This is a genomic window from Rubellimicrobium arenae (assembly GCF_017916275.1).
GTDB lineage: Bacteria > Pseudomonadota > Alphaproteobacteria > Rhodobacterales > Rhodobacteraceae > Rubellimicrobium > Rubellimicrobium arenae.
In genome coordinates this window covers 278,446-333,586 of the sequence record NZ_JAFMST010000006.1, presented here as the reverse complement: position 1 = coordinate 333,586, position 55,141 = coordinate 278,446, and the positions used below count along the sequence as shown (strand labels likewise).

The 55,141-nt window shown below is 70.9% G+C and carries 54 protein-coding genes, 1 tRNA gene and 1 pseudogene (1 of these 56 cut by a window edge); 21 read left to right on the top strand and 35 right to left on the bottom strand.

Annotation, left to right across the window (positions count from 1 at the left end; all coding sequences use genetic code 11):
- Positions 1-21 precede the first annotated feature (21 nt).
- The 3 genes from J3P31_RS11975 (at position 22) to J3P31_RS11965 (ending at position 1,792) form a co-directional block, all read left to right on the top strand.
- Positions 22-96, top strand: a tRNA-Val gene (locus J3P31_RS11975).
- 76 nt (positions 97-172) lie between these two features.
- Complete coding sequence (gene ykgO, locus J3P31_RS11970; RefSeq protein WP_037280171.1) at positions 173-298, top strand: type B 50S ribosomal protein L36; 126 nt, start codon at positions 173-175, stop codon at positions 296-298.
- 195 nt (positions 299-493) lie between these two features.
- Positions 494-1,792, top strand: coding sequence for a PPC domain-containing protein (locus J3P31_RS11965; RefSeq protein ID WP_210528668.1), 1,299 nt, complete (start codon positions 494-496; stop codon positions 1,790-1,792).
- Between the two features lie 73 nt (positions 1,793-1,865).
- Here J3P31_RS11965 and J3P31_RS11960 read toward each other — a convergent pair whose 3' ends face one another.
- The 11 genes from J3P31_RS11960 to J3P31_RS11910 all read right to left on the bottom strand — a co-directional run bounded on the left by J3P31_RS11960 (position 1,866) and on the right by J3P31_RS11910 (position 14,877).
- Positions 1,866-3,524 (bottom strand): peptidoglycan-binding domain-containing protein, encoded by a 1,659-nt coding sequence (locus J3P31_RS11960; RefSeq protein WP_210528667.1) that lies wholly within the window; start codon positions 3,522-3,524, stop codon positions 1,866-1,868.
- A 102-nt stretch (positions 3,525-3,626) separates the two neighbouring features.
- Positions 3,627-3,959: a DUF3775 domain-containing protein gene (locus J3P31_RS11955; protein WP_210528666.1), complete on the bottom strand. Its 333-nt coding sequence runs from the start codon at positions 3,957-3,959 to the stop codon at positions 3,627-3,629.
- A gap of 67 nt (positions 3,960-4,026) precedes the next feature.
- A complete protein-coding gene (locus J3P31_RS11950; protein ID WP_210528665.1) occupies positions 4,027-4,512 on the bottom strand; it encodes a hypothetical protein in 486 nt (161 codons plus the stop codon).
- Positions 4,513-4,570: 58 nt separating this feature from the next.
- The gene (gene mutL, locus J3P31_RS11945; RefSeq protein WP_210528664.1) at positions 4,571-6,415 is read right to left on the bottom strand and encodes a DNA mismatch repair endonuclease MutL; all 1,845 of its coding nucleotides are present in this window, start codon (positions 6,413-6,415) and stop codon (positions 4,571-4,573) included.
- 76 nt (positions 6,416-6,491) lie between these two features.
- Positions 6,492-7,904: a M16 family metallopeptidase gene (locus J3P31_RS11940; RefSeq protein WP_210528663.1), complete on the bottom strand. Its 1,413-nt coding sequence runs from the start codon at positions 7,902-7,904 to the stop codon at positions 6,492-6,494.
- On the bottom strand, positions 7,901-9,283 hold the full coding sequence (locus J3P31_RS11935; protein ID WP_210528702.1) for a M16 family metallopeptidase: 1,383 nt from the start codon (positions 9,281-9,283) through the stop codon (positions 7,901-7,903). Before J3P31_RS11935 ends, J3P31_RS11940 begins: the two co-directional genes overlap by 4 nt.
- 121 nt (positions 9,284-9,404) lie before the next feature.
- A complete protein-coding gene (locus tag J3P31_RS11930) occupies positions 9,405-9,614 on the bottom strand; it encodes a hypothetical protein (protein ID WP_210528662.1) in 210 nt (69 codons plus the stop codon).
- A gap of 31 nt (positions 9,615-9,645) precedes the next feature.
- Positions 9,646-10,167, bottom strand: coding sequence for a signal peptidase II (lspA, locus tag J3P31_RS11925; protein WP_210528661.1), 522 nt, complete (start codon positions 10,165-10,167; stop codon positions 9,646-9,648).
- A gap of 1 nt (position 10,168) precedes the next feature.
- Positions 10,169-11,731 (bottom strand): bifunctional phosphoribosylaminoimidazolecarboxamide formyltransferase/IMP cyclohydrolase, encoded by a 1,563-nt coding sequence (gene purH / locus J3P31_RS11920; RefSeq protein ID WP_210528660.1) that lies wholly within the window; start codon positions 11,729-11,731, stop codon positions 10,169-10,171.
- A complete protein-coding gene (locus J3P31_RS11915; protein WP_246849435.1) occupies positions 11,728-13,473 on the bottom strand; it encodes a heparinase II/III family protein in 1,746 nt (581 codons plus the stop codon). Before J3P31_RS11915 ends, purH begins: the two co-directional genes overlap by 4 nt.
- A gap of 96 nt (positions 13,474-13,569) precedes the next feature.
- The gene (locus J3P31_RS11910) at positions 13,570-14,877 is read right to left on the bottom strand and encodes an RsmB/NOP family class I SAM-dependent RNA methyltransferase (RefSeq protein WP_210528658.1); all 1,308 of its coding nucleotides are present in this window, start codon (positions 14,875-14,877) and stop codon (positions 13,570-13,572) included.
- A gap of 85 nt (positions 14,878-14,962) precedes the next feature.
- Between J3P31_RS11910 and J3P31_RS11905 the strand changes: the two genes are divergently transcribed.
- Positions 14,963-15,136 (top strand): DUF1674 domain-containing protein, encoded by a 174-nt coding sequence (locus J3P31_RS11905; RefSeq protein ID WP_210528657.1) that lies wholly within the window; start codon positions 14,963-14,965, stop codon positions 15,134-15,136.
- An 18-nt stretch (positions 15,137-15,154) separates the two neighbouring features.
- On the opposite strand, the gene dapB is transcribed toward J3P31_RS11905, so the two are convergent.
- Positions 15,155-15,970 carry a 4-hydroxy-tetrahydrodipicolinate reductase gene (dapB, locus tag J3P31_RS11900; protein WP_210528656.1) on the bottom strand — a complete coding sequence of 272 codons (816 nt, stop codon included), beginning with the start codon at positions 15,968-15,970 and terminating at the stop codon, positions 15,155-15,157.
- A 95-nt stretch (positions 15,971-16,065) separates the two neighbouring features.
- Here dapB and rbfA point away from each other — a divergent pair, with 95 nt between their 5' ends.
- The 6 genes from rbfA (at position 16,066) to J3P31_RS11870 (ending at position 19,710) form a co-directional block, all read left to right on the top strand.
- On the top strand, positions 16,066-16,479 hold the full coding sequence (gene rbfA, locus J3P31_RS11895; protein ID WP_210528701.1) for a 30S ribosome-binding factor RbfA: 414 nt from the start codon (positions 16,066-16,068) through the stop codon (positions 16,477-16,479).
- The gene (locus J3P31_RS11890) at positions 16,476-17,204 is read left to right on the top strand and encodes a phosphodiester glycosidase family protein (RefSeq protein ID WP_210528655.1); all 729 of its coding nucleotides are present in this window, start codon (positions 16,476-16,478) and stop codon (positions 17,202-17,204) included. Before rbfA ends, J3P31_RS11890 begins: the two co-directional genes overlap by 4 nt.
- 58 nt (positions 17,205-17,262) lie before the next feature.
- Complete coding sequence (gene truB / locus J3P31_RS11885) at positions 17,263-18,171, top strand: tRNA pseudouridine(55) synthase TruB (RefSeq protein WP_210528654.1); 909 nt, start codon at positions 17,263-17,265, stop codon at positions 18,169-18,171.
- A gap of 162 nt (positions 18,172-18,333) precedes the next feature.
- Complete coding sequence (locus J3P31_RS11880; protein WP_210528653.1) at positions 18,334-18,591, top strand: PepSY domain-containing protein; 258 nt, start codon at positions 18,334-18,336, stop codon at positions 18,589-18,591.
- Between the two features lie 55 nt (positions 18,592-18,646).
- On the top strand, positions 18,647-19,183 hold the full coding sequence (locus J3P31_RS11875; protein ID WP_210528652.1) for a cytochrome b/b6 domain-containing protein: 537 nt from the start codon (positions 18,647-18,649) through the stop codon (positions 19,181-19,183).
- Positions 19,180-19,710, top strand: a complete 531-nt coding sequence (locus J3P31_RS11870; RefSeq protein ID WP_210528651.1) for a helix-turn-helix transcriptional regulator — start codon at positions 19,180-19,182, stop codon at positions 19,708-19,710. The genes J3P31_RS11875 and J3P31_RS11870 overlap by 4 nt, the downstream gene beginning before the upstream one ends.
- A 5-nt stretch (positions 19,711-19,715) precedes the next feature.
- Here the strand turns inward: J3P31_RS11870 and recQ are convergent, their stop codons facing one another.
- Entirely contained in the window at positions 19,716-21,770 is a 2,055-nt protein-coding gene (recQ, locus tag J3P31_RS11865; RefSeq protein WP_210528650.1) for a DNA helicase RecQ, read from the bottom strand.
- 4 nt (positions 21,771-21,774) lie between these two features.
- Positions 21,775-22,062, bottom strand: coding sequence for a YggT family protein (locus J3P31_RS11860; protein ID WP_210528649.1), 288 nt, complete (start codon positions 22,060-22,062; stop codon positions 21,775-21,777).
- Positions 22,063-22,224: 162 nt separating this feature from the next.
- Between J3P31_RS11860 and J3P31_RS11855 the strand changes: the two genes are divergently transcribed.
- The 5 genes from J3P31_RS11855 (at position 22,225) to J3P31_RS11835 (ending at position 26,732) form a co-directional block, all read left to right on the top strand.
- Positions 22,225-22,764 carry an acyl-CoA thioesterase gene (locus J3P31_RS11855; RefSeq protein ID WP_210528648.1) on the top strand — a complete coding sequence of 180 codons (540 nt, stop codon included), beginning with the start codon at positions 22,225-22,227 and terminating at the stop codon, positions 22,762-22,764.
- Positions 22,765-22,864: 100 nt separating this feature from the next.
- The gene (locus J3P31_RS11850; RefSeq protein ID WP_210528647.1) at positions 22,865-24,229 is read left to right on the top strand and encodes an MFS transporter; all 1,365 of its coding nucleotides are present in this window, start codon (positions 22,865-22,867) and stop codon (positions 24,227-24,229) included.
- The gene (mepA, locus tag J3P31_RS11845; RefSeq protein WP_210528700.1) at positions 24,229-25,131 is read left to right on the top strand and encodes a penicillin-insensitive murein endopeptidase; all 903 of its coding nucleotides are present in this window, start codon (positions 24,229-24,231) and stop codon (positions 25,129-25,131) included. The genes J3P31_RS11850 and mepA overlap by 1 nt, the downstream gene beginning before the upstream one ends.
- 4 nt (positions 25,132-25,135) lie before the next feature.
- Positions 25,136-26,023, top strand: coding sequence for an esterase-like activity of phytase family protein (locus J3P31_RS11840; RefSeq protein ID WP_368373069.1), 888 nt, complete (start codon positions 25,136-25,138; stop codon positions 26,021-26,023).
- Between the two features lie 76 nt (positions 26,024-26,099).
- Positions 26,100-26,732: a queuosine precursor transporter gene (locus tag J3P31_RS11835; RefSeq protein ID WP_210528646.1), complete on the top strand. Its 633-nt coding sequence runs from the start codon at positions 26,100-26,102 to the stop codon at positions 26,730-26,732.
- 245 nt (positions 26,733-26,977) lie between these two features.
- On the opposite strand, the gene J3P31_RS11830 is transcribed toward J3P31_RS11835, so the two are convergent.
- Positions 26,978-28,876, bottom strand: coding sequence for a hypothetical protein (locus J3P31_RS11830; protein WP_210528645.1), 1,899 nt, complete (start codon positions 28,874-28,876; stop codon positions 26,978-26,980).
- 52 nt (positions 28,877-28,928) lie between these two features.
- Here J3P31_RS11830 and arfB point away from each other — a divergent pair, with 52 nt between their 5' ends.
- The gene (gene arfB / locus J3P31_RS11825) at positions 28,929-29,363 is read left to right on the top strand and encodes an alternative ribosome rescue aminoacyl-tRNA hydrolase ArfB (RefSeq protein WP_210528644.1); all 435 of its coding nucleotides are present in this window, start codon (positions 28,929-28,931) and stop codon (positions 29,361-29,363) included.
- A gap of 6 nt (positions 29,364-29,369) precedes the next feature.
- Here arfB and pncB read toward each other — a convergent pair whose 3' ends face one another.
- From pncB to mutM, 9 genes are all read right to left on the bottom strand, one after another.
- Positions 29,370-30,662 carry a nicotinate phosphoribosyltransferase gene (pncB, locus tag J3P31_RS11820; protein WP_210528643.1) on the bottom strand — a complete coding sequence of 431 codons (1,293 nt, stop codon included), beginning with the start codon at positions 30,660-30,662 and terminating at the stop codon, positions 29,370-29,372.
- Positions 30,659-31,264 (bottom strand): bifunctional nicotinamidase/pyrazinamidase, encoded by a 606-nt coding sequence (gene pncA / locus J3P31_RS11815; protein ID WP_210528642.1) that lies wholly within the window; start codon positions 31,262-31,264, stop codon positions 30,659-30,661. The genes pncB and pncA overlap by 4 nt, the downstream gene beginning before the upstream one ends.
- A 78-nt stretch (positions 31,265-31,342) precedes the next feature.
- Positions 31,343-33,781 carry a DNA topoisomerase (ATP-hydrolyzing) subunit B gene (gene gyrB, locus J3P31_RS11810; protein WP_210528641.1) on the bottom strand — a complete coding sequence of 813 codons (2,439 nt, stop codon included), beginning with the start codon at positions 33,779-33,781 and terminating at the stop codon, positions 31,343-31,345.
- Positions 33,782-34,122: 341 nt separating this feature from the next.
- Positions 34,123-34,551 carry a VOC family protein gene (locus J3P31_RS11805; RefSeq protein WP_210528698.1) on the bottom strand — a complete coding sequence of 143 codons (429 nt, stop codon included), beginning with the start codon at positions 34,549-34,551 and terminating at the stop codon, positions 34,123-34,125.
- A gap of 14 nt (positions 34,552-34,565) precedes the next feature.
- Positions 34,566-35,675, bottom strand: coding sequence for a DNA replication/repair protein RecF (gene recF, locus J3P31_RS11800; protein ID WP_210528640.1), 1,110 nt, complete (start codon positions 35,673-35,675; stop codon positions 34,566-34,568).
- The gene (dnaN, locus tag J3P31_RS11795; RefSeq protein WP_210528638.1) at positions 35,672-36,793 is read right to left on the bottom strand and encodes a DNA polymerase III subunit beta; all 1,122 of its coding nucleotides are present in this window, start codon (positions 36,791-36,793) and stop codon (positions 35,672-35,674) included. The genes recF and dnaN overlap by 4 nt, the downstream gene beginning before the upstream one ends.
- A 74-nt stretch (positions 36,794-36,867) precedes the next feature.
- On the bottom strand, positions 36,868-38,274 hold the full coding sequence (gene dnaA, locus J3P31_RS11790) for a chromosomal replication initiator protein DnaA (RefSeq protein ID WP_210528636.1): 1,407 nt from the start codon (positions 38,272-38,274) through the stop codon (positions 36,868-36,870).
- 555 nt (positions 38,275-38,829) lie between these two features.
- Positions 38,830-39,114 (bottom strand): 30S ribosomal protein S20, encoded by a 285-nt coding sequence (gene rpsT, locus J3P31_RS11785; RefSeq protein ID WP_210528635.1) that lies wholly within the window; start codon positions 39,112-39,114, stop codon positions 38,830-38,832.
- A gap of 77 nt (positions 39,115-39,191) precedes the next feature.
- A complete protein-coding gene (mutM, locus tag J3P31_RS11780; protein WP_210528632.1) occupies positions 39,192-40,046 on the bottom strand; it encodes a bifunctional DNA-formamidopyrimidine glycosylase/DNA-(apurinic or apyrimidinic site) lyase in 855 nt (284 codons plus the stop codon).
- Between the two features lie 121 nt (positions 40,047-40,167).
- On the opposite strand from mutM, the gene ubiE reads away from it, so the two are divergent.
- Together ubiE and ubiB are read left to right on the top strand one after the other, a co-directional pair.
- Positions 40,168-40,926 (top strand): bifunctional demethylmenaquinone methyltransferase/2-methoxy-6-polyprenyl-1,4-benzoquinol methylase UbiE, encoded by a 759-nt coding sequence (gene ubiE / locus J3P31_RS11775; protein ID WP_210528630.1) that lies wholly within the window; start codon positions 40,168-40,170, stop codon positions 40,924-40,926.
- The gene (ubiB, locus tag J3P31_RS11770) at positions 40,926-42,449 is read left to right on the top strand and encodes a 2-polyprenylphenol 6-hydroxylase (RefSeq protein ID WP_210528629.1); all 1,524 of its coding nucleotides are present in this window, start codon (positions 40,926-40,928) and stop codon (positions 42,447-42,449) included. The genes ubiE and ubiB overlap by 1 nt, the downstream gene beginning before the upstream one ends.
- A gap of 76 nt (positions 42,450-42,525) precedes the next feature.
- Here ubiB and J3P31_RS11765 read toward each other — a convergent pair whose 3' ends face one another.
- Both J3P31_RS11765 and J3P31_RS21865 read right to left on the bottom strand, forming a co-directional pair.
- Positions 42,526-43,209 carry a flagellar hook capping FlgD N-terminal domain-containing protein gene (locus tag J3P31_RS11765; protein ID WP_246849436.1) on the bottom strand — a complete coding sequence of 228 codons (684 nt, stop codon included), beginning with the start codon at positions 43,207-43,209 and terminating at the stop codon, positions 42,526-42,528.
- Positions 43,210-43,218: 9 nt separating this feature from the next.
- Entirely contained in the window at positions 43,219-43,635 is a 417-nt protein-coding gene (locus J3P31_RS21865; protein ID WP_210528628.1) for a flagellar hook-length control protein FliK, read from the bottom strand.
- Between the two features lie 1,536 nt (positions 43,636-45,171).
- On the opposite strand from J3P31_RS21865, the gene J3P31_RS11755 reads away from it, so the two are divergent.
- Both J3P31_RS11755 and J3P31_RS11750 read left to right on the top strand, forming a co-directional pair.
- A complete protein-coding gene (locus J3P31_RS11755) occupies positions 45,172-45,450 on the top strand; it encodes a rod-binding protein (RefSeq protein ID WP_210528627.1) in 279 nt (92 codons plus the stop codon).
- A 43-nt stretch (positions 45,451-45,493) separates the two neighbouring features.
- A complete protein-coding gene (locus J3P31_RS11750) occupies positions 45,494-45,862 on the top strand; it encodes a flagellar protein FlgN (RefSeq protein ID WP_210528626.1) in 369 nt (122 codons plus the stop codon).
- Positions 45,863-46,069: 207 nt separating this feature from the next.
- On the opposite strand, the pseudogene J3P31_RS11745 reads toward J3P31_RS11750, so the two are convergent.
- The 9 genes and pseudogenes from J3P31_RS11745 to J3P31_RS11705 all read right to left on the bottom strand — a co-directional run.
- Positions 46,070-46,159: pseudogene (locus J3P31_RS11745) on the bottom strand (chemotaxis protein MotB); the annotation flags it as partial.
- 71 nt (positions 46,160-46,230) lie between these two features.
- Positions 46,231-47,004, bottom strand: coding sequence for an FkbM family methyltransferase (locus J3P31_RS11740; RefSeq protein ID WP_210528625.1), 774 nt, complete (start codon positions 47,002-47,004; stop codon positions 46,231-46,233).
- Positions 46,994-47,407, bottom strand: coding sequence for a DUF6165 family protein (locus J3P31_RS11735; protein WP_210528624.1), 414 nt, complete (start codon positions 47,405-47,407; stop codon positions 46,994-46,996). Before J3P31_RS11735 ends, J3P31_RS11740 begins: the two co-directional genes overlap by 11 nt.
- Positions 47,404-48,789, bottom strand: coding sequence for a tetratricopeptide repeat protein (locus tag J3P31_RS11730; protein WP_210528623.1), 1,386 nt, complete (start codon positions 48,787-48,789; stop codon positions 47,404-47,406). Before J3P31_RS11730 ends, J3P31_RS11735 begins: the two co-directional genes overlap by 4 nt.
- Positions 48,789-49,592: a hypothetical protein gene (locus J3P31_RS11725; RefSeq protein WP_210528622.1), complete on the bottom strand. Its 804-nt coding sequence runs from the start codon at positions 49,590-49,592 to the stop codon at positions 48,789-48,791. The genes J3P31_RS11730 and J3P31_RS11725 overlap by 1 nt, the downstream gene beginning before the upstream one ends.
- An 87-nt stretch (positions 49,593-49,679) precedes the next feature.
- Entirely contained in the window at positions 49,680-51,371 is a 1,692-nt protein-coding gene (locus J3P31_RS11720) for a glycosyltransferase family 4 protein (protein ID WP_210528621.1), read from the bottom strand.
- A gap of 12 nt (positions 51,372-51,383) precedes the next feature.
- Positions 51,384-52,541 carry a Gfo/Idh/MocA family protein gene (locus J3P31_RS11715; protein WP_368373068.1) on the bottom strand — a complete coding sequence of 386 codons (1,158 nt, stop codon included), beginning with the start codon at positions 52,539-52,541 and terminating at the stop codon, positions 51,384-51,386.
- Positions 52,538-53,323: a ThuA domain-containing protein gene (locus J3P31_RS11710; protein ID WP_210528620.1), complete on the bottom strand. Its 786-nt coding sequence runs from the start codon at positions 53,321-53,323 to the stop codon at positions 52,538-52,540. The genes J3P31_RS11715 and J3P31_RS11710 overlap by 4 nt, the downstream gene beginning before the upstream one ends.
- Positions 53,324-53,385: 62 nt before the next feature.
- Entirely contained in the window at positions 53,386-54,153 is a 768-nt protein-coding gene (locus J3P31_RS11705) for a sulfite exporter TauE/SafE family protein (protein ID WP_246849437.1), read from the bottom strand.
- A 129-nt stretch (positions 54,154-54,282) separates the two neighbouring features.
- Between J3P31_RS11705 and tal the strand changes: the two genes are divergently transcribed.
- Positions 54,283-55,141 carry the 5' portion of a transaldolase gene (gene tal, locus J3P31_RS11700; protein WP_210528619.1) on the top strand. It continues 83 nt past the right edge of the window, so only the first 859 of its 942 coding nucleotides appear in the window; its start codon is at positions 54,283-54,285; the stop codon falls past the right edge of the window.

Below are 55,141 nucleotides of genomic sequence, written 5' to 3'. Positions count from 1 at the left end.
TTGCGGCCAGCGGCGCGGACCGGGCGGTTAGCTCAGCGGTAGAGCACTACGTTGACATCGTAGGGGTCACTGGTTCGATCCCAGTACCGCCCACCATATTCCGGCGAGGCTCCTCGGACCCCGCATGAACGCAACCAAGGCGCAATGCGCGCCGCGAACAGGAGAGACGACGATGAAGGTCGCCAACTCGCTTCGCTCGCTCAAGCAGCGCCATCGCGATTGCCGCGTCGTGCGCCGTAAGGGCCGGGTGTACGTGATCAACAAGACCCAGCGCCGCTACAAGGCCCGTCAGGGCTGAGGCGCAGCCAGCGTTACGCAAGGGCCGCTTCCGGGAAACTGGGGCGGCCCTTTTCGTTTGCCCCGGGATCGCTGGCACCCCGGGACCGAAGGTCCGGTTTTCCACACCGGGCATCGAGCACTTGGCGCTGGCTTGCGCCCCCCCGGTCGCCGTAGATTCCGCCCGACAGGAACCTGCAGCGAGAGGGCTCATCCGATGATCACCAGGACCGCATGGAGGCTTGGCTCGGCGGCCGCCCTCGCGATCGGCGCCGCACTTCCGGCCGCCTCGCAGGAATTCTGCGGCGGGGTCAGCGCCAATGGCCAATGGATCGGTGGCACCGAGGCCGCCTCGGACGTGACCACCGCCGCCAGCCACATGGAGCAGATGGCCCTGGTGCTCCAGAACAACGAGTACGTCGCCCTGTTCTCGGTCTCGGCGCCGACGGACGTGCGGCTCGAGGCGCAGGGGCGCGGCGCCGGCGATCCCGCGATGGACCTGCGGAACGAAGCTGGCGACATCGTCCTGTCCGACGATGATTCGGGCGGCAATGGGGCCGCGCGGGCCGAGACGAACCTCCAGCCGGGCCGCTACTGCCTGTCCATGAGATCGTACGATGGCTCTCCGATGACCGGCTTCGTCCGCGTGGCCCGGACGGACCAGGAAGCGTTGACCGCCGGAGCCGATACGCCGGTCGAACCGATGCCGCCGGTCGAGCCGACGCAGCCCGACGCTCCGGTCACGCCCGTGGGCGGAGGCGCCTGCGACATGGCGACCCTTTCGACCTTCCTGGGCGACGGCCAGCCGATCGACAGCCTCCTCGGCACGGGCGGGATCACCGCGACGGCCTCGGTCAACGAGGTCCCGTTCTGGGGCTTCCGCCTGTCCGCCCCGACGGCGATCTCGATCACCGCCGAGAACACGGACGCGGACCCCAGCATCACGCTCTACGACGAGTTCGGATCCTATCTGGCCGACAACGACGACTGGGACGGCCTCAATTCGCGGATCGACATGGCCGCGCCGCTCCAGCCCGGGACCTACTGCCTGTCCATGAATGCGCTCAGCGACACGTCGCAGCCGGTCACGGTCACGGTCTCGGCCTATGACGCCCAGGCGGCTCAGATCGGCATGTACGACCGCGGCGAGGCTTCGCCTCCGCTCGACGGGTCCTATCCGGTCACGGCGCTCGGCCCGATCACCACGCGGCTGCGGCAGGACGTCCAGACCACCGACAAGACGACCTGGTTCTCCTTCGAGGCGACCCAGGGCGGGCTGATCCTCGTGGAGGCGGTGACGAACAACATGGGCGATCCGTCGCTGGTGCTGTTCGACGACTTCGGCCGGCAGATCGCCTTCAACGACGACAACGGGACCTCGTACGATTCGATGATCGCGGCCCGGGTGATGCCCGGCACCTATGTCGTCGGCGTGCGGCAGATGGGCGAAGGCACGCAGGCGCTGACCCGGATGCTCTTCGAGAGCTACGTGCCCGCTCAGCCGGCCCCCCAGTAAAGGCCGCCCGGACCCCTTCCGCTTCGGGCGGAGCCACGAGGCAGGTCCCTGGGCCTGCCTCGGACGGGGCGCCTCATTCCGCCAGGGCCCGGCCCAGGGTGTCGGCCAACAGCCGCACCAGGGTCGGCTCGTTGAGGTAGCCGGACACCGGCAGGCCCCGATCACGCTGGTAGGCCCGCAGCGCCTGGCGGGTGTCCGCATCGAATCGGCCATCCACCTCGCCCGGGCGCAGGCCCAGCACATCGAGCCGCTGCTCGACCACGCGCGCGGTCAGGCTGTTCAGTCCCAGCGCCCGCTCCTCGGCATCGGCCTGCGCGTTGGCCTGCGCGTTCCGGTCCGCCTGAGCCAGCTCCGCAAGGCGCGCCTGCGCCTCTGCGGTAAAGCGGCCCTCTGGATAGCCCCGGAGGTAATCCTCGTAGGCCTCCGTCCTGTCGGCACCACGCGCGCGATCCCAGGCGGCACGGTCGGCGGCCTGCGCCTGCCGGCGATTCTCGTCCTGGATCCGGGCCAGCCGCTCGGTGGCGGTGTCCGCGAAGATCCCGTCCGGATACCGCTCCAGGTAGGCGCGAAGCCCCGGCTCGTCGCCACGGGCGCCGCTTTCCTCCCAGTAGGCCCGCTCGGCGACCTGGGCCGCCTCCCGCTGCCGCTCGGCCTCGGCCTCGATCTGCTGGGCGCGACGGGCCGCTTGGGCGGCCAGACGCTCGATCTGCTCGCGGTCGAGATACGAGGTCTGCGCAAAGCCGTTCTGCTGCTGCCAGTCGGTGACGGCCCGCCGCGTGCCCGGCCCGAAGATCCCGTCGATCCCGCGTGGATCGAGATCGAGGAGCGACAGGTTGCGCTGGATCTCGCGACGCTGGTCCCGCGTGAGGTCCAGGGCCTCCTCGGCCAGACGCTGCTCGCGGTTCGGCTCGGCCAGGATGGCCTCGATGCCCTGCCGGGCCTGCGTGGCATAGCGGCCCTGCGGATAAGCGGACAGGTAGTTGCGATAGGCGTCCAGCGTATCCAGGGCGGCCGCCCCCTGCCAGAGCGCCGTTTCCTCGGCCTCGGCGTCCTGCCGGTCCGAGGCGGCCGTCGGAGGACCGCCGGCGAAGACGAAGCCCTGCGGCAGGTAACCCGCGACGGCGATGTTGCCGTTCTCGGCGACGAGCCGGGACAGGTCGGCCCGGGGCGCCGACAGCTCATCGGCCAGGAAGTTGGCGGCGGCGCGCGGCGCCCCGGTCAGGACCGTCACCCCTTGCGGGATCGCAAGCGCGCCGACGCCTTCGCGGAGCCAGGGATCGAAGGCCACCTGCCCCCCCGGATCGACCCCGAGAAGAAGCACCGCCCGCGACGGTGCCCGGGCCAGCACCTGCAGCAGGCTTTCCAGCGGAACGGCGCGCTCATCCAACCCGAACAGGCTCGGAGCGGCGGCGTCGCGGGTGAGATACCAGGTGCGGGTCCCGTCGGTGACGAAGCGCCCGGACAGCACCACCAGGAGGCGCTCGGCCTCGGGCACCCGCGCCACGAAGTCGGCCAGGGTGCGGGACACCTGGGCGACCGCGCCGTCCTCGACCGTCAGGACATCGAAGCCAAGCCCCGCGAGCCCGTCGACGGCCTCGACCACCTCGGTCCCCCGGGGCAGGTCGGGCAAGGCGCCGTAATCGGCCGTGCCCATCACCAGCGCCACGTCCGCCGCCCGGGCCAGGACGGGCGCAAGGATCAGAAGGGCGGAGGTCGCGAGGAGTCGGCGCATGCTTCGGTCCTTTCCCGTGGCCCCACCCGACAGGCGGGGATCGGGGCCGAGATGGAGGCACGTCCGTCGCTATGCAATAACGCCCTGTCCCGCGCCGGACGCTCAGCTCTCGATGGCGCTGTCCTCGGCATCGGTCGGCGAGATGCCCATGGCCTCGAGCCCGGCTTCCAGATGTTCGGCCAGATGATCCACGCCCTTCAGGTAGTCGGCGGTGCTCAGCGTCGCTTCCTCGGCGGCGGTGCGGCGGGCCTCGTCCCATTCCTCGGGCTCGAAGTCCCCGCGGCCGATCCAGCACAGGGCGACGAGATCGAGCTGCTGATCCTCGTTCAAGCCGGCCATCAGGCCATCGAACTGGTCGTCGGCCCCCGTGTACTGCTCCACCATCTCGCGGGCGAGGAGGATGACCTCGCCGACCTGATCGATTCCGATCTCCATCCAACTTCCCCTTGCTGCGTCGGCCACGCCAACGGACGGCCGTCGGATCCGGTTCCGGGGCCGGGCCTCAGCCGTGGCGGTAAGGTGTCTCGAGGCTGGGCAGGCTGCCGTCGCCGGTTCCGGTGATCTGCGCCTCCCAGGTCAGCGGCACCAGTTGCCCGTTGCGTTCCAGGTAGCCGTCTCCGCCATGGCTGAGCCAGAAGGTGCGGCCATAGAGACCTTGGACCACCGACCAGTCCGGCGTCCGGACGAGGCGCACGGCCGGTCCGGTCAGGCTGCCGGCGCAGATGGCCGCCCCGCCCTGGCACGGCACCAGGTCATAGGTCTGGAGCTCGCCGTTTTCGGTCGCGACCACGGACATCGCCCCCTTGGCGAAGGGTGCCTCGGTGAACGACTGCTCGAAGGTGCGGTTGTAGCCTTGGGACAGATTCGCGATCTCGAGCTGCCGGGGCTGGAAACCGCCCGCAGGCGCCGCCCCCTGCGTTCCCGCCTGCTGCGCGCAGGCCCCGAGCAGGAGCAGAGCCGCCGCCGCCATCGCCTTGTGCCAGGACATGCCGTCCCTCCCTTTGCTGCGCGGGAGAAGGCTAGCCCGTTGCCATGGCCCTGTCCATTCAGCGACGTCCGAACAGCCGCTCAATGTCCTTGATCTGCAACGCCACGAAGGTCGGGCGCCCGTGGTTGCACTGCCCGGAATTCGGCGTCCGCTCCATCTCGCGCAGGAGGGCGTTCATCTCCTCCGGCCGGAGTCGTCGGCCAGAGCGCACCGATCCGTGGCAGGCCACGCGCGACAGCACGGCGTCGAGCCGGCGTCCAAGCCCGCCGTCGCCCCCGTCCTCGCCTCCATCCCCGCCCAGCGCCGCCGCCACGTCCCGCAGGAGCGCGGCCCCGTCCGCCCCGGCCAGGGCCGCCGGAAGTTCGCGCAGCGCCACGGCTGCGCGCCCGAAGGATTCGACCACGAGGCCGAGGCGCATCAGGTCGGGGCCAGCGTCCAGCAGGCGCTGCACCTCGTCCTGGGACAGCTCGACGACCAGCGGGATCAGCAGCGCCTGGGAGGGCACCGGCCCCTGGGCCGCCTCGCGCTTGAGCCGCTCATAGACCAGCCGCTCATGGGCGGCGTGCTGGTCCACGAGGACGAGGCCCCCGGCCGTCTCGGCGATGATCCAGTTGCCGTGCAGTTGCGCCCGCGCCGCGCCGAGCGGGTGGCGGACGTCGTCGACCTCGGCCGCAGGCACCCAGGGCGCGGCGGGCGGCATCGCCTCGGCGAAGGCGGGCGCCTGGGCGCGCAACGCGGCCTCCACGGCCCGGGACGACGGCGTCGGGGCGCGGTCATGGGCCGGCGGCGCGACGGCCGGCGCCCAGGTCGCAGGCTGTGCGGCCTCGATGAGCTCGTCCGCGAGCAGCGGCGCGCCGCGCAGGTCCGCCAGCGCCCGCCGCAGGGTGCCCACGACAAGGCCCCGGACGGTATCGGTGTCGCGGAACCGCACCTCGGCCTTCGCGGGGTGGACGTTCACGTCCACGAGACGCGGGTCGCAGTCCAGGAACAGCGCCGCCATGGGATGCCGGCCGGATGCAAGGACGTCCATGTAGCCCGCCCGCAAGGCCCCGAGCAGCAGCTTGTCCCGCACGGGCCGCCCATTGACGAAGACATGCTGCGCGGTGGCCGAGCCCCGCGCCTCGGTCGGCAGGCCCGCCCAACCGGTCAGGTGATGGCCGTCGCGCTCGGCCTCCAGGGGGATCGCGCCGTCCGAGAAGGTCCGCCCCATGAGAGCCCGCAGCCGACGCCGCAGCGCCTCCCGCGGGCCGTCCAGATCGGGCACCTCCGCATCAAGCCGGAGGACCAGCCGCTCCCCGCCGGTCAGGTCGCGCAGGGTGAAGGCCACGAAGGGCTCGGCCATGGCGAGGCGGCGCACCACGTCGGCGATGGCCTGGGCCTCGGCACGCTCGCCCCGGAGGAACTTGAGCCGCGCGGGGGTGGCAAAGAAAAGGTCGCGCACCTCGACCACAGTGCCCTGGGACAGGGCAGCCGGACGCACGGGCCCCAGCCGCCCCCCCTCGGCCGCGATCAGGGCGGCGTCGGCCCCCTCGACGCGGCTCGTGAGCGTGAGGCGCGCCACGGCGGCCAGGGACGCCAGCGCCTCTCCCCGGAAGCCGAAGAAGCGGATGTCGAGGAGATCCTCGCCATCGGTCTTGGAGGTCGCATGACGGGCCAGCGCGAGGGGCAGCTCCTCGGCCCGGATGCCGCAGCCATCGTCCTCCACGCGGATGAGCGCCCGCCCACCCTCGCGGATGGCCACGTCGATGCGGGAAGCGCCGGCATCGAGCGCATTCTCCACCAGCTCCTTGACGGCCGAGGCCGGACGCTCGACCACCTCCCCGGCCGCGATGCGGTTCACCGCATGCGCGTCGAGGGGCCGGATCGTCGGCGCAGCGGGGGGCGGAGCGAAGGCGCGCGTCATGGCCGAACCTTACGCGCGCCGATGGGACCCGGCCAAGAGGGGCGCGGCGGGGCGGCCCCCGATTGGGCCGGACCTGTTACGGCGTGGCTTCGCCGTCCGACGGTGCCATGTCGACCGGCTCCTCGGCCGGGCCCCCCGCCGTCGCACCTTCTCCCGCAGGGACAAGGGCCGCGTCGGGAGAGGTTCCGGCATCGAGGCCCTCGGGCTGGCCCACCACCACGAAGTGCAGGCTCTCGGGATCGAGGCGCTCGGCCGCGACCCGCTTGATGTCGTCCATGGTCACCGCCTCGATGTACGAGTTGCGGTTCACGACGTATTCGGGCGGCAGGCCGATCATCTGCATTCCGACAAGGATGCCTGCGATCTGCGCATTGCCGTCGAAGCGGAGCGGGTATTCGCCGGTGATGTAGGTCTTGGCCCCGGTCAGTTCCTCCTCGGTCACGCCATTCGCCGCGACGTCGGCCCAGATGGAGCGCACGAGGTCGATGGCCTGCCCGATGGTCTGGTTGGCCGAGGCCACGGAGCCGAGCCACAGGTCCGTGTAATCCTTGTCCACCAGGGAGGTCCCGATCCCGTAGGTGAGCCCCCGCTTCTCTCGCACCTCGTCCATGAGGCGCGACTCGAAGCCGCCGCCGCCCAGGATGTGGTTGAGCACATAGGCGGCGAAGTAGTCGGGGTCGTCCCGTTCGGGTCCCGTCTGACCAAAGATCGCGACGGCCTGGGGGGTCGGGTAGTCCACCACCGTGGTGCCGCCGTGCAGGTCCGCCTCGGCGACCTGGGGCAGCGGCGGACCGTCCTCGGGCAGGTCGCCCAGCAGGGTGTCGAGCAGCCGGCCCAACTCCTCGGGCGTGATGTCGCCCACCGCGCCCACATAGACCCGCGACCTTACCAGGGTGTCGCGATGCGCCTGGAGCAGATCCTCGCGCGTCAGGGTGGCGACCGACTCGCTCGTGCCGTTGATGCTGGAGCCGTAGGGATGATCGGGGAAGGCTTCGGCCATGAAGGTGTCGCTGGCGATCGACTGCGGGTCCTGCGCATCTGACGCGATGATCGACTGGACCTGCCCGCGCACCCGCTCGATGGCGTCGGGATCGAAGCGGGGCTCCACCAGCGCCTGCCGGAGGAGGTCGACCGCCTGGTCGCGGTTGTCGCTCAGCATGGTGGCCGAGATGCCGATCGCGTCGTCGAAGGCGTCGAAGCCATACGACGCGGCGAGCCCCTCGCGCGCTTCCTGGAACTCGCGGGCGTCCATGTCGCCCGACCCTTCCTCCAGAAGCGCCGTCATCAGGTTGACCGACCCGCGCTTGCCGTCGCGGTCGAGGTTGGCGCCGCCCCGGATGCGGATCTCGAGGGCGGTGAAAGGAATGGAGTGCTCCTCGACCAGCCAGGCCTTGATCCCGCCCGGCGAGGTCACCTGCTGGATCTGGATGTCCGCCTGCGCCACCACGGCCCAGAGCGAAAGAACGGAGGCAAGGATGACGCGGATCATTGTTGGGCTTCCTCGGCAGGAACGTCCTCGGGAGAGGCGGGGGCGGGCTCCGCGGCGGCCGGGGCGGGCTGCGACCCTCCGGAGGCGGGAGCGGTCACGTAAAGCGTGACCGAGGATCGCGGATCGAGCACATCGCGCGCCGCGGCCATGATGTCCTCGGCCGTGACCTGCTGAAGCACCTCGGGCCAGGAGGTGATGTCATCGACCGTGAGCCCCGAGGCGAGCCCCGCGCCGTAGCGGTTGGCCAGCCCTTCCACGTTGTCGCGGGCGTAGATCTCGGAGGCCTTGAGCTGCGTGCGGATCCGCTCGAGCTGCGCCGCGTCGACGCCGTCCTGCAGGAACTCGGCCAGGGCCCCGTCCATGGCGGCTTCGGCCTCTTCCAGCGTCACGCCCGGCTGCGGCGCGACGGTCAGGCTGAAAGTGCCGTCGTCCAGGGCGGTGCCGTCGTAGCCCGCGCCCGAAAAGAGCGCGACCTGCGATTCGAAGGTCAGCTTCTCGGCCAGGACCGAGGTGAAGGACGACCCGCCCAGGATCTCGGCCAAGTAGGTCAGGGCGGCGGCCTCCTTCTGGTCGCCGGCCTTGCGCGCGGGGGCGATGTAGGTGCGGGCCGCATAGGGCTGCGACACGCGCGGGTCCTCGTAGGTCATGTGGCGCTGGGCCAGTTGCGGCGGCTCCTGCGCACGGAACCGTTCGGGCAGGCCGGGCTCGGCCGGAAGCACGCCGTAGTGATCCTTGGCCATGGCGATGACGTCCTGCGGGTCCACGTCCCCCGCGACGACCAGGATCGCGTTGTTCGGCGAATAATAGAGGTCATAGAAGGCGCGCACGGGCCCCTGGTCCAGCGCCTCCATCTCCTGCCGCCAGCCGATGACCGGCGTGCCGTAACGCGAGTTCAGGAACAGCGCGGCCCGCATCTGCTCCTGCGCGATGGCGCCGGGGTTGCTGTCCACGCGGGTGCTGCGTTCCTCCAGGATCACCTGCCGTTCGGTGGCGATGTCCTCGTCGGTGAGCTGGAGGTCGTTCATGCGATCCGCCTCCATGGTCATCATGAGGGCGAGGCGGTCGGCCGCGACCCGCTGGTAGTAAGCGGTGTAGTCGAAGCTGGTGAAGGCGTTGTCAGTGCCCCCGTTCTCGGCCACCGTGCGGCTGAACTCCCCGGCGGCCATGTCATCCGTGGCCTTGAACATCAGGTGCTCGAGGAAGTGCGCGGCCCCCGAGACGCCGGGGGGCTCGTCGGCGGAGCCGGTCCTGTACCAGACCATGTGGACCGCGACCGGCGCGCGGTGGTCCTCGATCACCACCACCTCCATGCCGTTGTCTAGCGTGGCGGTGGTCACCTCCTGCGCCAGGGCGGGAGAGGCGGCAATCAGGCCCAGCATCAGGGCGGGCAGGCGGGTCACGGGCGAATTCCTCCGGACAGCGGACAGTTGGGGCACAGTCCACCGAACATAGGCGACCCGCAAGCCGGGGCTACGCTGACGTGATGAGGCGCGAGGCGGCCTAGCGGCCCGGGGTCGCCCGGTTGACGCCGCCCGGTGCGGGAAGGTCCAGCGTGGCGGGCGTCACCAGGGGCAGCGCCGGGGCCAGAATGACCGGATTGGGCGTGGCCTTGCCGAAGGTGGCACGCCAGTCGCCCTGCACGCCACCGCAGGCGCTGAGGAAGATCAGTGCGGCCCAGGCCGCCCGGCGAAGGCGAGTTGACGCGGTCATGCAGCCCTCATAGCGCAGCCATTTCCAGGCGTCACCCCGTCTTTGCGGGCTTCGGCCGCTGCGGCTTCTTCTTTCCCCGCCCGGCGAACAGCACAAGCCCCGCCGCTCCGGCGAAGACGGCGATGTCGGCCACGTTGAACGCGTAAGGGTTCTCGATGCCGCAGCAGCTCATGTTCAGGAAGTCCGCCACGGCGCCGTAGAGCACGCGGTCCACGACGTTCCCGAGCGCCCCCCCGATCAGCAGGCCGGCCGCAGCGTGGACGAGCCGTCCCCCGCCTTCGCGCAGGATCCAGACCACGACGAATCCCGAGATCGCGATCGCCAGGGCGACCAGCACCCAGCGCATGTCGATGTCCGCCAGGAGCCCGAAGTTCACGCCCCGGTTCCAGGCCATGCGGAAGTTGACGAGCGGCGGAAGGACGTCGATCTCCAGACGGGTCCGGAGGTCGAGCCAATGGACCACGAACCATTTCGTGGCCTGGTCGAGGATGAAGATCCAGAAGGCCGTCCAGGCCATCAGGCGCGTTGGAGGCGGCTGGCGCAGGCGGGGCATGTCAGTGCCGGAAATGGCGCATGTCGGTGAACACCATCGCGAGGCCCGCCTCGTCCGCCGCCGCGATCACCTCGGCGTCGCGCATCGACCCGCCGGGCTGGATCGCCGCCGTGGCTCCGGCCTCGGCCGCGGCCAGAAGCCCGTCGGCGAAGGGGAAGAACGCGTCCGAGGCCACGACCGGGCCCTGCGGCGGCGCCGCCATCTCGGCCATCTTGCGGGCGGCGATGCGGACCGAATCGACCCGGCTCATCTGCCCCGCGCCGATCCCGACCGTCGCCCCGCCCTTGGCAAGGACGATGGCGTTCGACTTCACGTGCTTGGCGACGCGCCAGGCAAAGAGCAGGTCGCGCATCTCCTCCTTGGTGGGCGCGCGCCGCGTCACGACGCGCAGCCGCCCCATGTCGAGCACGCCCGCGTCGCGGTCCTGCACCAGGAACCCGCCCGCGACCTGCTTCCACATGAGGCCCGGCGCAGTCGCCTCGGGCAGCCCGTCCGCCAGCAGCAGCCGCAGGTTCCCCTTGCGCCCCAGCGCCTCCCGCGCCGCATCGTCGGCCCCGGGCGCGATCACCACCTCGGTGAAGACCTTGGCGATGGCCTCGGCGGCCTCGGCGTCCAGCGGGCGGTTCAGGGCGACGATGCCGCCGAAGGCGCTTACCGGATCGCAGGCCAGAGCCTTGGCATAGGCCTCGGCCAGGGACCCGGCCGTGCCGACGCCGCAGGGGTTGGCGTGCTTGACGATGACGCAGGCCGCGCCCTCGTCGGCGGGGAACTCGGCCGCGATCTCGTAGGCCGCGTCGGTGTCGGCGATGTTGTTGTAGGACAGCTCCTTGCCCTGCACCTGGACCGCCGTCGCCACGCCGGGCCGCGCCTCGCCGCCGCGATAGAAGGCGGCCGTCTGGTGCGGGTTCTCTCCGTAGCGGAGCGTCTGAACCAGCCGCCCGGTGAACGCCCGGAACGCCGGCGCGGCCTCGCCCTTGGACATCCAGGCCGCGATCGCCGAGTCGTATTCCGCCGTGCGCGCGAAGGCCTTCTGCGCCAAGGCCCGCCGGAACGCCCCGGTGGTGCCCCCGTTCGCGGCCAGTTCCCCCAGCAGCGCCGGGTAGTCGGCCGGGTCGGTCAGCACCGCGACGTCGGCGTGGTTCTTGGCGGCGGCGCGGATCATCGCGGGCCCGCCCACGTCGATCTGCTCCACCGTCTCCTCGAAGGACGCGCCACGCGCGACCGTCGCCTCGAAGGGATAAAGGTTCACCACCACGAGGTCGATGGGCTCGATCCCGTGCTCCTCCATCTGGGCGGCGTGCTCGGGGTCGCCGCGCTTGCCCAGGATGCCGCCATGGATGCGGGGGTGCAGGGTCTTGACCCGCCCGCCCAGCATCTCGGGGCTGCCGGTGACCTCGGCGACCTCGGTCACGGCCAAGCCGGCCTCGCGCAGGAGCCCGGCCGAGTTGCCGGTCGAGACCAGCGCGACGCCCTGGGCAGCCAGCCCGCGCGCCAGATCGAGCAGCCCGGCCTTGTCCGAGACGGACAGCAGGGCGCGGCGGATGGGTCGCAGGTCTTGGGTCATTCTTCGTCCTCCTCGTCCCAGTCCGCCCGGGGGTTCAGGTCGCGCAGGCCCTCGGGTGTGCCGCTTCCCTTGGCCAGAGTCCAGCGCAGCCGTGTCGTGGGCTGCAGGGCGCGCCCCGAGAGCACGATCTGCTGGGCGGAGCGCGGCGTCAGCCGTCCTTCCTCCAGATAGATCGACGGCTCAAGGGCCACCATGCCCTCGTCCGCGCCGCTGAACACCCATTCCTCCCCGCTCGGGAGGGTGATCGTCACCGATCCGTCGGCGGCCGCATCGGCCTCGGCGTCCGGATGCAGGTGGAAGCGCACCGCAAAGGGCACGCCCAGCCGATCCGCCGCATCCAGCGCCGAGTCGAAGACCGCCCGGTCCGCCGCCGTCAGGGTGGTCAACATGTCCTCGCCCCAAAGGCATCGCCCGTCCCCGGACAGCTCCAGGATGCGCGCGTGGGTCAGACCATGGCTGGCCCGCCAGCCGTCATGGGCCAGTTCGATCCGCTGCCCCTCGCCCGGCGGACCGGCCTCGGCCAGGACGCGCGCGGGAACCTCGGCCAGGCGCGGCCCGTCCTCTCCCGGAACCGGATGGCCGAGCCGCGAGCTCGAGACGGTGTCGAGCGCCAGGGTGGAATGGCTGGGCGTCGCGCGCCCGGCCTGCCGCCAGCGCGCGCCGAAGATGCGCCCCGACCCGATGCTGACCACGAGCGGCCTGCGCCCCGAGGTCAGCTCGAACGCCAGCGTCGAGGCATGGGCGGTCATCGAGGCCGGGCCGGTGGGTGGCGCGGCTGCATCGACGATGACGGTGGTCCGGCCCGCCGCGAGCCGGGCGTACCCCATCCAAAGCGTCACCCGCCCCCGCAGGATCGCCGCAGAGGCCCGCCCCGCCGCCGCCAGCACCTGGTCGAGCCGCCCTTCGGCTCCTCGGCAGCCGCCGTGAAACCGGGCTAATCCCCCGTCGGCGTGCCGCAACGCCCGCAGCGTGGGGGCCGCCCGGGCCATGGCCGCTCCGATGGCCGGATCGGGCACGAGATCGGCGCCCGTCAAGGCGCGATTGGCCGTGACCAGCAGATCCGCGATGTCCAGGAGTTCCTCGGGATTGCGGCTGGCGATCGCGCCCTGAGGGTCGATGGCGCGGCCCGCCTCCTCCGCGAGCCTCCGCCCCGCCCGCAGCGCGAGCGATCGCCCCTCCGGCAGGGTCAGCCCGGCCAGGATGAGCGAGGTCAGGACGGCCACGCGGGGGCGACCGGCTGGCGCGGCCCGCAGGCGCCGCTCCAGGAAGGCCGCATGGACGGCCACGACCCGCGCGAGCCGGTCCTCCCCCACCCCGGGCGGATGCAGCAGGAACCGCGAATGGCCCAGGCAGCGGATCAGGCGGTCGGCGGCCAGCTCGGCCGTCCAGCCCGGCCCCGTCCCCTTGGCCTCACGGTCGATCCAGTCCCGCGTCCAGGCCTGCGCCAGCAGGCGGGCCGAGGCCGTTCCCTGCGCCGCCAGATCGTCGAGCCAGCCGAAGCCGTGCAGCCGCGCGGCCTCCGGCTCGGCCAGATCCCAGATCGAGCGATCCTGCACCGACACGACGGCCTGGCCGGCCCGAAGACGTCCGCGCAGCAACTGTCGCCCCCGCCCCGGGTCGCCGGCGACCCGCGGCTCGGGCCAGGCGAGGGGTCCCGGCGAGCGGACCCGGGCGGCGAGACGGGCCTGGATCCGGTCGCCCAGCCTGCGGGCCCGTGCCCCCCATCCCGTCGCTCGGCGCAAACCCTGATCCCTTTGAAGACGTGGGGAACAGTAGGACGGGCGCCGGGCCGTTGTCATCCGGGCGGATTCATCAGGTGGATGGGCGTCGCGCCCGGGTCACGCCAGGGGCTTGCGGAACCGGGCGATGAAGAACCCATCGAGGCCCCCCTGCCCGGCCCAGTGGTCCGGCCGGAGGCGCAGCCCGAACTCGGTCCGCCACTCGGGCTCGATCCCGGGCGCCTCGGGCCGCTCGACCACGAGGCCCGGGTGCCGTTCCAAGGCGGCGGCGGCCTGGACCTCCCCTTCATCCGGCAGCAGCGAGCAGGTCGAGAAGACGAGCCGGCCGCCGGGCCTGAGCAGCCCGACCGCATGGTCGATCATCCGGGCCTGGAGATCGATGAGGGCTCCGATCTCCGCGCCGTTGCGCGCTTGCGGCAGGTCGGGGTGGCGCCGGATCGTGCCAGTCGCGGAACAGGGGGCGTCGAGCAGGATCGCGTCCCAGCCATCCTCGTGGAACTCCAGGACGTCGGCCCGCACGACCCGGGCCTGCAGCCCGGTGCGCACGAGGTTGTCGCGCAACCGGTCCAGCCGCGGGGCCGAAAGGTCGACCGACGTGACCTCCGCGCCCAGGGCCGCCATCTGGAGGGTCTTGCCCCCCGGCGCCGCGCAAAGGTCGAGCACCCGTTCCCCGCGCACCGGGGCGAGCACCCGCGCCGGGAGCGCCGCGGCGGCGTCCTGCACCCAGAAGGTGCCCTCCTGGTAGCCCGGGAGGGCCGTCACCTGCGCCCCGGTCTCCAGACGCACGCTTTCGGTCGGAAGCAGGCGCGCGCCCAGGGCCAGGGCCAACGCCGCCGGGTCCCCCCTGGGGCTCAGGTCCAAAAGAGCCCCGGCCAGATGAGCGGCTTCCATGGCCTGGACGGTGCCCTCGCCCCAGGCCTCGACCAGCGGCGCGCGGATCCAGTCGGGCAGCACCGGCGGAGGGAGGGCCGCCCAGCCCTCGGGCCCTTCGGCCGCCAGGCTGCGCAGGACCGCGTTGGCGAGGCTCCGGAAGCCCTCGGTCCGCTTGCCTTCGGCCACGAGGGCCACGACCGCGTTCACGACGCCATGCCCCGCCGCGCCCTGCCCGATCTCCATGGCCCCGAGCCGCAGGGCGTTCCGCACCGCGAGAGGCGGGGCCTTGCGGAGGCGGGGCGCGAGCCAGGCGTCCGACCGCGACAGGTTCCGGAGCGTCTCGACCGCGAGCCGCTGCGCCCGAGCCCGCCCGTCCGGCGGCAGGCTGGCGACCATGGCGGCGGCGCGGGGATCGGAAAGGAGCATCTCCTCGCCGGTCACGGCGTTGAGGAGCTTGAGCGCAGCCCGGCGCGGGCCAAGCCCTGCCCGGTCCTCCGCCGAATCCTCCACGGGGCGTCTAGGTTCTCGCGCCATCGCCTTCCTTGCCCCCTTGCGACGGGGCGCCCTATATGACCGGGGTTCCGCGCCCGCAAGGCGCGGCCTGCGCAAGGTGATCCCGATGTCCGATCCAACCCCGCTTCCGCCCGAAGCGCAACGCGCCCTCGCCGAGGCCGAGGCGCGCCGCAAGGCGTCCAAGCCGCTGGCCCTCCCGCCCGAGCAGGGCGGTCGCGAAGGCCCCGAGCCCGTGCGCTACGGCGACTACGAGCTGAAGGGCCGCGCCATCGACTTCTGAGCGGCGTTCGGCGGCCCCTCAGGCGAGGCCCAGCACGTCCATCATCGAATATTCGCCCGGCGCCCTGTCCTGCCCCCAGATCGCGGCGCGCAGGGCCCCGCGCGCGAAGATCCCGCGGTCGGTGGCGATGTGCCGCAGGATGACCCGCTCGCCCTCGGTCGCGAAGATGACGTCGTGCTCGCCCACGATGTCGCCGCCCCGGACGCTCGCAAAACCGATCCGGCCCCTGGCCCTGGCCCCGGTGATGCCGTCCCGGCCCCGGTCCGACACCTCGTCCAGCGCGACGCCCCGCCCCGCGGCGGCGGCCTCGCCCAGCATGAGCGCGGTGCCGGACGGCGCATCCACCTTCATGCGGTGATGCGCCTCGACGATCTCGATGTCCCAGTCCTCGTCCAAGGCTTCCGCGACCTTGCGGCTCAGCGCGGTCAGCAGGTTCACCCCCAGGCTCATGTTGCCCGCCCGGATGATCGGCGCATGGCGCGCCGCGGCGCCGATCCGGGCCAGGTGCTCCGCCTCGAGCCCCGTGGTCCCGATCACGTGCACGGCCCGCGCCTGCGCGGCCAGGCCGGCGAACTCCACGGTCGCAGCGGGCGTCGTGAAGTCGATGACCCCCTGCGCGCGCGCAAAGGCCTCGAGCGGATCGTCCGTCACCACGACCCCCAGGGGACCGCCGCCCATGGCCTCGCCCACGTCGCGGCCGATCCAGGGACTGCCCGGACGCTCCACGGCCCCCACGAGCCGCGCGCGCTCCGGACTTGCCGCGATGAGCCGCACGAGCGTCTGCCCCATGCGCCCCGAAGCGCCCGTCACCACCAGTCCCGGCAACCCGTGCATCGTGATCCTCCCTCGGCCCGGGCTCCCTCTAGCGCCGCCCCCGGCCCAAGGCCAGCACGCTTGGCATTCCGCTGCGGGACGCCTACATGGCGCCCATGAGCCGCAGCCCCTCCCCTCCCCCCGGTCCGTCCCAGCGCCAGCTCCGCGTCGGCGAGCTCATCCGCCGCACGCTGTCCGAGATCCTGGCCCAGGGCGACCTCCACGACCCCGAGCTCGAGGGCGTGTCCATCACCGTGGGCGAGGTGCGGGCCTCGCCCGACCTCAGGAAGGCCACGGCCTACGTCCTTCCCCTGGGCGGCGGCAACCGCGAGGCGATCCTGGCCGCCCTGCGGCGCAACAAGCCCGAGATCCGGCATCAGATCGCCCGCTCCATGGCGCTCAAGAGCGTGCCCGATCTCCGCTTCGAGATCGACGAAACCTTCGACCGCCTCGACGCCGCCCGGCGCATGTTCGCGGACGAACGCATCCGGCGCGATCTGGAGGCCCCGCCCGAGGACGCCCCCGAGTGATCCGCGCGGCCGTTCTGGCCTGGGTCGCGCTGGCCGCACCAGCCCTGGCGCTGAGCTGCCGCGACGTGGAGTTCGAGGGCCTGCCCTACACGATCTGCGAGGTCGCCCCCCGGCAGGAGCGCCTGTCCCTTTTCCTTGATGACCGCAGCGGGCGTCCTTATGGTTCGTTCGCGGCCGTGGAGGAGGAGAACGGCCCCTTGGCCTTTGCCATGAACGCCGGCATGTACCACGAGGACCGCCGCCCCGTGGGCCTGTTCCGCCAGGACGGCCGGGAGGTGTCCCCGCTGGTGACTCAGGCCGGGCCCGGCAACTTCGGCCTCCTGCCCAACGGTCTGCTCTGCCTCGGCCGCGACGGCGCCTTCGTCATCGAGACCCTCGCCTATGAAAAGGGCGGGCGCGACTGCGAGTCGGCCACCCAGTCCGGCCCGATGCTGGTCATCGACGGCGAGCTTCACCCCCGCTTCCTGCCCGACTCGGACTCCCGCTACATCCGCAACGGCGTAGGGACGAGCGGGGACGGAGCCCGCGCGGTCTTTGCCATCTCCTCGCGCCCCGTGACCTTCCACGAGTTCGCGCGCTTCTTCCGCGACGGGCTGGGCCTGCCCGACGCGCTCTACTTCGACGGCAGCATCTCGCGGCTTTATGCGCCCGCGCTCGGCCGCGACGACTGGGGGGTCCGGATGGGGCCGATCGTCGGGCTCCTGGCCGAGGATGCCGCCCCCTGAGGCTTGACCCCCGGACGCGCTGCGTCTAGGGCGCGGGCCTTTCCAGGCGGAGGGTGACATGGGACGCACGCGCAAGGGCCGGGCCATCTCGGGCTTCCTGATCGTGGACAAGCCCGCGGGCATCACCTCGACGGCGGTGGTGAACAAGGTGCGCTGGGCCATGCAGGCGCAGAAGGCGGGCCATGCCGGCACGCTCGATCCCGCGGCGACCGGCCTCCTTGCCGTCGCGCTGGGCGAGGCGACCAAGGTCCTCCCCTTCGTCACCGAGGCGCTCAAGGCCTATGAGTTCACCGTCCGCTGGGGCCAGGAGACCACCACCGACGACGCCGAGGGCGAGATCGCGCGGACCAGCGCCGCCCGCCCGTCCGACGCGCAGATCGAGGCCGCCCTTCCGCAGTTCCGCGGCGACATCATGCAGGTGCCACCCGCCTTCTCGGCCGTGAAGGTCGAGGGCGAACGGGCCTACGACCTCGCCCGCGATGGGGAGGTGCTGGAGTTGGAGGCTCGTCCCCTTCATGTCCGCAAGCTCGACCTCGTCGCCCGTCCGGACCCCGATCACGCCGTGCTCGAGATGGTCTGCGGCAAGGGCGGCTACGTGCGCTCCATCGCCCGCGACCTCGGGCGCTCGCTGGGCTGCCTGGGGCACGTCGTCCGGCTTCGCCGGATCTGGTCGGGTCCCTTCTCCCTCCATGGCGCGGTGACCTGGGACGAGATCGAGGCGAACGAGCGGGGCGAGGCTCTCGATGCCCGGCTCCTGCCGCTGGAGACCGCGCTCGTCGGCCTGCCCGAGTGCCGGTGCCCCGAGTCGAGCCTCTCCCTCCTTCGCAACGGCGGGGCCGCCCCGGTCTTTCCGCCCGATGGGGTGGACTGGGGCGACGAGGCCTGGGCGAGCCGCGACGGACGCGCCATCGCGGTCGGCGTCTACGAGGGCGGGACCCTGCGCCCGACCCGGGTCTTCGCGGCCTGAGGGCGGTTCAAGGCCCTAAACTGCGGTTATAGGCGTGGCTCCGGGACCTGAACCCGGGACCACCCCACCTCCCTGCCGATTCCGCCAGGGCCGTCCGAGGGGCAGGTCAGCGGCACGGCGCCCGGCCATCCCGGACCGGGGCCATCGGACAGGACCACGACCATGACCACCCGCAGCCTCATCGCCACCCTCGCCCTTGCGCTCGCCCTCGGAGCGACGGGCGCCCGGGCCGAGGACGAAGCCTCCGTCGAGCCGGCCAAGGAAGCCCAGATCCGCGACATGTTCGTGAAGCAGGGCTACGAGGTGCGGTCGGTCGGCACGGAGGACGGCAAGATCGAGGTTTATGCCGTCAAGGACGGCAAGCTTTACGAGATCTACCTCGACGAGAACCTCAAGGTCCTCGAGTCGGAGGAGGACTGACCGGTTCTGCGGGCCACCCCAAGGGGGTAGCCCGCGCCCGGTCGGGAGACATGCCATGAAAGCCAAGGTCTGGGACCCCTTCGTGCGGGTCTTCCATTGGACGCTGGCGGCCGGCTTTGCCGCCAACGCGCTGGTCACGAACCCGGAGAAGGATCTCCACCATCTGATCGGCTACGGGATCGCGGCCCTTCTTGGGCTGCGTGTCCTGTGGGGCCTCATGGGGCCGCGCTACGCCCGCTTCTCGTCCTTTCCGCCCGACCCCGCCGCCGCCATGGGCCAGATGGCCGATGTGGTCACGGGGCGCCGGCGCGTCCATCTGGGCCACACGCCGCTGGGGGCGCTGATGATCTACAACCTGCTGCTGACGCTCCTCGTGGTGGTGGGCTCCGGCCATGCCATGACCACCCTGGCCTTCTGGGGGATCCGCTGGGTCAAGGAGCTGCACGAGGTGGCCGTGACCTGGGCCGAGATCTCGGTCGCCGTGCATGTCGTGGCGGTGATCTGGGAAAGCCGCAGGACCGGGGTCAATCTTCCGCGCGCCATGGTGACGGGCTACAAGGAGGTGCCTGACGAAGCCTTGACCGCCGAATGAACATCTCCATCCCACGCCCCACCCGCACCATTGTCCTCGCGGGGCTGATCGCGGTGCAGGTGCTCTGCGCCGCCTTCTTCCTGTGGGATGCGGCCGACGATTACGCCGAAGGCGCCGCCGACGCCGAGGGCCTCCACCTCGAGGTCGAGACGCTGGCCACCTTGTCGCTGATCCTTGCGATCGGGCTCGAGGCCGGCCTCCTGGTCCGCCTCATCCGGCGCGAGGCGCACATGATCCGGGGCCTGTCCGCCGCCGCGCGCGCCCTCCACGAGATCATCGACGAGTACTTCGCCGTCTGGAAGCTCACCCCCGCCGAGCAGGACGTCGCCACCTTCCTGATCAAGGGCGCCGACATTGCCGAGATCGCCCGTCTGCGCGGCTCGGCCGAGGGCACGGTCAAGGCGCACCTGAACGCCATCTACCGCAAGGCCGGGGTTTCGGGCCGGCCCGCGCTCATCTCGCTCCTCATCGAGGACCTGATGACCGAGCCGCTGCTGAAGCGGGAGGCCGGCGGCCGGTCCGGCTAGGACGCTCAGGCGTCCCGCAGGATCTCTAGGAAGGCCTCGCCGAATCGCTCGACCGCCCTGGGCCCTATGATCCGTTCCAGGCCGCCGATGTCGCGCGGATGCTGCGCCGCGATCCGCGCCAGGGCGCTTGCGTTCAGGGACAAGGGCTTGTCCCGCCCGTCCGGCCCCCGGATCAGCCCCGCCTGCGCCGCCTGAAGACGATCGAACACCGTGCCCTCCTCCCGCCCGGCCAGCTTCTGGCGGCGCGGGTGCATGGCCTCCGGGCTTTCCCCCAGGATCACCTCCAGGAAGCTCCGCCCATAGGTATCGAGCTTCTTGGCCCCGACGCCGCCGATCTGGGCCATGGCGTCCAAGGTGGTGGGACGCCGCTCGGCCATCTCCATTAGCGTCCGGTCGGTGAAGACCACATAGGCCGGCACGTTCGCGGCCTGCGCCAGCGCCCGCCGATGCGACTTGAGCGCCGACAGCAGGCCTTCGTTCTCCTCGGCCACCAGGGTCCGGGGCTCGTCGCGCGGCGTGGACCGCGACCGTGGGGGCAGCACGTCCCGTCGCATGGTCACGGCCTGCTCGCCCCTCAGCACCGGCGCGGCGATCTGCGTCAGCCGCAGCGCCCCGTGCCGGCCGGGATCGGGGCGCAGGAGGTCCTGTCCCAGCATCTGCCGGATCATGGCCTGCCACTGCTTGCGGTCCCATTCGCGCCCGACCCCGAAGGTGGGCAGCTTGTCGTGGTTCCAGGACCGGATCTTGTCGGTGTCCTCGCCCAGGAGGATGTCGATCAGGTGCCCTGCGCCGAACCGTTCCTCGGTGCGGATCGCGGCGGACAGCACCATCCGGGCGGGCGTCGTCGCGTCGAAGACCTCGGCCGGCCGGTCGCAGTTGTCGCAGGCGCCACAGGGGCCGGCCTGCTCGTCGAAATAGCCCAGGAGCGCCACCCGCCGGCATCCCGTGGCCTCCGCGATCCCGAGAAGCGCGTTCAGCCGCCCGTGGTCCGCGACCTTGCGGGCCTCGGGGGCCCCGCCCTCGTCGATCTGGGACCGGCGCAGCCGGATGTCCTCGGGACCGTACAGGGTGAGCGCCTCGGCCGGGAGCCCGTCGCGCCCCGCGCGCCCGATCTCCTGATAGTAGGCCTCGACCGATTTCGGCAGGTCGGCGTGCATGACCCAGCGGATGTCGGGCTTGTCCACGCCCATGCCGAAGGCCACCGTGGCCACCACGATCAGCCCGTCCTCGCGCTGGAACCGCTCCTCGGCGAGCCGCCGCGCGTCGGGCTCCAGCCCCGCATGATAGGCGATGGCCGACAATCCCGCCTCGCGCAGCGCCTGGGCCAGCACCTCGGTCTTGTTGCGCGTCCCGCAGTAGACGATCCCCGCCCGGCCCTTGCGCCGGGTCGCGTAGTCGATGACCTGCCGCCGGGGCGAGTCCTTCAGCGCAAAGCCCAGATGGATGTTGGGCCGGTCGAAGCCCCGCAGGAAGACCCGCGGCTCCCGCCCGGCAAAGAGCCGCTCGACGATCTCGTCGCGCGTTTCCTCGTCGGCGGTGGCGGTGAAGGCGGCCAGCGGCACGCCCAACGCGGCCCGCAGCGCCCCGATCCGCAGGTAGTCGGGCCGGAAGTCGTGCCCCCACTGGGCCACGCAATGCGCCTCGTCCACCGCGATGGCCGTGGCGCCCCACCGCTTCAGCGCCGCCGCCGTCCCCGACTGGGCCAGCCGTTCGGGCGCGAGGTAAAGGAGGCGGATGCGCCCCTCGCGCAGGCTCTCGCGCAGGGCCTCGTTCTCCTCCTCGGTGTTGGCCGAGGTGTAGGCCCCGGCCTCGACCCCCGCCGCCTTCAGCGCACGGACCTGATCCCGCATCAGCGCGATCAGCGGCGAGATGACGACCGTGAGCCCGTCCCGCAGCAGCGCCGGGAGCTGATAGCAGAGCGACTTGCCGCCCCCCGTGGGCATGACGGCCAGGACGTCCTGCCCTTCGGCCACGGCGCGCACGATCTCCTCCTGCCCGGGGCGGAAGGAGTCGAATCCCCAGACCTCCCTCAGGAGGGTGTGCGCCGTGTCGATGGCCATGGCCTCAGAGGAAGAGCGCGACGTTGTTCCGCAGCACGATCTCGAGCGCGTAGATCGCGAGAAGGGCGACCAGCGGCGCGAGGTCGAGGCCGCCCATCGGCGGCAGGATCCTGCGGATGGGGCTGTAGATCGGCTCGAGCACGCGGCTCAGCCCCTGCCAGACCTGCTGGACGAACTGCTGGCGCGGGTTCAGCACGTTGAAGGCCAGGAGCCAGCTCATGATGAAATGGGCGAAGATGAAGAGCCGCACGACCCCAAGGATCAGCATGAGGATCTCGAAAAGGGATTGCATGTCCGCCCGACCGCCTTTTTCCTGTGCACGCTTCGTTCGCGCCATGACCTAAGGGGCGCGCCCCGCCCACGCAATCCCCGGCGGCCCCGCTGCGGCGCCGTGACCTGCCGTCAGGGTTGACGCATCGGCGAGCTTCGCGCGAGGAGCGGGACGGAGGTCCCCATGTATCCCCTGGTCCGGCTCCTGTTCCAATCCTGGCGGCACCGCGCCGATCCGCCGCTGCCCCTCGACGGCATCCACGAAAGCCGGCACGTCTGCTGGCCCTGGGACATTGACATCTTCGGCGAGCTCAACAACGGTCGGACGCTCACGCTCTATGACCTGGGGCGCATCCCCTGGTCCCGGCGCATCGGCCTCACCCGCATCCTGCGGGACCAGCGCTGGCAGGTGGCCGTCGCCGGCGCCTCGGTGCGCTACCGCAAGAGGGTGCACACCTTCCAGTCCGTCCGGATGCGGACCCGCGCGCTGGGATGGGACCAGCGGTTCTTCTACATCGAGCAGGCGATGTGGCTCCCCTCCGGCACCTGCGCGAGCCATATCCTCATCCGCTCGGCCGTGACCGACCGCAACGGGATCGTCCCGCCCCTCCGGGTCCTCGAGGCGATGGGCGCCAGCCGCCCCTCTCCGCCGCTGCCGTCCTGGGTGGCCGAGTGGATCGAGGCGGAGGCGCTTCGCCCCTGGCCGCCCATGGCGGACGGCTGAGCCGGCGCGGCCCCGCCCTGATCCATCGAGCCCGAGGATGCGCCGGCTTGCCGCCCGCCCGGCTTTCGCGCACTGATCCCCCCGGGCCGGGAGACAGCCAATGACGAGTTCGCGCAAACGCATCTGGGGCTGGATGTTCTTCGACGTGGCCCAGCAGCCCTACGCGACGCTCGGCCTCACCTTCGTGTTCTCCCCCTACTTCGCCGAGGTCGCGGCCCGCCTGTTCACCTCCCAGGGCCTGTCTCCGGCCGCGGCGGGCGCGGAGGCCCAGAGCCTCTGGGGCGGCGCGCAGACGGTGGCCGGCCTGGTGATCGCCCTGAGCGCGCCCCTCCTGGGCGCCTACGCCGATGCCTCGGGCCGCAAGGTGCCCTGGATCGCCGCCTTCTCGGTCCTGTACGTCCTGTGCGCCTGGGGACTCTGGTTCCTGCACCCGGACGGGGCGAACCTCCTGCCCGTGCTCGTGGTTTTCTGGGTGGGCTTCGTGGCGGGCGAGGCGGCGCTCAACATCAACAACGCCCAGCTTCCCTCGCTCGCGCCGGAATCCGAGATCGGCCGCATCTCGGGCTCGGGCGCGGCGATGGGCTACTGGGGCGGGGTCCTGTCCCTGTTCCTGATGCTCCTGTTCCTGGCCGAGAACGGCCAGGGCACGACGCTCCTGAACCAGCCGCCGGCCTTCGGGCTGGACCCGGCGGCACGGGAAGGGACGCGCAGCGTCGGCCCCTTCATCGCCCTCTGGTTCGTGCTCTTCAGCCTTCCGTTCTTCCTCTGGTCCCGCGACGCCGCCGTGCCGGCGCGGCGCCCGTCGCTGCGGCAGGTCTGGTCGGACCTCGTGGGGACGATCCGCGACGTCGCGCGCCGTCCCTCGCTCTCCAGCTTCCTGGTCTCGTCGATGCTGTACCGGGACGGGTTGGGGGCGCTCTACAGCTTTGGCGGGATCTACGCGACGATCGTGCTGGAATGGACGATCATCCGCATCGGGGTCTTTGGCATCGTGTCCGCCATCGCCGCCGCGGTCGTGACCTGGATCGGCGGCCTGGCCGACCAAAGGCTCGGCCCCAAGCCCGTGATCGTCGCCAGCTGCTGGGCGCTGATCGCCGTCTGCTCGGTGATCGTGGGCGTGTCGCGCCATTCCGTCTTCGGCCTGCCCCTGGCCGAGGGCTCGATCCTGCCGGACCTGCTCTTCTTCCTGTGCGGAGCCGCGATCGGCGGGGCTGGCGGCGCGATGTACTCGGCCTCGCGGACGCTCATGGTCCGCCACTCCGACGCGGCCCGCGCGGGCGAGGCCTTCGGCCTGTTCGCGCTGACCGGCCGGGCGACGGCCTTCCTCGCCCCGGCGCTGGTGGCGCTTTGCACGGCGGTCACGGGTTCGGCACAGTGGGGCTTCCTGCCCGTGATCCTGCTTTTCCTTGTCGGTCTCTGGCTGCTACGGTTCACCGATCCCCAGGGAGACCGTGCCCGATCATGATGCCGCACACGCTCAAGGCCCTCGTCCTCCTCGTGCTTCTGGCCGCCTGTGGCGGCGGGAGCACCCCGAACGCCGGCCCGGCCGTCGCGGTCGTGGCCGACCAGCGCGTGGCCAAGGGCGTCTTCGGGGCGATGCCCCTGCCCTCGTCGCAGGCGCCGTCGCCGATCGGGGGCTATTCGCGCGGCTGCCAGGCCGGGGCGGTGCAACTCCCTGAGACGGGACCCACCTGGCAGGCCATGCGCCTGTCGCGCAACCGGAACTGGGCCCAGCCGACCACCGTCGACTTCCTCGCGGACCTGAGCCGGTACGCCGCCACGCTGCCCGGCTGGCAAGGCCTGTACATCGGCGACATGAGCCAGCCGCGCGGGGGCCCGATGACCTCCGGCCATGCGAGCCACCAGACCGGGCTCGACGCGGACATCTGGATGAACCCGCCCCAGCGCCTGAACCTGTCCGCCCAGGAACGTGAGAACCTTTCCGCCATCGACATGCAGCGGGGCGGCGGCGCCTATGTGAACGCCCGCTGGACCCCGGCCCATGAGGCCCTGCTGCGCCACGCTGCCGAGGATCCGCGCGTGGCCCGCATCTTCGTGTTCGCCGGCGCCAAGGTCGAGATGTGCCGGAACGCCACCGGCGACCGCTCCTGGCTCCGCAAGATCCGCCCCTGGTGGGGTCACAGCGAGCATTTCCACGTCCGCCTGAACTGTCCTCCCGGATCGAGCGCCTGCGCGGCGCAGGATCCCATTCCCCCGGGCGACGGCTGCGCCGAAGCGCAGGCCTGGGTGGACAACATCCTCAATCCCCCGCCACCGGATCCTGATGCCCCAGCCGCCGAGCCCCGCCGCGACCTCACTCTCGCCGACCTTCCGAGCCAGTGCATGGGCGTCCTGGCCAGCCGCTGACACCGTGATCCGGACCCTTCTTAGCGCCGCCCTCACGGCCGGGGGCCTTGCCTCGGCTGCCCTGATGCCCGCTTCGGGCGACACCCGGGGCGGGGCGACCTATCTCGGCACCTATGTCTGGCACGAGAAGTGGCGCAACTTCGGCGGCTTCTCGGCCCTCAAGCTCGCCGCGGACGGGCTGGCCTTCACCACCCTGAGCGATCGTTCCACGCTCGTCACCGGACACCTCGTGCGGGACGCCTCCGGGGTCGTCACGGCGGTGGAGGCGGACACGCATGTCTGGCTCCGCGACCGCGGGGGCCGTCACCTCGTGGGGGAGCGTGCGGACAGCGAAGGCCTGGCCGTCGGATCGGACGGCACCATCTGGATCAGCTTCGAAGGCATCGCCCGCGTACGGCAGGAGGGTCGCGACGGCGCCCTGCCGTTCCTGCTCCCCAACAGTCCGGACTTCGCGCGGATGCGGGACAACGCCTCGCTCGAAGCGCTGGCCGTCGACGCCGACGACGTGCTTTACACGATCCCCGAGCTTCCGTTCCGGGGGGAGGACGACTTCCCGGTGTACCGGTTGCGCGACGGCGCCTGGGACATCGCGTTCCGGATTCCGCAGCGCGACGGCTTTGCCGTGTCGGATGCGGATATCGGCCCCGACGGCCGGTTCTACATCCTCGAACGCGATTTCACCGGCCTGGGGTTCCGGTCGCGGGTGCGCCGGATGCACATGGACGGGAGCGCCGAGGAGATCCTCCTCACCACGCAGACCGGCACCCACGACAACCTCGAGGGGCTGGCCGTCTGGAACGATGGCCAAAGCCTGCGGGCCACCATGATCGCCGACGACAACCTCCGCTTCTTCCAGCAGACCGAGATCGTGGATTACCGCCTGCCGGATTGACGCGGCGGCCGGCACGGCGTATCGGGCGGCGCCCCTCGGGGCCAAGTGCCGCACCCTTGCCAAAACGGACCTCCTGATGCGCCTCCTGCCTGCCATCCTCGCCATGGCCGCGATCGTCGTGGCTTCCAACATCCTCGTGCAGTTCGTGATCGCGGGGGGCCTCCTCACCTGGGGCGCCTTCACCTATCCGTTCAGCTTCCTGCTCATCGACATCACCAACCGGACCTTCGGCCCCCGCGCGGCCCGGATCGTGGTGTTCTGGGGCTTCCTGACCGGAGTGCTCTGCTCGCTCGTGGGCTCGCAGATCGAGCTGGCCCCCGGCGTTCCGGCGGTGCCGCTCCGCGTGGCCGTGGGCTCGGGCGCGGCCTTCCTGGCGGCGCAGCTCCTCGACGTGGCGATCTTCCACTACTTCCGGCAGCGGGAATGGTGGCGCGCACCGATGACCTCGACCTTCGTGTCCTCCTCGCTCGACACGCTGATCTTCTTCTCCTTGGCGTTCGCCGCCATGCTGTCCTTCATCTTCCCGCAGGCCGCCAACGAGGCGGCGGGCTGGGCCCAGGGTCCGGTCCCGCTCCTGGGCGTGGGGCCGGACGCCCCGGTCTGGGTGTCGCTCGCCCTGGCCGACCTCGGTGTCAAGATCGCCCTCGCCTTGATCACCATGGTCCCGTACCGCCTGATTACAATGCGGTTGCAACAACGCGTGAGCTGAGCGTCATCCTTGAAACTCGGGGTTTGACAGACGCCTGGAAAAGCCCATCTTGGGAGTCAGGCGAAACCCTTAGAAAGGAGGTGATCCAGTGTCGAGAAAGAACCTGGAGAGAGGTGTCGGGACAGCGCGGGGGATCCGCGGCTGAGGCAGCCCTCAGCCCTACGGGAACCCGGGTGGATCTGACGGTCTAACCGACCCCACCTCCTGAACTTTCGAGGGGGCCGTTCCGATCGGAGCGGCCCTTTTCAATTGGGGGGCAGCAGCGTGGCCAGGACCTCGGCCTCGGCCTCGTCGATGGCCGACAGGATCTGCGCCTCGAAGTCCCCGCGCGAGACGGCCTCCTCGAGTTCGAGAAGGGCGTAGTCGCTGGCCACCCCGATGGCGAGGCCGCCCAGCACGCCTCCGACGACCGCTCCGATCGTGGTTCCGACGCCAGGCACCACGCTGCCCGCCAGGGCTCCCGCGCCAGCCCCTGCGGCGGTGCCGCCCAATCCTCCGGCGGCCTTGCCGACGGCCAGCTTCGCCACGGCTTCGGCCGCCAGTCCGACGGCCTCCTTCGCCAGCAGCTTGGCGATCAGCTTGCCCGCCACGGCGCCCGCCACCCCTCCGGCCAGCGAACCCGCGCTGCTGGCCGTCAGGCGCGCCTTCAGGGAGATCGTCTCCTGGTCGGGAGCGAGGGCGAGACGCGTCCCCGGGGCACGGGCGGTCACGACCGGCGCCGACAGGTCCGAGGGAAGGTCGCCGCACGCGGCGAGCAGCCGGTCCCGCGCCGTCCGAAGATCGGCGGGCAACGGCGCGTCCAGGGCAGCGACCGCCGCCCGCAGGGGCGCGAAAGCCTCATCGACACCCAGCGCCTCGGCCATCCGGCGCTCCAGGAAAGCCTCTCCGTTCCCGGCGATCAGGTGGAAGGTCCGCACATACTCGGCCGTCAGGCTGTAATAGCCGTCCAGGAACACGGGCACGCGCGCCCGCACGGCGTCGAAGCCGGCACGGGTCATGCGTTCGACCTCGCCGCGCCGCAGGGCGAGGATACGCTGGATCTGCCGGTCGAAGGCCTCCAGCCCGTCGAGCGTTCCGGGCGGGCAGGCGAGCTGGCCGATCTGTTCGGTTTCGACCATGCGGCGAAGGGCGGAAGGCGTGGGCGGCGCAGCGGCGCGCGTCGCGGGCGCCAGGTCCGCGGTGGGAATGAGCTGCGGTCCGGCCTCCCGCCCCCCGGGCGCGGAGAGCTCCCCGACCTCGGTGACCGCCATGGGGTGCTGGCGCAGGCTCGCCCAGGCCTCGGCCTCGGCCAGGCTCGACACCAGGATTCCCAGGAGAACCGTCAGGATCAGGGCCGCCACGGCCGCCCGTCCCGCGCCGACCGGGGGCGGGGTGTCGGCGGCCGATGCGCGAAGGATGCGCCGCGCCTCGCCCCAAGGCAGCAGAGCGGCGGCGAACACGCCCGCGGCCAGCCAGAACTGCCCGAAGGTGGCCCCCACGCGCCAGAACAGGGCCAGGGGTCCGACCTCCCCCTCGGCCCAGGCGAGCGCCCACAGACGCGCGCCGTTCCAAAGGCCCATCGTGTCGACCGCCCAAGCCAGCAGCGCCGAGGATCCCTCGTAATGGGGCTCGGCGGCGACCCGTTCGGCAAGGCTGGCCTCGCCCAGCGTCCCCAGCCCGGCCCATAGCGTCCAGGCGACCGTCAGGAACGCCGCGGTGACCGGAGGAGCGATCAGCAGCACCGGCCGAAGCCGCGCGTAGGGTCTGATCGCGCCGAGCGGCCGTCCGGCCAGCCAAGCCACCGGCCAGAGCACCACCGCCGTCGCGGCCATCCAGCCCCAGCCGGCCCACCCTTCGGCGATCAGGGTCCATCCCATGCTCCAGGCCGACAGGAGCGCCACGGGAACCCCGAGGATCTGCCGCCACAGGGCGCCCCCCAGGACCGGAGCCCACCAGGGAGACGCACCGTCCTGCAGCACGGCCCTTGCCTGGACCTTCCGTATCGCGGCCGGATAGGCCAGACCGACCCAGGCCGGACCGGCCGCCAGCGGCAGCAGAAGCAGGGCGGGCAGAAGGCCCAGCCCCGTGCCTTGCACCGCCAGTACGCCCAGTCCCCCGAGGACGAGGCCGGCCAGGATGCTATATCGGACGGGCGAGGAGATCATCGGCCTCCGGGATGACGGCCCGGGGGCCACGAGTCAACGAAAGGGTAGCGGCGTGCTGCGGATCAGCGACCATGTGACGATTCAGGACTGGGAGCTGACCGAGCAGTTCACCCGCGCCTCGGGTCCCGGGGGACAGAACGTCAACAAGGTCTCGACCGCCGTGGAGCTGCGCTTCGAGGCCGAGCGCTCGCCCTCCCTGTCCCCTCCGGTGAAGGCTCGCCTCCGCCGGCTCGCGGGGAGCCGCTGGGTCGGCGAGGAGGGCTCGGGCGCCATCCTCATCCGGGTCGAGGACACCCGGCACCAGGCCCGCAACCGCGAGATCGCCCGGGAGAGGCTGGCCGACCTCATCCGCGCGGCCCTGGTCGCGCCCAAGCGGCGGGTGCCGACCAAGCCGACGCTGGGAAGCGTGCGACGCCGGCTCGAGGCCAAGGCCAAGCGGAGCGAGGTCAAGGCCGGACGGAACGAACCGATCCGCGGCGAGGACTGAGGCCGCCTAGACGCGCACCTCCCGCGCCACCTGCTCCCCGACGCCGAAGACGCGCTTGTACCGCTCCACCTGGTCCTTCGGACCCATGGCCTTCTCCGGGTTGTCCGACAGCTTCACCGTGGGGCGGCCATCCGCCTCGACGGCCTTGCAGACCAGGCTGAAGGGGGCCAGGGCATCGTCCTCCACCAGCCCCGAGAAGTCGTTGGTCAGCAGGGTCCCCCAGCCGTAGGTCAGGCGGACCCGACCGGCAAAGCGGGCATGGAGCGATTCGATCTCCTCCACGTCGAGCCCGTCCGAGAAGACGATCAGCTTCTCGCGCGGGTCCTGCCCGTGGTCCTTCCACCAGCGGATCGCCAGCTCCGTGTTCTCCACGGGGTCGCCCGAATCGACGCGGATGCCCGTCCAGTTGGCGAGCCAGTCAGGTGCATTCTCCAGGAAGTTTCTGGTCCCATAGGTATCGGGCAGGATCACGAGAAGGTTGCCGTCATGCTCCTCCTGCCACTCCTCCAGCACCTTGTAGGGGGCCTGCCGCAGTTCCTCGTCGCTGTCGGCCAGCGCGGCATAGACCATGGGCAGCTCGTGGGCGTTGGTGCCGATGGCCTCCAGGTCCCGCTTCTTGGCGATGAGGCAGTTGGAGGTGCCGACGAACTTGTCGCCCAGCGCCTCGATCATCGCCTGCACGCACCAGTCCTGCCACAGGTAGCCGTGCCGCCGCCGCGTGCCGAAGTCGGCCAGGCGCAGGCCAGGGATGCGCTTCAGACGCTCGCCCTTTTCCCAGACGCGGGTCATGGCGCGGGCGTAAAGGACCTGGAGCTCGAACTTGCCCATGTCCTTGAGGACGGCGCGCGACCTGAGCTCCATGATGATGGACAGCGCCGGGATCTCCCACAGCATGACCTCGGGCCAGCGCCCCTCGAAGGTCAGGACGAATTGGCCGTCCTGCTTTTCGAGGTGGTAGGGCGGCAGGCGAAGGCTCTCGAACCATTCCATGAAGTCGGACGAGAACATCTGCCGCTTGCCATAGAACGTGTTCCCCCGCATCCAGGTCGACTCGCCGCGTGTGAGCTGCAGGCTGCGGACATGGTCCAGCTGCTCGCGCAGCTCGCCTTCGTCGATGATCTCGGCCAAGCGCACGTTCTGGGATCGGTTGATGAGCTGGAAGGTGACGTGCGTGTCGGGCTTGTTCCGGAAGACCGACTGGCACATCAGCAGCTTGTAGAAGTCGGTGTCGATCAGCGACCGGACGATCGGGTCGATCTTCCAGGTGTGGTTGTAGACGCGCGTCGCGATGTCGATCATTTGGCCACCGTGACCCCGGCCTCGGCCCAGCCGGCATGGGCGGCCGTCAGGCTGCCCGAAAGGTCGATCGCCCGTGTGAGATCCTCGCGGACGGTGACCCGGAAGCCGAGCCGCGCTCCGTCCAGGGCCGAGAAGTTGACGCAGAAATCCGTCGCAAGTCCCACAAGGGTCACGGTGTCGATCCCTCTTTCCCGCAGGTAGCCGGCCAGGCCGGTCGGCGTCGCATGATCGTTTTCATAGAAGGCCGAATAGCTGTCCACGCCGGGCCGGAAGCCCTTGCGGACGATCAGGTCGGCGTCGGTCCGGAGAAGGGGATGGAACTCGGCCCCATGCGTGCCCTGGACGCAATGGTCGGGCCAGAGGACCTGATGGCCGTAGGGCATCTCCACCGTTTCGTAGGGCTCGCGGCCCCAGTGCGACGAGGCAAAGGAGGAATGTCCCGCAGGATGCCAGTCCTGGGTCAGGATCACGGCCGGAAACTCGGCCATGAGGGCGTTGATGCCGGACACGATCCCGTCGCCGCCCGGCACGGCCAGGGCTCCGCCCGGGCAGAAGTCGTTCTGGACGTCGATGACGACGAGGGCTTCGTTCGCAGGTCGCATGGCGTTCCTCCCTCCCCATGGCGTGTCTGCCATGGGTAAGGAGGGCGCCGGACAGGGTCAACCTTTGGTGAGCCCGCCTCAGGTGTCGAGGTTGGCGACCGTCAGGGCGTTCTGCTGGATGAACTCGCGCCGTGGCTCCACGGCGTCGCCCATCAGGCGCGAGAAGATGTCCTCGGCCTCGGCCAGGTCGTCGATGCGCACCTGCAGGAGCGTGCGCGCATCGGGGTCGAGCGTGGTCTCCCAGAGCTGCTCGGGGTTCATCTCGCCCAGGCCCTTGTAGCGCTGCAGCGCAAGACCCTTCTCCCCCTCGGCCAGGATCGCCTTGAGAAGGTCGAGCGGCCCGAAGATCATCTGGCTCCGGTCCTTGCGGACCAGCGTCGCGGGCTTGTCATAGGTTTCGGCCAGCGTATCGCTATGCGAGCCCAGGCGACGGCTTTCGCCCGAGCGCAGCATGGCGCCGTCCAGGGTCCGCAGCTCCTCCACGCCCCGCAGCACGCGGCTCAGGCGAATGCCCTTGTCCTGCGTGACGCGGCCGCGCCAGCCCCTCTCGTACTCGAGGGCGATGAGGTCGAGCCGCGTCGCCACCGTTTCGGCCACGCCCTGAAGGTCGGCGTCCACCGCCCCGCTCCGGAAGGCGCCGGCGATGGCCGCCTGTTCGAGGATGTGGCGCGGGTAATGCGTGGGATAGGCATCAAGGCTGCGCTTCACGGCGCGCGCCTCCTCCACGACCCGAAGCAGGTCGGCTCCCGCGATCTCGCTGCCGTCGCCCAGCCGGAGGATGGCCCCTTCGACGCCCTGCTGGATCAGGTACTCGTCGAGAGCGGCCTGGTCCTTGAGGTAGACCTCGGACTTGCCGCGCGACACTTTGTAGAGCGGCGGTTGCGCGATGTAGAGGTAGCCGCCCTCGATCAGCTCGGGCATCTGCCGGAAGAAGAACGTGAGCAGCAGCGTCCGGATGTGCGCCCCGTCCACGTCCGCGTCCGTCATGATGACGATCTTGTGGTAGCGGAGCTTCGAGATGTTGAACTCGTCGCGCCCGATGCCGGTGCCGAGCGCCATCACGAGGTTGCCGATCTCCTGCGAGGACAGCATCCGGTCGAAGCGCGCCCGCTCCACGTTCAGGATCTTGCCCCGCAGCGGCAGCACGGCCTGGGTCCGCCGGTCGCGCCCGGTCTGCGCCGAGCCGCCCGCCGAGTCCCCTTCCACCAGGAAGACCTCGGTCTTGGACGCGTCCTTTTCGGAGCAGTCCTTGAGCTTGCCGGCCAGATAGTTGACGTCGAGCGCCGACTTGCGCCGCGTGAGCTCGCGCGCCTTGCGGGCCGCCTCGCGGGCGAGCGCCGCCTCGATGATCTTGCCGACGATGGCGCGGGCGTGCTGCGGATTCTCCTCGAACCATTCAGCCAGCTTCTCGCCCACGAGGTTCTCGACCGCCGGGCGCACCTCGGACGACACGAGCTTGTCCTTGGTCTGGGAGGAGAACTTCGGGTCCGGCACCTTGACGGACAGCACGCAGGTCAGTCCCTCGCGCGCGTCGTCGCCGGTGAAGTCGATCTTCTCCTTCTTGGCGATGCCCGAATCCTGCGCGTACTTGGTCAGCGTGCGCGTCAGCGCCGCCCGGAAGCCCTGAAGGTGGGTGCCGCCGTCGCGCTGGGGGATGTTGTTGGTGAAGGGCAGCACCGTCTCGTGGTAGGAATCGTTCCACCACATCGCCACTTCGACGCCGATGCCCGCCCGCTCTCCGGAGATGTGGATGGCGTCGGGGATGATCGGGGACTTGGAGCGGTCGAGGTACTTCACGAACTCCTTGACGCCGCCCTCGTAGTAGAGCTCGGCGCGCTGAAGCTCGGCCCCGCGGTTGTCCTCCAGGGTGATCTTCACGCCGGAGTTCAGGAAGGCCAGCTCGCGCAGGCGCGTTTCCAGCGTCTTGAAGCTGTATTCGAGGTTGGAGAAGGTCCCGTCCGGCCGATGCGTCTTGGCCGAGGCCAGGAAGCGCACCTCGGTCCCCTTCTCGCCCGGCCGGGCGTCGCCCACGACCTTCAGCGGCACCGCGGTCTCGCCGTTCTCGAAGCGGGCGTAATGCTCCTTGCCATTGCGCCAGATGCGCAGGTCGAGCCAGTCGGACAGCGCATTCACCACCGACACGCCCACGCCGTGCAGGCCGCCCGAGACCTTGTAGGAGTTCTGGTCGAACTTCCCCCCGGCGTGCAGCTGGGTCATGATGACCTCGGCCGCCGAGACGCCCTCTTCCTTGTGGATGTCCACGGGAATGCCGCGCCCATTGTCCCGCACGGAGACCGAGCTGTCCGCGTGGATCCGGACGTTCACCTCGGTCGCGTGGCCGGCCAGCACCTCGTCGATGCCGTTGTCCACGACCTCGTAGACCATGTGATGGAGGCCCGACCCGTCGTCGGTGTCGCCGATATACATGCCCGGGCGTTTCCGCACGGCATCCAGGCCCTTGAGAACCTTGATGGATTCGGCGCCATAGGCGGCGGCCGCAGCGGCGGTGTCGGACATGGTGAAAAGCCCTTCTGAAAGTCGTCGATCTTATAGGAGGGAGAGGGGGGAATGTCACCCCTTGGCCCTTGCAAATATGGGATTTTCAAATGGAATTACCACCCCTGCGGGGGTTCACGGGACAGGGATCGGAGGTCCCGTGCCGATGAGGCGGCCGCTGTCGCGAACCGACCTCCTGCCCCCGGGGCAGGGCCGGTCCCGACGGCGCGTCCGGCGCCCGCGGCAGCGGCGGTCGGGACCCAGGGCAGGCCCTTCCTGAGGGTCCATACGACGACCCGATCGGCGGGCCGCATGGCCCCAGGATGGCCGGGCTTGCGCCATCCTCGGGACGCGCCCGGGGGTCAGCCCGACGGCAGGGTCAGGCTGCCGTCCTGGGCCAAGGGCCAGAACGGGTTCATGGCGATTTCCCAGACATGACCGTCGGGGTCGGCGTAATAGCCGGAGTAGCCCCCCCAGGACACCGCCTGCGGGGTCTTGATAGGCTTGGCTCCGGCCTGCATGGCCCGGTGCCAGGCGGCGTCCACGTCCTCTTCGGCCGCGAAGTTCTGGGCGAGCGTGATCGCACCGGTCCCCAGCTCGCCGGACGGGCGGTCCTGATCGTCGGCCAGGTCCTCGAGCCCGAACAAGGCCAGCGCCGCGCCGTGCATCTGGTAGAAGGACACGCCGTCCTGCTCCTGCGCAGGCGACCAGCCCAGGGCGCGGTAGAAGGCCCGCGACCTGGCGAGGTCCCGCACCCCCAGGGTGATCAGGGTGACGCGCTGCTCGGGCAGCAGGTGGTGGTGGCTCATGGCGCGCTCCGTTCGCTCAGGATCGTGGTGCCGCCGTCCTCGGCGGTTTCCCAGTATTGCGCCCGTTCCCCCAATTCGGTGAAGAGCCCAGGTTCGGTCCCCGTCATGAAGGCCTGGAGCCCGAGCGCGCAGACCTCGTCGTAGAGCGCCGCGCGGCGTCCCGGGTCCAGATGCGCCGCCACCTCGTCGAGGAGGAGGATCGGCGCGGTCCCCTCCTCGCCCAGCGCCCGCGCATTGGCGAGGATGAGCGACACGAGCAGCGCCTTCTGCTCGCCGGTGGAGCAGTCCCGCGCGGCGACGCCCTTGGCCGTCCAGACCGCCTCCAGATCGGCGCGGTGCGGGCCCAGCAGGCTCCGTCCCGCCGCCATGTCGCGCCAGCGCCCACGCTCCAGCCCGGCCGCGAACAGCTCCTCCGAGGGAGGAATTGGGTCCTCGGGGTAGACGATCGACAGGGTGGCGGCGGGAAAGGCCGTCTCGGCCTGCCCCTGCGCCGCCATGAGCCGGTCCAGGGTGGCCGAACGGTTGCGGGCCAGTTGCGTCCCGGCCTGCGCCATCTGCGACTCGAGCGCCCCGTACCAGTGCGCATCCCGCGAGCCGTCCTTGAGCAGGCGGTTCCGCTCCCGCATCGCCTTTTCGTAGGCCAGCGACGCCTCGCCATGGTCCGGGAACAGGCTGAGCGCGGCGCGGTCGAGGAAGCGCCGCCGCCCCTCCGCCCCCTCCAGCCAGAGCCGGTCCATGGCGGGCACCAGCCAGAGCACCGGAATCAGCCGGGCGAGGTCGAGCTGCGACGCCGCCTTGCCGTCGATCCGCACGGTCCGCGCCTCGCCCGGAAGGGCCTGGGTCTCGACCTCGTGGGCGGCGCCGGGCATGTCCAGGCTGGCGGCGACCTTCCAGCCCACGCCCTCGGCCCGCCGGCCGACCTCCTCGGCTCCCGCGCGGCGCAGGCCCCGGCCCGGCGACAGGAAGGACACGGCTTCGAGGAGATTGGTCTTGCCCGACCCGTTCGGCCCCCAGAGCGCGACCGGGCGGCCGTCGAATGCCAGTCGCGCCCGCGCATGCGAGCGGAACTGCGACAGCGCGAGGGTTTGTACGTGCGGCCGGCTCACACCCGCATCGGCATCACGACATACAGCGCGGACTGGTCGTCGCCTTCGCGCATCACCGTCGGATCGCCCGAGGAGTTGAACAGGAACACCGCATTCTCGCGGTCCACCTGATGCGCGATCTCCAGGAGGTACTTGGCGTTGAAGCCGATCTCGAGCCGATCGTCGCCATATGCCACGGCGAGCTCCTCCTCGGCGGTGCCCTGGTCGGGGGCGTTGACCGACAGGATCAGGCGATCCTCGTCGAGGTTCATCTTCACCGCGCGCGAGCGTTCCGAGGACACCGTGGCCACGCGGTCCACGGCCTTGGCGAACTCCTTGGCGTCGACCTCCAGCCGGCGGGCGTTGGCCTGCGGGATGACGCGGGTGTAATCCGGGAAGGTGCCGTCGATGACCTTCGAGGTCAGGGTGATGGTGGGCGTCTCGAAGCGGATCTTGGTGTCCGAGACGGAGACCTTGATGACCGCCGCGTCATCGTCGAGGAGCTTGCGCAACTCCGCCACCGTCTTGCGGGGCACGATCACGCCGGGCATCCCATCCGCGCCCTCGGGCAGGTCGGCGTCGATGCGCGCCAGCCGGTGCCCGTCGGTCGCGACCGCCCGCAGCACGCGCTTGCCGTCCGCGCCCGCCGAGACGTGGAAGTAGACGCCGTTCAGGTAATACCGCGTTTCCTCGGTCGAGATGGCGAACTTCGACTTGTCGAAGAGCCGACGCAGCAGCGGCGCGGGCGCCTCGAAGTTGGTCGTGTAGTCGGGCGAGGCCATCTGCGGGAAATCCTCGACCGGCAGCGTCGAGAGCTGGAACGTGGACCGCCCCGCCTCGATGGTCAGACGCCCGGGCGCGCCCTGGGTCGAGAGCGTCACCAGCGCGCCGTCGCCCAGCTTGCGGACGATCTCGTTCAGCATCAGCGCCGCCACGGTGGTCGCGCCCTTCTGGGCCACCTGCGCGGGGGCGCTGTCCACCACCTCGACGTCGAGGTCGGTCGCGCGGAATCGCACGCCATCGCCCTCGGCCTCGATCAGGACGTTGGCGAGGATCGGGATCGTGTTGCGCCGCTCCACCACCGACTGCGCCTGCGCCACGGCCTTGGAGAGAACGGCGCGTTCGATGCTGAATTTCATTGGCTCTCTCCTTGTCCCTCCGGACTGCGCCGGGAGGCGAAACGTACAAGTTTCCCGGCGTGGCTCAAGAGGATTCAGGACTCCAGGGCACGCCGGAGCAGGTCCAGGTCATCGGCGATCTGCGAATCGACTCCCATCAGCTCCTCGATCTTGCGCACGCCGTGCATGACCGTGGTGTGGTCGCGCCCGCCAAAGCGGCGGCCGATGTCGGGCAGGGACCGGCTGGTCATGGTCTTGGACAGGTACATCGCCACCTGCCGGGGCCGGGCAAAGCTCCGCAGCCGCTTGGGCCCGATCAGGTCGGCAAGGCGGATGTGGTAATGCTCGGCAACCTTGCGCTGGATCTCCTCGATGGACACCTTGCGGTCGCTCGCGCGGAGCACGTCACCCAGGCAATCGCGGGCCAGGTCCAGCGTGACCTCGCGGCCGACAAGGCTCGCCTGCGCGCAGAGCCGGGTCAGCGCCCCCTCGAGCACCCGGAGGTTGGAGGTCACCCGCGCCGCGAGGAAGTCGAGGACGCCATCGGCGATCCGCAGGTTCGGATCGGTCGCGCGGGCGGCGGCCAGCTTGGATTGCAGCACGCCAAGCCGCAGCTCGTAGTCGGCGGGGTTCACCTGCACCACGAGGCCGGACTGCAGCCGCGAGGTCACCCGCTCCTCCAGGGCCGCGATCTCGACCGGGGAACGGTCCGCGGTCAGGACGATCTGCTTGCCCTGGTCCACGAGCGCGTTGAACGTGTGGAAGAACTCCTCCTGCGTGGAGTCCTTGCCGGCGATGAACTGGATGTCGTCCACCATGAGGACGTCCACGGCGCGGAAGACCTGCTTGAAGTCCATCATCTTGCGGTCGCGGAGCGCCGTCACGAAGCGGATCATGAACTGCTCGGCGGACAGGTAGAGCACCCGCGCCTCGGGGCGGCGGGCCCGCATCTCGTGGGCGATGGCCTGCATCAGGTGGGTCTTGCCCAGGCCGACGCCGCCATGAAGGAACAGCGGGTTGAAACCGACGGCATTGCCCTCGGCGATGCGGCGCGCGGCGGCATAGGCCAGCTCGTTCGACTTGCCGACCACGAAGCGGTCGAAGGTCAGCCGCGGGTCGAGGCGCATGGCCTCCTCGGCGGGCTCGGGCTGGGCGGACGGAGCCGGGGCCCCCATCGACGCACCGGCCGCTGCGGGAGCCGGGGACAGGACGCGCCCCTGCGGCGCGAAGATCAGGCGGCTCGCGGGGGTCCCGGCCTCGGCCAGAACGGTCAGGATCGCGTCCTGGAAGTTCCGGGCGACGTAGGACCCCAGGAAGGCCGTGGGCACGGTCAGCGTGGCCACCCCATCCTCGAGAGAGGCCAGGCGCAGGGGCGAAATCCAGCTCTGGAAGCTCCCGGCCCCCACCCGTTCCTTCAGCGTCGCCCGGCACCGCGACCAAAGAGCCTCGGGCCCTTCGTCCGTGCCGGCATGGATCGTCCCGAAGCCCGCGCCATCGGCCATGTCATCGTCCTCGCATCGAGCGGGCCATGCCCGCCGGTCCCCCAGGACCTTGCCCCGTTTCACGTCCAGGACATTGTGGGGGTGACGAATGACATCGCGCCCCGCCCGACAGGCAAAGCACGCTGGCCAGGGCCGCGTGGCAGCGCAGCCCCTTCGTCCGATCGGCGCGGCACGACCTCAACGACGGACCTGGCAGGGCCCGCCTCCGTCCCTTGCGCCACCCTGGCAGGGGTGGGGCAAGGAGATGCCACGCAGATCCCTTCATTCCCCCAGGAACGACTGGAATCGCAGGACTGAAGCTAGCAAGGTCATGGGGTCCCGCAACCGAACAACTTGCTTGACGCCCGAGTCACGCGACTCGAATCGAAGCGGGCCGGAGCGTGTATTCGTGACTCCTCAGGATTCTGCAGAGTCGCGTCACAGGCTTGTGACGGAGTCGCCCGGGACTCGAAATTTTCTACCAACCGGCTGGAACCTGCCGGTTCGGCCTCTGGACAAACGAAAAGGGCGCGTCCTTTCGGACGCGCCCTTTCTCATGCCGCGAGTCGCTGCGACTCAGGCGGACACGCTGGTGGCCACGCCGGTCGCCTTCACACGGGCGGCCAGGCGGGACATCTTGCGGGAGGCGGTGTTCTTGTTGACCACGCCCTTGGACACACCGCGCATCAGCTCGGGCTGGGCCTGGCGCAGCGCCTCGCGGGCGGCCGCGTTGTCGCCGGAGGCGATCGCCTCCTCGACCTTGCGGAGGAAGGTGCGGATGCGCGAACGGCGCATCTTGTTGATCTTGAAGCGGGCCTCGCTCTGGCGGGCGCGCTTTTCGGACTGGGGCGTATTGGCCATGTGATGTCGTCCCGCGGCAGGGGTTGGAATTCTTGAAGCCGCGTCCCTAGACGGGATGTGGGTAACTGTCAACCGGGCTAGCGCTGGCAGTCCGGGCAATAATAGGTGGAACGCCCGGATTGCACGATCCGGCGGATGGTTCCCGGGCACCCCTCCGTCCGGCAGGGATTGCCCTCCTGATCGTAGACCCGGAAGGCGTGCTGGAAATAGCCAAGCTCGCCGTTCGCCTGCCGGTGGTCCCGGAGCGAGGACCCTCCCGCCTCGATGGCCTCCTCGAGAACCTGCCGGATGGCCGGAACCAGGCGCTCCAGCTGGTCGCGCCCGATCTGCCCGGCCGCGCGCGTCGGGCTGATGCCCGCCCGGGCCAGCGCCTCGGAGACGTAGATGTTGCCCAGCCCGGCCACGATCCCCTGGTCGAGAAGCGCCGCCTTGATCGGCGCGGCCTTCCGCTCGAAGGCTTGCGCCAGCGTGTCGGCCGAGAAGCCGTTGCCCAGCGGCTCGGGCCCGATGGACCGCAGCAGGCGGTGCCCGGCCAGGTCCCCGCTGGGCCAAAGGTCCATCGCGCCGAAGCGGCGGGCGTCGTTGAAGGTCACCCGCCCGCCCCCTTCCATGTCGAGGATGACATGGTCGTGCGGCCCCGGCGCGGCGCCCACGTCGTGGTGGAACTCGCCCAGGACCTGTCCGCCCACCAGCATCCGCCCCGACATCCCCAGATGCACGATCAGCGTCTCGCCGGTGTCGAGCTCCAGCAGCAGGTATTTGGACCGCCGGCCGAGCCCCAGCACCCGCGCGCCGGTCAGCCGCTCCGCCATCCGCTCCGGGAAGGGCCAGCGCAGGTCCGGCCGGCGCACCTCGGCGCGCTCGATCCGGCGGCCCTCCATCACGGGGAGGAGGCCGCGGCGCACCGTCTCGACCTCGGGCAGCTCGGGCATCGAAGGGTCCTTTCCTGATGGGGCCGTCCTCTATAAGGACCCGGGCGCAGGGCCAGACAAGCCTTGGCAAGTCACGACCGCGCGCCATCCTCCCGCGCGCATCCCAAGCGAGCCGATCATCATGCCGGACGAGACCCGACCCGACCCCAACACCCATTTCGGATTCGAGACCATCCCCGAGGCTGAGAAGGCGGGGCGCGTGCAGGGCGTCTTCACCTCGGTGGCCGCGCGCTACGATCTCATGAACGACCTCATGAGCGGCGGCCTCCACCGGCTCTGGAAGGACGCGATGATCGACTGGCTCGCGCCGCGCCCCGGGATGACGGGGCTCGACGTCGCGGGCGGGACCGGCGACATCGCCTTCCGCATCCTGCGCCGCGCGCCGCGCAGCCGGGTCACCGTGCTCGACCTGACCGAGTCGATGCTGGTGGAAGGGCGCCGCCGGGCCGAGGCGCAGGCCCTGGGGGACCGGCTGTCCTGGGTGGCCGGGGATGCCATGCGGCTGCCGTTTCCCGACGGGACCTTCGACACCTACACGATCTCCTTCGGCATCCGGAACGTGACCCGGCCCGAGGTGGCCCTGTCCGAGGCCTTCCGGGTCCTGCGGCGCGGGGGCCGGCTCCTGGTGCTGGAGTTCTCGCGCGTGCCGGTGCCCCTCCTGGAAAAGGCCTACGACCTTTACTCCTTCAACGTGATCCCGCGCATGGGGCAGGCGGTCACCGGCGACCGGGCGAGCTACCAGTACCTCGTCGAATCGATCCGCCGCTTCCCGGACCAGGACAGCTTCCTGGGCATGATCCGGCAGGCGGGCTTCGCGAACGCGGGCTATCGCAACCTGACGATGGGCGTGGCCTGCCTCCATTCCGCCTGGAAGGTCTGATGCGCGGGCCCATCAACATCGTTCGCCTCCTTCGCACGGGGGCCACCTTCGAGCGGACCGGGGCCATGACCCTGATCCTGGACGCGTTCCACGCGCCCCCCCTGCTGCGGTCCGTGGTGCGGGGGCTGGTCCTGCCCTTCCGCTGGATGGGCTACCCGGGCGACCCCACCATGCCGCCCGCCACCCGGGCGCTGACCGCGCTTGGCCCGGCCTACATCAAGTTCGGCCAGGTCCTGTCCACCCGCCCCGACGTGGTGGGAGAGGAACTGGCCCGCCAGCTCCGGGTGCTACAGGATCGCCTGCCCCCCTTCCCGACCGCCGCCGCCAAGGCCGCCATCGCCACCGAGCTCGAACGCCCGGTGGAGGCCATCTTCTCCGAGTTCTCGGACCCCGTGGCCGCCGCCTCGATCGCCCAGGTCCACCGCGCGCGCCTGCGCACCACCGGCGAGGAGGTCGCTGTCAAGGTTCTCCGCCCCGGCATCGAGCGGGCCTTCCGTCGCGACATCGACGCCTTCCGCTTCGCGGCCCGGACGCTGGACCTGCTCGTGCCCGCCGCCCGCCGCCTCCGCCCGCGGGACGTGATCGCGCATTTCGAAGGCGTGGTGCGGGGCGAGCTCGACCTCCGGCTCGAAAGCTCCGCCGCCTCGGAGTTCGCGGACAACACGGCCCATGACGAAGGCTTCCGGGTGCCCGCCATCCGCTGGGCCTATTCGGGCCGGCGGGTCATGACGCTCGACTGGGTTGAGGGGATCGGCGCCGCGGACGTGGACGCCATCCGGGCCCAGGGGCACGACACGGCCGCCCTGGCCCGGCGCGTGCTCCAGCTCTTTCTGCGTCATGCGCTGCGCGACGGGTACTTTCATGGCGACATGCACCAGGGGAACCTCAAGGTCGACATCGACGGCAACCTGGTGGCCTATGATTTCGGCATCATGGGGCGGATCGACGAGTACACCCGCCGGGTCTACGCCGAGATCCTGATCGGCTTCATCCGCCGCGACTACCGCCGCGTGGCCGAGGTGCATTTCGAGGCGGGCTACGTGCCGGCGGACCGTGACATCGACCAGTTCGCCCAAGCCCTTCGCGCCGTGGGGGAACCCATCTTCGGCATGGATGCGTCCCACATCTCGATGGGACGCCTCCTGGCCTATCTGTTCGAAGTCACCGAGCGGTTCGGGATGCAGACGCGCACCGAGCTCATCCTGCTCCAGCGGACGATGGTGGTCGTCGAGGGCGTGGCACGGACCCTGGATCCGCGCATGAACATCTGGGACGGCGCCCGCCCGGTGGTCGAGGGGTACATCCGCGACTCGCTGGGTCCCGTGGCCTTTGGCCGCGACCTCGCCAGGACGGCGTGGATCCTGGCGCGTTTCTCGCCCCGTTTGCCCGAACTGGCGCGCGCGAGCCTGATCCGAACGGCCACGCCCCCCACGCCCTGGCGCATCGGCCCGCTGCTGGCCCTGCTCTACATGGCTGCGGGCGCGGCGCTCGTGGTCCTGGGCGGGATGCTGGGGTCCTTCTAGAGCGGCCCAAGACCCCGCATGGGCGTTCGACCGCCAGCACCGGAGGCGCCTGCGCTGCGGCGGGCCGAACCTCGGCTCAGCTTGCCGCGCGGAGGGCCGTGACCTTGTCCGTCTCGACGGTCGCCCCGCCATCGAGCACGAGGATCGTCTTTCCACCTTCGGACCGGACTTCGGTGACCGCCGCATAAAGTTCGGCCTGGTCGGTCTGGACAGGCTTGCCATCCTTGAGGCTGACCACGTCGAAGCTGTAGAAGCCTTGGGGCACCGGCGATCCGTCGGCGGTTACGCCCGCCCATTCGATCGGCTCCGAGGAGGCCGGGATCTTGGTCGTCGAAACCTCCTTCCCGTCCGCGTCCTTCACCACGAGCTTCACCTCGTCCGCATCTGCCAGAGGATGGGGCGAGATGGTGATGGGCGCACCGTCGAACCAGGCCGGCATGGCCGCCCGCGCCTCCTGCCCCACCCATCCGGCCAGCTGCGCCATGCCCGACATCGTGAGCTGCCCCGACAGGGAGTTCAGGATCTCGTTGGTCTTCACCTGCTGCTCCACGCCCGAGAAGGTGGCAAGCTGAACCGCGTAGTCGGCGGAGTCGATCGGGTCGAGCGGATCCTGGTTCTGCATCTGCACCGTCAACATCCGCAGGAACGTGTTGAAGTCGCCCGGCGCCGCTTTGCCGGATGTCGAACTGGTGGTGGAGGCCGTGGTTGCGGCGCCCGTCGCAGAGGTGGTGAGGGCCGAGGTGATGGCGGTGGAATCCAAGATTCTCTCCTAGAAACGCAGGTCGAGATGACCCGCGGAGGGACGTGATCGCGAGGTCGTGGCCGCGGCAGAACTGGCGGGCCCGGCGCCCGGCGTGGACGGCAGGGCGGAATAGGACCCCTGCTCCGCGCCTCGGCCCTGTCCGGACGGGGTCCCCTCGTTCCGCTCGCCACCTCCACCGATGGAAACGCTGACCGAGCCGAGTCCCTCCTGCTGAAGTTCCTGGCGAAGGGTCTCCACATGACGGCGCATCAGGTCGGCGGTGTCCGGCCGGGCCGCCTCGATCACCACGCGCAAGCCGGCCTCCGTCACCTCCACGCTCAGCCGCAGGTGGCCAAGCTCCTTGGGAGCCAGGGTCATCTCCGCCGTTCCGCCCGCCTGCATGGCGGGGTGCTCTGCAACCTGCCTGGCGATGTGGCGCGCCACCGCCGGCCCACCTGACGGCCCTGACGAGTTCAAGGGATGACTGGCCAGCGGAGCGGAAGGCGCCTGGGTCGCCAGGGATCCGCCGTCACCCCCCTCGATCGCGGAAAGCTTCCGGCCCTTCAGCTCCACTCCCCGAGGGGCGATGGCCTCTTCTCTGCCGGGCCGCAGGCCTGAACGTGACGTCCCGGCGTCGGGCGCCGCTCCGGCCCGCACGGGGGCAGCAACGACCCCGGCCCGACTAGCCGCAGCGCCCGCATATCCCGTCGCCCCCGATGCCACCGGCTGCGTGGCCGTCGATGCGCCCCGGGGCACGGGAGAAGCACCCTCCGGGCGTCCTGCAGCAGCAGCCGTGGCGACCACAGGCGGAGTCGGCCTAGCGGCCTGCGCTGAGGGGCCCTGCACCCAGGCCGGGGCCTGCGCCTGATTGACCTTCTCGAGGGGGTCGGCGGTCGACCTCGCTGCTTCCGGATGACCCGTCCGCGCGGATGCAGAGGTCGATGCCGGATCGGCGGCGGGCCGGGTGGATTGGGATTGCGGACTTCGCCCGGTGGGCCAAGCGACCTGATCTATCCGCCCCTGCTCCGCCTCCATGGCGACAGGCGAGAGCCCTTGGCCCGCCGGACCCCCATCGCGCTTCCTTGGCGCACCCATCCGATCCGTTGGCCCCCACGGGATCTCATTGAGTGATGTCGTCGAGAGCGCCCCGGGAAGCTGCCGTTCCCCATGCGGCTCTGGTTCGCCAGAGGTCTCCCGCGGCAGCGTCGGCAGCATGGCGGAGGCAGGTCCCGCATTCCGCCCCAAGGCCGAATGCGGCTGCGATGGATCACCCCGGGCTTGAAGCCCATCCGATGCGGGGTCCGAGGCTGCCGCCTGCGAACCGCCCCGGTCGGATCCCGTCAGGGAACGGATCGCCCCCGGATCGCACGGAAATGCCATCTCGGCACCGGTCACCTGGGGCCAGCCGTCATCCTCGAACTCGTCGTCAGCGGTCGGCGGCGGCAGGCCGGACCCGACATCGTCCGCTTTCTCCCGCTCCGGTCCGGTCGGGCGCCCAGCAAGCGGGCTGGGCGCTTCACAGCGCTGCGGAACGGCACTCGCCAGGGATTCAAGGTCGCGTTCGTCATGGACGTCGCTGACCCTCCACGCGCGGGCGGGCACGGCCACGGCTGGACCAGGGAGGGCCACGGTCGCAGGCTCAGGAGGCAGGTCCACGCCGTCCGTTGGCTCGCCCTGCCCCTCCTCAGCCTTCGAGGCCCCTTCGGGATCTTCTGCCGAGGGCGGCGCAATGGTGGAGGCCGGGCTGGTCCGCTCCTCCAGGAGGGCCGCGAAGGAGGTCCCGAGCGCCGCATCGGGGGCGTCGGCGTTCGCCTGCGCGGGGCCTGCGACCGCCACGAGCCCCCAGGAGACCCTGCCCGAAACCGCCGCGTCCATCATGCGAATCGTCTCCTGCCGCTTCCGCACAGTTTCCCAGAGGAAGCTTACGAATCATTTACGCTCCTCGCCGATGATGGCGGCGTTCCAGCTTCGGGAGTGTGCATGACCACCGCCCCAGTTCCTGTCGGCCCAAGGCCCCCCCTTCCGGATCGGGATGCCCGCCTGCGGGACGCCGCCATCCGCCTCGAGGCTGGCTTCCTCAAGGAGATGCTGTCCGCGGCCGGGCTGGGCCGCGCGCCCACCGGCTTCGGCGGCGGCTCGGGCGAGGATCAGTTCTCCTCCTTCCTGCTCGAAGGCGAGGCCCTCCAGATGGCCAAGGCGGGCGGGATCGGCCTTGCCGAATCGCTGTTCCAGGCCCTGAAGTCCCATGATGCCGGCTGACCCCGCATCCAGCCTCGCCACCCTCCTGGAGGAGGAGCGCCGGATGATCCTGACCGGTGCCTGGTCAGGGCTGCAGGTGCTCGCGCCGCGAAAGGCCACGTACCTCGCCGCCCTCGACCCGGAGGATCGGACGGCGCTGGCCGCCCTCGCGGGGGGGCTGTCCCGGAATCAGGCGCTTCTGGCCGCCGCCCTCGATGGCGTCCGCGAAGCGCTGCGACGTCGGCAGGCGATGGCGGCATCGCGCAAGGGCCTCGTGACCTACAGCGCCACGGGCGCACGGGCCGAGCTGCCCGTCGCCCCCCCAGGGTCGAGCGCAAGGCCTGATCCCTTCGCGAACGCGTCATGGCCCGGCAGCCCGGCCCGCTGCCGGGCTTTTGCATTCTCGACCCGCCAAGCCCGAAACATCGATTAAAACTGCTCGTATTTGCTCGGCCGCGTTAAGTCCTCTTTCACCCCCGATCCTGCATCGTTCCCATGCATCCCAAGGGATGGCGCAGGCGGAACGAAGTTTCACCAGCACCCGTCAGAATGACCTGTCCATGCCGGCCCGGCGACGCTTGGGGCGCGGCGTCCCGAAACGCTGGCGCAAAACGCGCCTTTTCTACAGGACCAGACCTATCGCGACCTTCCAGGCGCCGCCGTGATGGCCGTCGCCGCCCGACACCTTCTTGCGCTTCAGAATGATCGGTGCGTCCGATCCCTTGGCCATGACCGCCTTCCCCCTTCTCACCCGCGACCAGGAATAAGAGGCAGGCGGAAACGGACCCTTAACGGGTCAAATCACGTCGAAAGGTCGCGGTGACGCCATATTTCGTCCGGGCCGCAGAACTCGACGAGATCGTAGCCGGCCGCCCGCATGATGGCCCCGACCCCCGGGGCGCCCGTGTTGTTCTCGATGGCCCAGACGGCGACGCGATGCCGGTCGAAGGGGAAGGCCGCCAGGGCGGCCTCCTCGCCGCCCTCGATGTCGAGGGAGACGAAGTCGGGATGAGGGAGCCCGGCCTCCTCCAGGAGCCGCGACAGGGTGCGGGTCTCCACGCGGAGGCTGCGTTCCTGGTGGCGCGGATCGGCCCGGACCTGGGCCAGGATGGCCGGATCGTAGCTTTCGGCCAGGCCGCTCATCTGCGTGAAGCCCCGGGCCACCTCGAGGAACTCGGCCTCGCCGTTCCGGGCGGCGACCGCATAGGGCAGGCAGGGGCAGCGGCGCACCTCGCGGGCGCGGGCGAGCTGGGCCGGGACGGGCTCCGCCAGGATCCCGTGCCAGCCCCGGCGCTGTTCGAGGAAGAGGGTGTTGGAGCCGGTGACGCCGTCGTAGCCGCCGACATCGGCGAAGCCGAGCCCCCGGCGGCCGCCGAAGATCCGGTCCACCACCGCGTCCTGCCCCGCCTGCGACGTGTAGGCGTAGCCCGGGTCCAGCATCCGCCGAAGCTCGTGCAGGCGGCGGTTGAGGCCGCCGCGCCGGCGGGACCTTTCGCCGGACAGGGCCGCGGTCACCTCGGCCTGCGCCGCGCGGAGATCGTCCAGGGCCCGGGCGACCCGCTCGTCAGTGGTCATCGCCCAGGGCGCCGGAATGATCGTGGTAGGACTTCTCCTCCACGAGGGTCGAGCCTGTCACCCGGTTGATCTCCCGCTTGAGGGCGGCGCGCCGGTCGTTGGTCCGGTAGACGGCCTGCGCGAGGCGGACGAACTCGGGCCCGAAGTCGCCCGCCGCATCGCGGGCGCGGATGGCGTCCTCGATGTCCCAGAGCGCCTCGTTGACGGCGCGCAGCTCCGCCTCCAGATGCGCGAGGGCGGTGCCGGCCAGGAGGGACCGGGCGGCGACCTCCTCGAGCGCGGCGAGCTCTGCCCGGACGTTCGCGACCTTGTCCGGGGCGGCGATGCGTTCGGCCTTGATGCGGAGGATCGCGATCTTGTCGAGCAGCTCACCGGCCGAGACGGGGACGAGGAGATCGGTCATGCCGCGGCCCCGCGCCGGGCGGCCAGCGCCGCCAGATCCGACCGCACCCGGGCGAAGACGCCGGACCAGTCGCGCGGCGAGGTCTGGCGGATCAGCCGCATCGAGGGATACCAGGGCGTCGTGTCCCGCCCGTGGCCCCAGAGCCAGAACGCGTCCCAGTGCAGGAGCGTCCAGACAGGACGGCCCAGGCTTCCCGCGAGGTGGGCAGTCACGGTGTCCGAGGTGACGATCAGGTCCATTTCCTCCATCATCGCGGCGCAGTCGGCGAAGTCGCGGTCCGAGCCGCCCGCGTCCACGATGAAGGCGCTGGTGCCGTCGGCCTGGAAGGCGGCCAGCTCGGGCCCCTTGTAGAGCGAGAACATCTGGACGCCCGGGATGTCGAGCAGCGCGTGCAGCCGCTCGTGGGGGAAGCTGCGGAAGGCATTGGCGCGGTAGGTGACGGAGCCGCACCAGACCACGCCGACCTTGAAGCGGTCGCGGAACGGCGCGGTGATCGCACGCGCGCGGGCGCGGGCGTCGTCGGGGATGGCGAGGGAGGCCGGGGCGGGAATGCCGTCCCCGGCCCCGAAGTGCAGCGTCGGCAGGTCCATCATGTCCACCCACAGGTCGAAGCCGCCGGGCGGGGCTCCGGGCCCGATCCAGTCGGCGCCATCCGTCCCGGCCATGAGGCGCAGGAGGGGCCGTTCGGCCAGGAGCGCCACGCGGGCGGGGTTGAAGCGGCGCAGCACGGGCAGGAACCGGGCGAAGCAGAGGGTGTCCCCGAAGCCCTGCTCGGGCAGGACGACGATCGTCTTGCCGTCCAGCGGACCGCCGTCCCATTTCGGCGCGCTCACCTTGCGGGGGCTCAGCTCCCCCGTGAGCCAGCGGGCGGCGTAGTGCCGGAAGCCCTGCGCATAGCGCCCCGCCGCCAGCTCGGTGAGCGCGAGCTGGATCTGCATCTCGGCGTCCCGAGGAAAGCGGCGCAGGCCGTCCTCGAGGAGCGCGATCCCCTCCTCGTGGCGGCCCAGCGACCGGAGCGCCTTGCCCGCCATGGCGACCTGGTTGGGGTCCTGGGGCGCGTCGCGCATCAGCTCGCGCCGGAGGACGAGGCTGCGCTCGTGCTCTCCGACGTCGTTGAGGATGTTGGCCAGATTGTTCCGGATGCCGGAATTCGCCGGATCGAGGGCATGGGCCCGCTCCTGCGCGCGCAGCGCCTGGTCGTGACGCCCTTCGGACCGGAACAGGGCGCCCAGGTTCGTCCAGATCCCGGCGGCGCGCGGCTCGCGGGCCAGGAACGCGGCATAAAGCGGCTGGGCCTCGGCCAGCCGCCCGGCCTGGTGGGCCGCGGTGGCCCGGTCCCGGAGCGCGGCGAGGCTGCCCTCGGCCAGGATCGGCCCGTCCATCACTCGGCCGCCCTTTCCCGACGCTTGACGGGCTGCACCAGCCGCGGGGGCCGGCGCGCCTCGGCGGCCTCGAAGAGCGAGAAGGTCTGGCTCACGTAGTTCACCGCGCCCGAGATCAGCTCCATGTAGTCCTCGAGGTCCTGGGTCATCTCGGTCTCGACCACGGCCACGCTGCGGTCGGGCGACGTCGTCTCGAACATGGCGTAGAACAGCGGATCGCCGCGCTGGATGCGGATGGGCTTTTCGGGCTCGTGCCATTCGAAGGCCCACATCAGCGGGCGTGGCCAGACGTCGATGGGGAAGCGGCCCCCGAAGATCGTGCCGGGCAGCGGGTCCGGCGCGTAATGCATGAAGGGGGCGACCTGGCTCATGTAGACGGGTTCGTCCGACACGAAGAGGTAGGGCAGCGCGAGCTGGATCGTGGGGACGCCCGGATGGCGCCACTCGGGCTCGGAGGTCAGGTGGAGCTTCTCGCCGAGCTTGGAGGCGCGGATGGAGCTGGCCTCGCCCGCGAGGTTGCGCAGGAAGCCCTTGCCCTTGTCGTCGCGGCCGAAGCCGATGTGGATGTCGAACGGGCAGCGGATCAGGAAGTGCCGCGATTCCAGGTTGATCACGGCAGGGCAGCGGGACGCGCTCTTGGCGTGGCGGCGGTTGAGGTCGGCGCTGCGGACGCGCTCGGGGGGGGCGTAGATGATGCCGCCCTTCTTCTCGGTCAGGCACCAGCCGACGGTCACCGGGCCGCGCCCGGATTCGTGCATGGCATGAGGCTCCTCGCCCCGCTCGAAGGTCACCGAGAGCTTCATGGCCCGTCTCCTCGCACCTGACGTCCCGAGAAAAGCCGAAACGGAGCGGAAAGGCAAAGCCCTGCCTTGGACCCGCGTGGGAGGAGGTCAGGGGCGGAGCGGCGGCTCGGGCAGGCGGAGCGCGTCGGCCTTGGCCAGCATCAGCACGGCGGAGGCCGTGCTGACGGGGTCGAGCGACAGGCGCCGGGCCAGGTCGAGGACGGTGATGCCGGGATGGGCCGCGACCTCGGCCAGGAGGCGCAGGGCGATCGCCGGGGTCGAGATCCGGCGGCGGTAGACGAGGCGCCCCGAGAGGCGGTCGTTGGTGTCCAGGAACTCCGCCCCGACGGGGGCGCCGGGATGGACCGGGGTGTCGGCGGCGATGACCGAGGAGGCATAGTCGGCGTACAGCTCGAAGGGGTCGATCTCGAGCGGGTTCGGCATGGCGGGGCGAAGGGCCGGGGTCGTGGGGCCGCCGGCCCGGCGACGCGCCGCCAGGTCCTGCGCGAGGTCGAGATACCAGGGGATGACGCGCGACCAGTCGAGATGGCGGGCGACGTGCTCCTGCCCGGCCGCCCCCATGCGGGCGCGCAGCCCCGGATCGCGCGCCAGCGTTGCCAGTGCGCGGGCGTAGGCGGGCACGTCGATCTGCACCTGCCCCTGCACCAGCGTCAGGTGGTGGAGGTAGGCGTCGGTGCCGTCGCCGAAGCGGCGCGCCAGGGTGGCCCCCATGCCCGGCGGCGCCATGCGCGTCGGCACGAGGAGCCCCGTCTCGCCGTGGCGGACGGTGTCGCGGAACCCGTCCCAGTCGGGCATGACGACGGGGAGCCCCGCGGCCATGGCCTCGACCGGGACGAGGCCGAAGGTTTCCTGGATCGAGTCCGACGGCAGGGTGAAGATGTCGGCGCCCGCCCAGACGTCGCGACGGATCCCGGGGTCGCGTCCGTCGAGGAGCCGCACGGCCACCGACGGGGCGAGCTGCGCCATGTCGCGGTGCAGGGCCTCCTCCTCGGGCCGGGACGCCCATCCGGTCAGCCAAAGGTGAAGGGGGTGGCCCAGCGTCCCCGCCACCTGCTCGAGAGCCAGCATCAGCGGGACGGGGTTGGCCTTTTCCACCACCGAAAGGCGGCCCATGGTCATCACCACCACCGCGTCATCGGGCGTTCCCTGGGCCGCGCGCATCGCGGCGCGGGCGCCGGCGCGCGGACGGAACGCGGCGGCCTCCACGCCCAGCGGGATCACCGGCAGCTGCGGCTGCGGCACCCGGGTCGCGCCGAATCGCTGGCGGAAGTACTGCGCCTCGGCCTCGAACTGGCGCGCCACGACCGATCGGACCGCGCGCGAGGTGCAGATGATGGCGTCCCACGGCTCGACCGGCTCGGACATCAGGGCGTGGAAGCCCTCGATGATGCGGCGCGTCGACACCGTATGGGTGAGCCCGACCAGCGACACCTTCTCGGGCCCGAGCCGCTGGCGCCGCCAGGTCGCCCCCTGGAAGCCGGGCGCGGGAAAGAACACGCAGCCCGCATCCGAGAAGTCGCCGCCGCCCTGCAGGGCGGTCGCGCGCAGCGGGCGCCCTTCCCCGCGGTCGAGCAGGAGCCGGGCCATCGCCTTGCCGTGCTCGGCGGTTTCGGTGACGGCCCGGATCTCCGGGCCGCCCGCATGGGCCAGCCAGCCGTTCAGGAACCCGGTTCCTGCCGAGCGACGGCCGACCAGGTCCTTGCCCGCCCCCTCGATCTGGTCGGGGTGGAAGAAGATGGCCGGCACGGACCCGGAGCTGGGGACGGGCGCCCGGCTCATCCCCCGGCCGCCTCAGACCGCCATGTCGAGCGAGCGCGCCTCGTCCGAGGCGAGCGCGAGGTCGAGCACCTTCTGGAGCGCCGCCCCCCGGGCGAAGTCGGGCAGGACGGGCGTGCCCGCGCGGATCGCGGCGATGAAGCGCTGGTAGTTGGTGGGCACGGGCGGCGCGGGCAGGTCGCGCCAGGTGCCAGTCAGCATGTCCTCGCCCAGCGAGCCGCGCAGGACGCTCTTCTCGTTGCTGCCCTGCACCTCGAGACCGCCCTTGGTCCCGAAGAGCTTGAGCGTCAGGTCGTTGAGGTGCCCCGATGCGAAGCGCGAGGCGTGGACGACGCCGGTCGCGCCGTTCGACAGCCGCAGGTGCATGACGGCGCTGTCGTTCGCGTCGAGGACGTATTCCCCGATCCGGTCGCCCGGCGCCTTGGGGAAGGTCGCGAGGCGGCAGGACACGTTGGTCGGGCTCGATCCCGCGGCATAGGTCGCGAAGTCGAGGATATGGACCCCCACGTCGCCCAGCACGCCGGTCGAGCCGTGGGATTTGGACAGGCGCCAGAGCCAGGTGGAGCTCGTGGACCACTCGCCCCAGGCGGGCTGGGTCAGCCAGGACTGGAGGTAGGAGGCCTCGAAGTGCCGCACCTCGCCGATCGCCCCCTCGGAGACGAGGCGCGCGGCCTCGTTGATGGCAGGGACGTTGCGGTAGGTGAGGTTCACCATGTTCACCACGCCCGCCAGCGAGGCGGCCTGCGCCATCTCGGCCGCGTGGGCGTAGTTGGCGGCCAGGGGCTTTTCGCACATCACATGCTTGCCGGCGGCCAGGAAGGGCAGCGTCGTCATGTAGTGGACGGCGTCGGGCGTCACGTTGGTGACGGCGTCGAACTCGCCCCAGTCCAGGGCCTCCTGCACGGATGCGAAGCCTTTGGCGATGCCATGGGTGTCCTGGAAGGACCGGAGGCGGTCGGGGTTGGTGTCGATCCCGGCGGTGAGCGTCACGCCGGGGATGGCCCCGAACTTCTCGGCGTGCTGCCGGGCCATGCCGCCCGTTCCCACGATCAGGAGGCGGACGGGCCGTTCGTCCGGACGGGCGGACGGCTGGGCGGCCTCGGCCGGGGCCATGACGGAGCTGTCGGCGGGCTCCGTCGCGGCGGTGGTGGCGTTGGGCAATTCGTCGATCACCGGTAGCCCTCCTCGCCGGCGTGGTGGAGCTTGGGGCCGCGTTCCTGGATCGGCTCCAGCGCCGCCTCCACGGGGACGTTGGGGGCCTTGGTGGGATCGGCCTGGCGGGGGGCCGGGTTGTAGGCCCACTTCACCGCGTTCCTGAGCACGAGCTGCACGTTGGCGTCGTGATAGGTCGGATAGGTTTCGTGCCCCGGACGGAAGTAGAAGACCGACCCCGCGCCGCGCTTGTAGGTCAGGCCCGAGCGGAAGACCTCGCCGCCCTGGAACCAGCTGACGAAGACGGTCTCGAGCGGCTCGGGGACGCCGAAGGGCTCGCCGTACATCTCCTCCTGCTCGAGCTCGAAATGGTCGGGCAGGCCGGCCGCGATGGGGTGGTTGCGGGAGGTGACCCAGAGCCGCTCCTTCTCGCCGGCCTCGCGCCAGGTGAGGTTGCAGGGGGCGCCCATCAGCCGCTTGAAGATCTTGGAAAAGTGGCCGGAATGCAGGACGAGGAGGCCCATCCCGCCCCAGACCGCCTCGGCCACCCGCTCCACCACCTCGTCCTGGACGTCGCCATGCGCGGCGTGGCCCCACCAGAGCAGGACGTCGGTCCGGGCGAGCCGCTCCTTGGGGAGGCCGTGCTCGGGCTCCTGAAGGGTGGCGGTGGTCGCCTCGATGGCGTCGTCCTGGTTGAGGGCGTCGGCGATCGTCTGGTGCATCCCCTGGGGATAGACCCCGGCGACGATGCGGTTCTTGTGCTCGTGGACGTTCTCGCCCCAGACGACGGTGCGGATGGCCATAAGTTCACTCCCGGGTGGGTTGGCGCGAAATTGCATCGGCGACGACGATAGCGCAACTGCACTCAGAGTCCCGAAAGACCGTCCCAGACCAGCTTGAGGCCGACCAGGGCGGTCAGGGCGTAGGTGACGGGGTAGAAGACCTCGGCCCGCATCCGGCGGATGATCCAGGCGCCCACGAAGGTGAAGGCCACGGCCACCGGCGCCAGGAGCGCGGAGGTGCCCAGGTTCTGCCCGTCGAACTCGCCCAGGGCGGCGTAGGGGATGAGCTTCACGTAGTTGACGATGGTGAAGAAGGCGACGCTGGTCCCGGTCAGCACCCGGGGATCGAGGCCCAGCGGCAGGGTGTAGACCTGGAACGGAGGACCCCCGGCATGGGCCACGAAGCTTGTGTAGCCGGCGAGGCTGCCCCAGACGGACGCGGGCGCCGCGGCCTCGGGGCTCGGGGCGCTGGGCCGCCGGTGCCAGAGCTGCCACAGCCAACGCGCCACGAAGGCCAGCGCGATCACCCCGACGATCAGGAGGACGGCCGCGTCGGGGACCAGCGCCGCCGTGAGCCAGCCGACCCCGACCCCGGCGATGGCGCCCGGCAGCATGTAGGCGAGCGTCCGGCGGCTCCAGGTCCCCCACCAGGTCCAGGTCGCGACGAGGTCGGTCAGGCACAGGATGGGCAGCAGGATCGCGGCCGCCTGCACCGGCGGCAGCACCAGCACGAGGACCGGGACCGCCATGATCCCCACGCCCGACAGGCCGCCCTTGGCCAGGCCCACGATGGCCGCGGCCAGTCCCATCACCGCGACCGCCCAGGGGTCGTGGAACGACGTCATGTCCATCTGGCCTGCTCCTCCTGCCCGGCGAAGGAGTTGCCGCTTTCGCAGGCCGGGTCAACCGCGACCGGGCTTTGCACCTGACGCCCCGATGGCCTAGATGGAAGCTGACCTATCCAAGGGAGGACAACGGCCATGGCCAGCAAGCTCGAGCAACTCCGGTCCATGACGGTGGTGGTGGCCGACACTGGGGATCTCGAGGCGGTCCGGCGGCTCGAGCCGCAGGATTGCACGACGAACCCGTCCCTGGTGCTCAAGGCCATGCAGAACCCGGCCATGGACGAGCATATCGCCCGCGCCGTGGCGACGGGCCGCGGGTCGGACGACGCCGTCGCGGCGATCGCGCAGGAGCTGACCGTCGGCCTGGGCGTGGAGCTGGCCCGGATCGTGCCCGGCCGGGTCTCGACCGAAGTGGATGCCAAGCTGTCCTTCGACACCGAGGCCTCGATCGCCAAGGCCCGGTCGCTGATCGAGGCCTATGACAGGCTGGGCGTGGGCCGCGACCGCATCCTCATCAAGCTCGCCTCCACCTGGGAGGGCATCCGCGCCGCCGAGCGGCTGGAGCGCGAGGGGATCCAGTGCAACCTCACGCTCCTCTTCTCCATGGCCCAGGCCAAGGCCTGCGCGGACGCGGGCGTGTTCCTGATCTCGCCCTTCGTGGGCCGGATCACGGACTGGTACGCCAAGAAGGAGAACCGGACCTTCGAACCCGAGGAGGATCCGGGCGTGCTGTCGGTCCGCCGCATCTACGAGCATTACAAGGCGCACGGCATCCAGACGATCGTGATGGGGGCCTCGTTCCGCAACCCCGGGCAGATCGAGGCGCTGGCGGGCTGCGACCGGCTGACGATCTCGCCGGAGCTGCTGACCAAGCTGTCCGAGGATCAGGGGGAGCTTCCGCGCAAGCTGTCGGCCGGAGCGGCCGAGGGAACGGCCGAGCCCATCGGCGAGGCGCAGTTCCGCTGGGAGATGAACGAGGACGCCATGGCCACCG

Excerpts from the sequence above, each read along its gene's own strand:
- mepA (WP_210528700.1), top strand. The coding sequence starts at position 24,229 with ATGCCGCACACGCTCAAGGCCCTCGTCCTCCTCGTGCTTCTGGCCGCC.
- J3P31_RS11735 (WP_210528624.1), bottom strand. The coding sequence starts at position 47,407 with ATGACCGATCTCCTCGTCCCCGTCTCGGCCGGTGAGCTGCTCGACAAG.
- J3P31_RS11720 (WP_210528621.1), bottom strand. The coding sequence starts at position 51,371 with ATGAGCCGGGCGCCCGTCCCCAGCTCCGGGTCCGTGCCGGCCATCTTC.
- J3P31_RS11965 (WP_210528668.1), top strand. The coding sequence starts at position 494 with ATGATCACCAGGACCGCATGGAGGCTTGGCTCGGCGGCCGCCCTCGCG.
- J3P31_RS11950 (WP_210528665.1), bottom strand. The coding sequence starts at position 4,512 with ATGTCCTGGCACAAGGCGATGGCGGCGGCGGCTCTGCTCCTGCTCGGG.
- rbfA (WP_210528701.1), top strand. The coding sequence starts at position 16,066 with ATGAGCCGCAGCCCCTCCCCTCCCCCCGGTCCGTCCCAGCGCCAGCTC.
- pncB (WP_210528643.1), bottom strand. The coding sequence starts at position 30,662 with ATGATCGACATCGCGACGCGCGTCTACAACCACACCTGGAAGATCGAC.
- ubiB (WP_210528629.1), top strand. The coding sequence starts at position 40,926 with ATGCGCGGGCCCATCAACATCGTTCGCCTCCTTCGCACGGGGGCCACC.
- mutL (WP_210528664.1), bottom strand. The coding sequence starts at position 6,415 with ATGACGCGCGCCTTCGCTCCGCCCCCCGCTGCGCCGACGATCCGGCCC.
- J3P31_RS11860 (WP_210528649.1), bottom strand. The coding sequence starts at position 22,062 with ATGCAATCCCTTTTCGAGATCCTCATGCTGATCCTTGGGGTCGTGCGG.
- J3P31_RS11725 (WP_210528622.1), bottom strand. The coding sequence starts at position 49,592 with ATGAAGCTCTCGGTGACCTTCGAGCGGGGCGAGGAGCCTCATGCCATG.
- J3P31_RS11910 (WP_210528658.1), bottom strand. The coding sequence starts at position 14,877 with ATGGCGCGAGAACCTAGACGCCCCGTGGAGGATTCGGCGGAGGACCGG.
- J3P31_RS11705 (WP_246849437.1), bottom strand. The coding sequence starts at position 54,153 with ATGGACATGACGTCGTTCCACGACCCCTGGGCGGTCGCGGTGATGGGA.
- J3P31_RS11710 (WP_210528620.1), bottom strand. The coding sequence starts at position 53,323 with ATGGCCATCCGCACCGTCGTCTGGGGCGAGAACGTCCACGAGCACAAG.
- purH (WP_210528660.1), bottom strand. The coding sequence starts at position 11,731 with ATGACCCAAGACCTGCGACCCATCCGCCGCGCCCTGCTGTCCGTCTCG.
- J3P31_RS11880 (WP_210528653.1), top strand. The coding sequence starts at position 18,334 with ATGACCACCCGCAGCCTCATCGCCACCCTCGCCCTTGCGCTCGCCCTC.
- J3P31_RS11930 (WP_210528662.1), bottom strand. The coding sequence starts at position 9,614 with ATGACCGCGTCAACTCGCCTTCGCCGGGCGGCCTGGGCCGCACTGATC.
- dnaA (WP_210528636.1), bottom strand. The coding sequence starts at position 38,274 with ATGGCCGATGGCGCGGGCTTCGGGACGATCCATGCCGGCACGGACGAA.
- ubiE (WP_210528630.1), top strand. The coding sequence starts at position 40,168 with ATGCCGGACGAGACCCGACCCGACCCCAACACCCATTTCGGATTCGAG.
- pncA (WP_210528642.1), bottom strand. The coding sequence starts at position 31,264 with ATGCGACCTGCGAACGAAGCCCTCGTCGTCATCGACGTCCAGAACGAC.
- dapB (WP_210528656.1), bottom strand. The coding sequence starts at position 15,970 with ATGCACGGGTTGCCGGGACTGGTGGTGACGGGCGCTTCGGGGCGCATG.
- mutM (WP_210528632.1), bottom strand. The coding sequence starts at position 40,046 with ATGCCCGAGCTGCCCGAGGTCGAGACGGTGCGCCGCGGCCTCCTCCCC.
- J3P31_RS11960 (WP_210528667.1), bottom strand. The coding sequence starts at position 3,524 with ATGCGCCGACTCCTCGCGACCTCCGCCCTTCTGATCCTTGCGCCCGTC.
- J3P31_RS11850 (WP_210528647.1), top strand. The coding sequence starts at position 22,865 with ATGACGAGTTCGCGCAAACGCATCTGGGGCTGGATGTTCTTCGACGTG.
- lspA (WP_210528661.1), bottom strand. The coding sequence starts at position 10,167 with ATGCCCCGCCTGCGCCAGCCGCCTCCAACGCGCCTGATGGCCTGGACG.
- J3P31_RS11730 (WP_210528623.1), bottom strand. The coding sequence starts at position 48,789 with ATGGACGGGCCGATCCTGGCCGAGGGCAGCCTCGCCGCGCTCCGGGAC.
- J3P31_RS11940 (WP_210528663.1), bottom strand. The coding sequence starts at position 7,904 with ATGATCCGCGTCATCCTTGCCTCCGTTCTTTCGCTCTGGGCCGTGGTG.
- J3P31_RS11835 (WP_210528646.1), top strand. The coding sequence starts at position 26,100 with ATGCGCCTCCTGCCTGCCATCCTCGCCATGGCCGCGATCGTCGTGGCT.
- J3P31_RS11755 (WP_210528627.1), top strand. The coding sequence starts at position 45,172 with ATGACCACCGCCCCAGTTCCTGTCGGCCCAAGGCCCCCCCTTCCGGAT.
- J3P31_RS11750 (WP_210528626.1), top strand. The coding sequence starts at position 45,494 with ATGATCCTGACCGGTGCCTGGTCAGGGCTGCAGGTGCTCGCGCCGCGA.
- J3P31_RS11870 (WP_210528651.1), top strand. The coding sequence starts at position 19,180 with ATGAACATCTCCATCCCACGCCCCACCCGCACCATTGTCCTCGCGGGG.
- rpsT (WP_210528635.1), bottom strand. The coding sequence starts at position 39,114 with ATGGCCAATACGCCCCAGTCCGAAAAGCGCGCCCGCCAGAGCGAGGCC.
- J3P31_RS11830 (WP_210528645.1), bottom strand. The coding sequence starts at position 28,876 with ATGATCTCCTCGCCCGTCCGATATAGCATCCTGGCCGGCCTCGTCCTC.
- gyrB (WP_210528641.1), bottom strand. The coding sequence starts at position 33,781 with ATGTCCGACACCGCCGCTGCGGCCGCCGCCTATGGCGCCGAATCCATC.
- dnaN (WP_210528638.1), bottom strand. The coding sequence starts at position 36,793 with ATGAAATTCAGCATCGAACGCGCCGTTCTCTCCAAGGCCGTGGCGCAG.
- recQ (WP_210528650.1), bottom strand. The coding sequence starts at position 21,770 with ATGGCCATCGACACGGCGCACACCCTCCTGAGGGAGGTCTGGGGATTC.
- J3P31_RS11740 (WP_210528625.1), bottom strand. The coding sequence starts at position 47,004 with ATGACCACTGACGAGCGGGTCGCCCGGGCCCTGGACGATCTCCGCGCG.
- truB (WP_210528654.1), top strand. The coding sequence starts at position 17,263 with ATGGGACGCACGCGCAAGGGCCGGGCCATCTCGGGCTTCCTGATCGTG.
- J3P31_RS11875 (WP_210528652.1), top strand. The coding sequence starts at position 18,647 with ATGAAAGCCAAGGTCTGGGACCCCTTCGTGCGGGTCTTCCATTGGACG.
- J3P31_RS11955 (WP_210528666.1), bottom strand. The coding sequence starts at position 3,959 with ATGGAGATCGGAATCGATCAGGTCGGCGAGGTCATCCTCCTCGCCCGC.
- J3P31_RS11935 (WP_210528702.1), bottom strand. The coding sequence starts at position 9,283 with ATGCTGGGCCTGATTGCCGCCTCTCCCGCCCTGGCGCAGGAGGTGACC.
- J3P31_RS11905 (WP_210528657.1), top strand. The coding sequence starts at position 14,963 with ATGTCCGATCCAACCCCGCTTCCGCCCGAAGCGCAACGCGCCCTCGCC.
- J3P31_RS11855 (WP_210528648.1), top strand. The coding sequence starts at position 22,225 with ATGTATCCCCTGGTCCGGCTCCTGTTCCAATCCTGGCGGCACCGCGCC.
- ykgO (WP_037280171.1), top strand. The coding sequence starts at position 173 with ATGAAGGTCGCCAACTCGCTTCGCTCGCTCAAGCAGCGCCATCGCGAT.